At 71.2% G+C, this 54,472-nt stretch carries 59 protein-coding genes (2 of these 59 cut by a window edge); 34 read left to right on the plus strand and 25 right to left on the minus strand.

Annotated features, from left to right (window positions below; translation table 11 throughout):
* The 5 genes from ACLQ28_RS24815 to ACLQ28_RS24835 form a co-directional block, all read left to right on the plus strand.
* Window positions 1–553, plus strand: partial view of a hypothetical protein gene (locus tag ACLQ28_RS24815; RefSeq protein ID WP_425688673.1) — the 3' portion only. 197 nt of this gene lie to the left of the window's left edge; the window shows 553 of its 750 coding nt (coding positions 198–750); the start codon falls outside the window, past its left edge; the stop codon is at window positions 551–553.
* A gap of 71 nt (window positions 554–624) precedes the next feature.
* Window positions 625–939, plus strand: a complete 315-nt coding sequence (locus ACLQ28_RS24820; protein WP_425688674.1) for a DUF2516 family protein — start codon at window positions 625–627, stop codon at window positions 937–939.
* A complete protein-coding gene (locus ACLQ28_RS24825; protein WP_425688675.1) occupies window positions 936–1,823 on the plus strand; it encodes an alpha/beta fold hydrolase in 888 nt (295 codons plus the stop codon). The genes ACLQ28_RS24820 and ACLQ28_RS24825 overlap by 4 nt, the downstream gene beginning before the upstream one ends.
* Before the next feature lie 11 nt (window positions 1,824–1,834).
* Window positions 1,835–2,572 carry an alanyl-tRNA editing protein gene (locus ACLQ28_RS24830; RefSeq protein ID WP_425688676.1) on the plus strand — a complete coding sequence of 246 codons (738 nt, stop codon included), beginning with the start codon at window positions 1,835–1,837 and terminating at the stop codon, window positions 2,570–2,572.
* 56 nt (window positions 2,573–2,628) lie between these two features.
* Window positions 2,629–3,543 carry an SDR family oxidoreductase gene (locus ACLQ28_RS24835; RefSeq protein ID WP_425688677.1) on the plus strand — a complete coding sequence of 305 codons (915 nt, stop codon included), beginning with the start codon at window positions 2,629–2,631 and terminating at the stop codon, window positions 3,541–3,543.
* Here the strand turns inward: ACLQ28_RS24835 and ACLQ28_RS24840 are convergent.
* From ACLQ28_RS24840 to ACLQ28_RS24860, 5 genes are read right to left on the minus strand one after another with little or no spacing between them, the layout of a single operon-like run.
* Window positions 3,534–4,502 carry a helix-turn-helix transcriptional regulator gene (locus ACLQ28_RS24840; protein WP_425688678.1) on the minus strand — a complete coding sequence of 323 codons (969 nt, stop codon included), beginning with the start codon at window positions 4,500–4,502 and terminating at the stop codon, window positions 3,534–3,536. The genes ACLQ28_RS24835 and ACLQ28_RS24840 overlap by 10 nt on opposite strands.
* A gap of 23 nt (window positions 4,503–4,525) precedes the next feature.
* Window positions 4,526–5,167, minus strand: coding sequence for a response regulator (locus ACLQ28_RS24845; RefSeq protein ID WP_425688679.1), 642 nt, complete (start codon window positions 5,165–5,167; stop codon window positions 4,526–4,528).
* Complete coding sequence (locus ACLQ28_RS24850; protein ID WP_425688680.1) at window positions 5,164–6,432, minus strand: sensor histidine kinase; 1,269 nt, start codon at window positions 6,430–6,432, stop codon at window positions 5,164–5,166. The genes ACLQ28_RS24845 and ACLQ28_RS24850 overlap by 4 nt, the downstream gene beginning before the upstream one ends.
* 11 nt (window positions 6,433–6,443) lie before the next feature.
* Complete coding sequence (locus ACLQ28_RS24855) at window positions 6,444–7,178, minus strand: ABC transporter permease (protein WP_425688681.1); 735 nt, start codon at window positions 7,176–7,178, stop codon at window positions 6,444–6,446.
* Between the two features lie 14 nt (window positions 7,179–7,192).
* A complete protein-coding gene (locus tag ACLQ28_RS24860; protein WP_425688682.1) occupies window positions 7,193–8,101 on the minus strand; it encodes an ABC transporter ATP-binding protein in 909 nt (302 codons plus the stop codon).
* 198 nt (window positions 8,102–8,299) lie between these two features.
* Here ACLQ28_RS24860 and ACLQ28_RS24865 point away from each other — a divergent pair, with 198 nt between their 5' ends.
* Window positions 8,300–9,091, plus strand: coding sequence for an EI24 domain-containing protein (locus tag ACLQ28_RS24865; RefSeq protein WP_425688683.1), 792 nt, complete (start codon window positions 8,300–8,302; stop codon window positions 9,089–9,091).
* Window position 9,092: 1 nt separating this feature from the next.
* Window positions 9,093–9,608: an O-acetyl-ADP-ribose deacetylase gene (locus ACLQ28_RS24870; RefSeq protein WP_425688684.1), complete on the plus strand. Its 516-nt coding sequence runs from the start codon at window positions 9,093–9,095 to the stop codon at window positions 9,606–9,608.
* A 32-nt stretch (window positions 9,609–9,640) separates the two neighbouring features.
* Here the strand turns inward: ACLQ28_RS24870 and ACLQ28_RS24875 are convergent, their stop codons facing one another.
* The 4 genes from ACLQ28_RS24875 to ACLQ28_RS24890 form a co-directional block, all read right to left on the minus strand.
* Complete coding sequence (locus ACLQ28_RS24875; RefSeq protein WP_425688685.1) at window positions 9,641–10,537, minus strand: GNAT family N-acetyltransferase; 897 nt, start codon at window positions 10,535–10,537, stop codon at window positions 9,641–9,643.
* Between the two features lies 1 nt (window position 10,538).
* The gene (locus ACLQ28_RS24880; RefSeq protein ID WP_425688686.1) at window positions 10,539–10,952 is read right to left on the minus strand and encodes a RidA family protein; all 414 of its coding nucleotides are present in this window, start codon (window positions 10,950–10,952) and stop codon (window positions 10,539–10,541) included.
* A gap of 168 nt (window positions 10,953–11,120) precedes the next feature.
* The gene (locus ACLQ28_RS24885) at window positions 11,121–12,128 is read right to left on the minus strand and encodes a LacI family DNA-binding transcriptional regulator (RefSeq protein ID WP_425688687.1); all 1,008 of its coding nucleotides are present in this window, start codon (window positions 12,126–12,128) and stop codon (window positions 11,121–11,123) included.
* A 191-nt stretch (window positions 12,129–12,319) separates the two neighbouring features.
* Window positions 12,320–13,078 (minus strand): maleylpyruvate isomerase family mycothiol-dependent enzyme, encoded by a 759-nt coding sequence (locus ACLQ28_RS24890; protein WP_425688688.1) that lies wholly within the window; start codon window positions 13,076–13,078, stop codon window positions 12,320–12,322.
* A 29-nt stretch (window positions 13,079–13,107) separates the two neighbouring features.
* On the opposite strand from ACLQ28_RS24890, the gene ACLQ28_RS24895 reads away from it, so the two are divergent.
* Window positions 13,108–14,229, plus strand: a complete 1,122-nt coding sequence (locus ACLQ28_RS24895) for a UDP-N-acetylmuramate dehydrogenase (protein ID WP_425688689.1) — start codon at window positions 13,108–13,110, stop codon at window positions 14,227–14,229.
* A 143-nt stretch (window positions 14,230–14,372) separates the two neighbouring features.
* On the opposite strand, the gene ACLQ28_RS24900 is transcribed toward ACLQ28_RS24895, so the two are convergent.
* Together ACLQ28_RS24900 and ACLQ28_RS24905 are read right to left on the minus strand one after the other, a co-directional pair.
* Window positions 14,373–15,167: a class I SAM-dependent methyltransferase gene (locus ACLQ28_RS24900; protein WP_425688690.1), complete on the minus strand. Its 795-nt coding sequence runs from the start codon at window positions 15,165–15,167 to the stop codon at window positions 14,373–14,375.
* 23 nt (window positions 15,168–15,190) lie between these two features.
* Window positions 15,191–15,955 (minus strand): SDR family oxidoreductase, encoded by a 765-nt coding sequence (locus tag ACLQ28_RS24905; RefSeq protein WP_425688691.1) that lies wholly within the window; start codon window positions 15,953–15,955, stop codon window positions 15,191–15,193.
* Window positions 15,956–16,160: 205 nt separating this feature from the next.
* On the opposite strand from ACLQ28_RS24905, the gene mshA reads away from it, so the two are divergent.
* The 3 genes from mshA (at window position 16,161) to ACLQ28_RS24920 (ending at window position 19,285) form a co-directional block, all read left to right on the plus strand.
* Window positions 16,161–17,525 carry a D-inositol-3-phosphate glycosyltransferase gene (gene mshA, locus ACLQ28_RS24910; protein WP_425688692.1) on the plus strand — a complete coding sequence of 455 codons (1,365 nt, stop codon included), beginning with the start codon at window positions 16,161–16,163 and terminating at the stop codon, window positions 17,523–17,525.
* A gap of 55 nt (window positions 17,526–17,580) precedes the next feature.
* Complete coding sequence (locus ACLQ28_RS24915; RefSeq protein WP_425688693.1) at window positions 17,581–18,096, plus strand: YbjN domain-containing protein; 516 nt, start codon at window positions 17,581–17,583, stop codon at window positions 18,094–18,096.
* Between the two features lie 340 nt (window positions 18,097–18,436).
* Entirely contained in the window at window positions 18,437–19,285 is an 849-nt protein-coding gene (locus ACLQ28_RS24920; protein ID WP_425688744.1) for a hypothetical protein, read from the plus strand.
* Between the two features lie 369 nt (window positions 19,286–19,654).
* Here the strand turns inward: ACLQ28_RS24920 and ACLQ28_RS24925 are convergent, their stop codons facing one another.
* Window positions 19,655–20,950, minus strand: coding sequence for an MFS transporter (locus ACLQ28_RS24925; protein ID WP_425688694.1), 1,296 nt, complete (start codon window positions 20,948–20,950; stop codon window positions 19,655–19,657).
* 98 nt (window positions 20,951–21,048) lie between these two features.
* Window positions 21,049–22,332 (minus strand): MDR family MFS transporter, encoded by a 1,284-nt coding sequence (locus ACLQ28_RS24930; protein WP_425688695.1) that lies wholly within the window; start codon window positions 22,330–22,332, stop codon window positions 21,049–21,051.
* A gap of 151 nt (window positions 22,333–22,483) precedes the next feature.
* Between ACLQ28_RS24930 and ACLQ28_RS24935 the strand changes: the two genes are divergently transcribed.
* Entirely contained in the window at window positions 22,484–23,251 is a 768-nt protein-coding gene (locus ACLQ28_RS24935) for a phosphoglyceromutase (protein WP_425688696.1), read from the plus strand.
* A 65-nt stretch (window positions 23,252–23,316) separates the two neighbouring features.
* Here ACLQ28_RS24935 and phoU read toward each other — a convergent pair whose 3' ends face one another.
* A complete protein-coding gene (gene phoU, locus ACLQ28_RS24940; RefSeq protein ID WP_425688697.1) occupies window positions 23,317–23,970 on the minus strand; it encodes a phosphate signaling complex protein PhoU in 654 nt (217 codons plus the stop codon).
* A 205-nt stretch (window positions 23,971–24,175) separates the two neighbouring features.
* On the opposite strand from phoU, the gene ACLQ28_RS24945 reads away from it, so the two are divergent.
* Together ACLQ28_RS24945 and ACLQ28_RS24950 are read left to right on the plus strand one after the other, a co-directional pair.
* On the plus strand, window positions 24,176–25,459 hold the full coding sequence (locus tag ACLQ28_RS24945; protein WP_425688698.1) for a sensor histidine kinase: 1,284 nt from the start codon (window positions 24,176–24,178) through the stop codon (window positions 25,457–25,459).
* 24 nt (window positions 25,460–25,483) lie between these two features.
* A complete protein-coding gene (locus tag ACLQ28_RS24950) occupies window positions 25,484–26,167 on the plus strand; it encodes a response regulator transcription factor (RefSeq protein ID WP_030329696.1) in 684 nt (227 codons plus the stop codon).
* Window positions 26,168–26,228: 61 nt separating this feature from the next.
* On the opposite strand, the gene ACLQ28_RS24955 is transcribed toward ACLQ28_RS24950, so the two are convergent.
* Window positions 26,229–26,882: an NADPH-dependent F420 reductase gene (locus ACLQ28_RS24955; protein ID WP_425688699.1), complete on the minus strand. Its 654-nt coding sequence runs from the start codon at window positions 26,880–26,882 to the stop codon at window positions 26,229–26,231.
* Between the two features lie 566 nt (window positions 26,883–27,448).
* Here ACLQ28_RS24955 and ACLQ28_RS24960 point away from each other — a divergent pair.
* Window positions 27,449–28,027 (plus strand): TetR/AcrR family transcriptional regulator, encoded by a 579-nt coding sequence (locus ACLQ28_RS24960; protein WP_425688700.1) that lies wholly within the window; start codon window positions 27,449–27,451, stop codon window positions 28,025–28,027.
* Between the two features lie 87 nt (window positions 28,028–28,114).
* Here ACLQ28_RS24960 and ACLQ28_RS24965 read toward each other — a convergent pair whose 3' ends face one another.
* Together ACLQ28_RS24965 and ACLQ28_RS24970 are read right to left on the minus strand one after the other, a co-directional pair.
* Entirely contained in the window at window positions 28,115–28,240 is a 126-nt protein-coding gene (locus tag ACLQ28_RS24965; protein WP_425688701.1) for a hypothetical protein, read from the minus strand.
* A 63-nt stretch (window positions 28,241–28,303) separates the two neighbouring features.
* Window positions 28,304–29,101 carry a hypothetical protein gene (locus ACLQ28_RS24970; RefSeq protein ID WP_425688745.1) on the minus strand — a complete coding sequence of 266 codons (798 nt, stop codon included), beginning with the start codon at window positions 29,099–29,101 and terminating at the stop codon, window positions 28,304–28,306.
* An 80-nt stretch (window positions 29,102–29,181) separates the two neighbouring features.
* On the opposite strand from ACLQ28_RS24970, the gene ACLQ28_RS24975 reads away from it, so the two are divergent.
* The gene (locus ACLQ28_RS24975) at window positions 29,182–30,126 is read left to right on the plus strand and encodes a Ppx/GppA phosphatase family protein (protein ID WP_425688702.1); all 945 of its coding nucleotides are present in this window, start codon (window positions 29,182–29,184) and stop codon (window positions 30,124–30,126) included.
* Window positions 30,127–30,201: 75 nt separating this feature from the next.
* Entirely contained in the window at window positions 30,202–31,008 is an 807-nt protein-coding gene (locus ACLQ28_RS24980; RefSeq protein WP_425688703.1) for a sugar phosphate isomerase/epimerase family protein, read from the plus strand.
* A gap of 32 nt (window positions 31,009–31,040) precedes the next feature.
* On the opposite strand, the gene ACLQ28_RS24985 is transcribed toward ACLQ28_RS24980, so the two are convergent.
* From ACLQ28_RS24985 to ACLQ28_RS24995, 3 genes are read right to left on the minus strand one after another with little or no spacing between them, the layout of a single operon-like run.
* Complete coding sequence (locus ACLQ28_RS24985) at window positions 31,041–31,628, minus strand: CGNR zinc finger domain-containing protein (protein ID WP_425688704.1); 588 nt, start codon at window positions 31,626–31,628, stop codon at window positions 31,041–31,043.
* 19 nt (window positions 31,629–31,647) lie between these two features.
* Window positions 31,648–32,814 carry a glutathionylspermidine synthase family protein gene (locus tag ACLQ28_RS24990; protein WP_425688705.1) on the minus strand — a complete coding sequence of 389 codons (1,167 nt, stop codon included), beginning with the start codon at window positions 32,812–32,814 and terminating at the stop codon, window positions 31,648–31,650.
* A gap of 1 nt (window position 32,815) precedes the next feature.
* A complete protein-coding gene (locus ACLQ28_RS24995) occupies window positions 32,816–33,088 on the minus strand; it encodes a hypothetical protein (protein ID WP_425688706.1) in 273 nt (90 codons plus the stop codon).
* Between the two features lie 107 nt (window positions 33,089–33,195).
* Between ACLQ28_RS24995 and ACLQ28_RS25000 the strand changes: the two genes are divergently transcribed.
* From ACLQ28_RS25000 to ACLQ28_RS25050, 11 genes are all read left to right on the plus strand, one after another.
* Window positions 33,196–34,116: a proline dehydrogenase family protein gene (locus ACLQ28_RS25000; RefSeq protein ID WP_425688707.1), complete on the plus strand. Its 921-nt coding sequence runs from the start codon at window positions 33,196–33,198 to the stop codon at window positions 34,114–34,116.
* Window positions 34,117–34,215: 99 nt separating this feature from the next.
* Window positions 34,216–35,016 (plus strand): alpha/beta fold hydrolase, encoded by an 801-nt coding sequence (locus ACLQ28_RS25005; protein ID WP_425688708.1) that lies wholly within the window; start codon window positions 34,216–34,218, stop codon window positions 35,014–35,016.
* Window positions 35,009–35,587, plus strand: coding sequence for a TetR/AcrR family transcriptional regulator (locus tag ACLQ28_RS25010; RefSeq protein WP_425688709.1), 579 nt, complete (start codon window positions 35,009–35,011; stop codon window positions 35,585–35,587). The genes ACLQ28_RS25005 and ACLQ28_RS25010 overlap by 8 nt, the downstream gene beginning before the upstream one ends.
* A 68-nt stretch (window positions 35,588–35,655) precedes the next feature.
* On the plus strand, window positions 35,656–36,945 hold the full coding sequence (locus tag ACLQ28_RS25015) for a hypothetical protein (protein ID WP_425688710.1): 1,290 nt from the start codon (window positions 35,656–35,658) through the stop codon (window positions 36,943–36,945).
* 42 nt (window positions 36,946–36,987) lie between these two features.
* Complete coding sequence (locus ACLQ28_RS25020; protein WP_425688711.1) at window positions 36,988–38,379, plus strand: efflux RND transporter periplasmic adaptor subunit; 1,392 nt, start codon at window positions 36,988–36,990, stop codon at window positions 38,377–38,379.
* Complete coding sequence (locus tag ACLQ28_RS25025) at window positions 38,376–39,272, plus strand: ABC transporter ATP-binding protein (RefSeq protein WP_425688712.1); 897 nt, start codon at window positions 38,376–38,378, stop codon at window positions 39,270–39,272. Before ACLQ28_RS25020 ends, ACLQ28_RS25025 begins: the two co-directional genes overlap by 4 nt.
* Window positions 39,269–40,453, plus strand: coding sequence for an ABC transporter permease (locus tag ACLQ28_RS25030; RefSeq protein ID WP_425688713.1), 1,185 nt, complete (start codon window positions 39,269–39,271; stop codon window positions 40,451–40,453). The genes ACLQ28_RS25025 and ACLQ28_RS25030 overlap by 4 nt, the downstream gene beginning before the upstream one ends.
* Window positions 40,454–40,666: 213 nt before the next feature.
* A complete protein-coding gene (locus tag ACLQ28_RS25035) occupies window positions 40,667–40,876 on the plus strand; it encodes a helix-turn-helix domain-containing protein (protein WP_110563213.1) in 210 nt (69 codons plus the stop codon).
* Between the two features lie 216 nt (window positions 40,877–41,092).
* On the plus strand, window positions 41,093–41,194 hold the full coding sequence (locus ACLQ28_RS25040; RefSeq protein ID WP_007465623.1) for a 30S ribosomal protein bS22: 102 nt from the start codon (window positions 41,093–41,095) through the stop codon (window positions 41,192–41,194).
* A gap of 122 nt (window positions 41,195–41,316) precedes the next feature.
* Window positions 41,317–42,393 (plus strand): NAD-dependent epimerase/dehydratase family protein, encoded by a 1,077-nt coding sequence (locus ACLQ28_RS25045; RefSeq protein WP_425688714.1) that lies wholly within the window; start codon window positions 41,317–41,319, stop codon window positions 42,391–42,393.
* A gap of 196 nt (window positions 42,394–42,589) precedes the next feature.
* Window positions 42,590–43,447, plus strand: coding sequence for a lysophospholipid acyltransferase family protein (locus ACLQ28_RS25050; protein WP_425688746.1), 858 nt, complete (start codon window positions 42,590–42,592; stop codon window positions 43,445–43,447).
* A gap of 5 nt (window positions 43,448–43,452) precedes the next feature.
* Here the strand turns inward: ACLQ28_RS25050 and ACLQ28_RS25055 are convergent, their stop codons facing one another.
* From ACLQ28_RS25055 to ACLQ28_RS25065, 3 genes are all read right to left on the minus strand, one after another.
* Window positions 43,453–44,322 (minus strand): HAD family hydrolase, encoded by an 870-nt coding sequence (locus ACLQ28_RS25055; RefSeq protein WP_425688715.1) that lies wholly within the window; start codon window positions 44,320–44,322, stop codon window positions 43,453–43,455.
* Between the two features lie 125 nt (window positions 44,323–44,447).
* On the minus strand, window positions 44,448–45,323 hold the full coding sequence (locus ACLQ28_RS25060) for a DUF5667 domain-containing protein (protein WP_425688716.1): 876 nt from the start codon (window positions 45,321–45,323) through the stop codon (window positions 44,448–44,450).
* A 281-nt stretch (window positions 45,324–45,604) separates the two neighbouring features.
* Complete coding sequence (locus ACLQ28_RS25065; protein ID WP_425688717.1) at window positions 45,605–46,561, minus strand: ECF subfamily RNA polymerase sigma factor, BldN family; 957 nt, start codon at window positions 46,559–46,561, stop codon at window positions 45,605–45,607.
* Window positions 46,562–47,184: 623 nt separating this feature from the next.
* Between ACLQ28_RS25065 and ACLQ28_RS25070 the strand changes: the two genes are divergently transcribed.
* The gene (locus ACLQ28_RS25070) at window positions 47,185–47,439 is read left to right on the plus strand and encodes a glutaredoxin family protein (protein ID WP_425688718.1); all 255 of its coding nucleotides are present in this window, start codon (window positions 47,185–47,187) and stop codon (window positions 47,437–47,439) included.
* A gap of 20 nt (window positions 47,440–47,459) precedes the next feature.
* Entirely contained in the window at window positions 47,460–48,122 is a 663-nt protein-coding gene (locus tag ACLQ28_RS25075; RefSeq protein WP_425688719.1) for an HAD family hydrolase, read from the plus strand.
* Here the strand turns inward: ACLQ28_RS25075 and ACLQ28_RS25080 are convergent.
* Entirely contained in the window at window positions 48,103–48,756 is a 654-nt protein-coding gene (locus ACLQ28_RS25080; protein ID WP_074314799.1) for a response regulator transcription factor, read from the minus strand. The two genes, ACLQ28_RS25075 and ACLQ28_RS25080, sit on opposite strands and share 20 nt — an antisense overlap.
* 117 nt (window positions 48,757–48,873) lie before the next feature.
* On the minus strand, window positions 48,874–50,178 hold the full coding sequence (locus ACLQ28_RS25085; RefSeq protein WP_425688720.1) for a sensor histidine kinase: 1,305 nt from the start codon (window positions 50,176–50,178) through the stop codon (window positions 48,874–48,876).
* Between the two features lie 368 nt (window positions 50,179–50,546).
* On the opposite strand from ACLQ28_RS25085, the gene ACLQ28_RS25090 reads away from it, so the two are divergent.
* The 4 genes in view from ACLQ28_RS25090 to ACLQ28_RS25105 are tightly spaced (each overlapping or abutting the next) and all read left to right on the plus strand, a layout consistent with a single transcriptional unit that may run on beyond the window.
* A complete protein-coding gene (locus ACLQ28_RS25090; protein ID WP_425688721.1) occupies window positions 50,547–51,317 on the plus strand; it encodes a redox-sensing transcriptional repressor Rex in 771 nt (256 codons plus the stop codon).
* The gene (locus tag ACLQ28_RS25095) at window positions 51,314–52,711 is read left to right on the plus strand and encodes a glutamyl-tRNA reductase (RefSeq protein ID WP_425688722.1); all 1,398 of its coding nucleotides are present in this window, start codon (window positions 51,314–51,316) and stop codon (window positions 52,709–52,711) included. The genes ACLQ28_RS25090 and ACLQ28_RS25095 overlap by 4 nt, the downstream gene beginning before the upstream one ends.
* Window positions 52,708–53,676 carry a hydroxymethylbilane synthase gene (gene hemC, locus ACLQ28_RS25100; RefSeq protein WP_425688723.1) on the plus strand — a complete coding sequence of 323 codons (969 nt, stop codon included), beginning with the start codon at window positions 52,708–52,710 and terminating at the stop codon, window positions 53,674–53,676. The genes ACLQ28_RS25095 and hemC overlap by 4 nt, the downstream gene beginning before the upstream one ends.
* Window positions 53,673–54,472, plus strand: the 5' portion of a protein-coding gene (locus ACLQ28_RS25105; RefSeq protein WP_282264353.1) for a uroporphyrinogen-III synthase. The gene runs 781 nt beyond the window's last position; only the first 800 of its 1,581 coding nucleotides appear in the window; its start codon is at window positions 53,673–53,675; its stop codon lies beyond the right edge, outside the window. The genes hemC and ACLQ28_RS25105 overlap by 4 nt, the downstream gene beginning before the upstream one ends.

Below are 54,472 nucleotides of genomic sequence, written 5' to 3' on the forward strand. Positions count from 1 at the left end.
CGCCAATGAGACCGCCGGCGCCCTGCGCGGCCGGGCGCAGGCCGAGCTGGACCTCACCAAGCTCCGCGAGTCGGCCGATCTGGCCAAGCTGCGCGAGGTTGCCGACCTCGACAAGCTGCGCGAGGTTGCCGACCTCGACAAGCTGCGCGCCGCCGCGACCCGCAACGCTGTCATGGTGTTTGCGAGTGCCCAGGCCGCGCAGGAGCGTGCGTTCGCCGCGTACGGCGCGCTGGTCGCCCGTGGTGAGCGGGTCGTCGGCGCCGGCGTGTTGGAGGCCGCCGAGACGGTCAACGCCGACATCGAGGCGACCCAGGCCACCACCCCGGCCACCACCACCGCCCCGACCGCCCCGGCTGCGACCCCGGCCGCCCCGGCTGCCCCGGCTGCGACCCCGGCCGACGTGCCGACTCCGGCCGACGTGGCCGAGATCGCCGAGGCCAAGCCGGCCGCCGTCAAGAAGGCCGCCCGTGCTCCCAAGGCTCCCAAGCCGGTCGCGACCCCGTCGGCGAAGCTTCCCCGGGCCACCAAGCAGACCTGTCCGGCGGCTGAGTAGTTCGTCATGTCGAGGGCCCCGGCGGCGTCCTTGTCGGACGTAGCCGGGGTCCTCGACATAAGCTTGCCGGCATGGCCAACGCCGCGCCGATCTTCGCGTTCGAAGTCCGCTACGTGATCGAGTTGATCCTGCTCGTCTTCGCGCTGATCGTCCAGGGCGTCGCCCTGGTGCACGCGATCACCCAGCGCTCCGACGCCTTCCCCGCCATTGGCACCCTTCCGAAGGGCGGCTGGATCGCGATCCTCGCCGTCTGCCTCCTGCTGACCCTGCTCGGCTTCGGTCCGATCAGCCTCTTCGGACTGATCGGCATCGCCGCCGGTCTGATCTACCTCCTCGACGTTCGGGTCGGTCTGCGCGAGCTCGGCGACGGCAAAGGGTTCTGGTGAGAGGTTTTCGCTGGCCACCCCCGCCGGACAGCGGGCCCCGCACCTGGGGGCCCGGCCCGGGTGGGCCGCGTACCGGCCGGCCGGCGTTGCCAGAGCCGGAGACCGAGTTGGTCACCACCCCACACGGCGTACGGCTGGAGCGGCTGGTCACCGGCACCGGTGAACCGGTCACCGTTTTCGCGCACGGGCTTGGCAACGGCATCGCCACCACCCGCCCGTTCGGCAGCGGAGTGACCGGCCGAAAGGTCTTCTTCCAGTTCCGTGGGCACGGCCGTTCCGAGGCCCCGGACGGGCCATGGGACTACCTGGACCTGGCCCGGGATCTGCGCGCGATCGCGGACCTCGGTGGGGCCAGCCGTGCATTCGGCGCGAGCCTCGGCGCCGGTGCCCTCTGTCGACTGCTCGCGGAGAGTCCGGAGCGGTTCGAGAAGCTGGTTTTCTTTCTGCCAGCGGTGCTCGACGAGCCGCGTGAACCGGTCGCCCGCAAACGGATCACGGATCTGCTGGAGGCGGTGGACAGCGGAGACGCCTCGGCGGTCGCCGATGTCGTCTCACTGGAGTTGCCCGCTGCGGTGCGCAACACCCCGGCCGGCTGGGCGTACCTGCGGCAGCGGCTCGACCATCTGCTCCGCGACGGTTTGGCCGAAGGCCTGGCCACGCTGGCCGAGCAGACGTCGCTGCGCGAGATCACCGACCTGGCGGCGGTCACCGCTCCGGCGCTGGTGATCGGCTGCGCAGGCGACGACCTGCACCCGGTCGAGGTCGCCGAGCGGCTCGCCGCCGCGCTGCCCCGGGCCACCCTGCACGTGTACGACAGACCCGGCGTTCTCTGGACGGAACGCGCCGACCTGCGGGACCGCATTTCCGGCTTCCTGAACGAGTAACGTGCCCTGCCATGGGCGTCACACAGCATGGCCGTACGCACCGGCTCGACCTCGCCGACCCGACCCTGCGCGAGTGGACCTGCACGGTCCTGCACGCCGACCCGGAACAGGGCATCGTGCTGGACCGCTCGGCGTTCTATCCGGGCGGTGGCGGCCAACCACCGGACCACGGCGTGCTGCTGTGGCAGGGCGTGCAGACGCGGATCGTCGGCACCCGCAAGGGCGACGAGCCGTACCTGATCCCCGCCGAGGGTGACCCGCTGCCGCCGGTCGGCAGCGAGGTCGTCGGCGCGCTGGAGGACGAGCGCCGCACCCGGCTGATGCGTACCCACTCGGGGCTGCACGTGCTGTGCGGTGTGGTGTTCCGCGACTTCGGCGCGCTCGTGACGGGCAACTCGATGGACGTGGGCGAGGCCCGGATGGATTTCAACCTTCCCGAGGTGCCACCGGATTTCAAGAGCCGGATCGAGGAGTTGGTCAACGCCGAGGTGGCCGCCGACCGTTCGGTCGCCGTGCGGGTCCTGCCGCGCACCGAGGCGCTGGCCCTGCCGGACATCATCCGTACCCAGTCCAACCTCATCCCGGCGGACGAGCAGGAGGTCCGGATCGTCGACATCGTCGGTCTGGACGTGCAGGCCGACGGCGGCACCCACGTCGCGTCCACCGCGCAGATCGGCAAGGTGCAGGTGGTCAAGGTGGAGAGCAAGGGCCGAGCCAATCGTCGGGTCCGCGTCCGGCTGGTTGACTAGATCCGGGTAACGAATTCGGACGCCGGTTGTCAGGTATCGCTGACAACCTCGCAGGTATGACACAACCGCTCGCAGGAAAGATCGCGCTCGTCGCCGGCGCCACCCGGGGTGCCGGTCGACAGATCGCGATCCAGCTCGGCGCCGCTGGCGCCACCGTGTACGCCACCGGCCGCAGCAGCAGCGCCGGTCGCTCGGAGATGAACCGGCCGGAGACCATTGAGGAGACCGCCGAGCTGGTCACCGCTGCCGGTGGCACCGGTATCGCCGTCCGGGTCGATCACCTGGTGCCCGAGCAGGTCCGCGACCTGGTCGCCCGGATCGACGCCGAGCAGGGCCAACTCGACGTGCTGGTCAACGACATCTGGGGTGGCGACCCGCTGGTCACCTGGGAGAAGCCGATCTGGGAGCAGCCCTTGGAGGCCGGCTTCCGCACCCTGCGACTGGCCGTCGACACGCACATCATCACCAGCCACTTCGCCCTGCCGCTGCTGATCCGCAAGCCCGGCGGCCTGGTGGTGGAGATGGGCGACGGCACGAAGGCGTACAACGACGAGAACTACCGGCTCTCGGTCTTCTACGACCTGGCCAAGACCTCGGTCAACCGGCTCGCGTTCAGTCAGGCGCACGAGCTGAAGCCGCACGGCTGCACAGCCGTGGCGCTCACCCCCGGGTGGATCCGCTCGGAGGCGATGCTGGAGCACTTCGGCGTGACTGAGGAAAACTGGCGCGACGGCGCAGCCACCGACCCGAACTTCCTCATCTCGGAGACCCCCGCGTTCGTCGGCCGCGCGGTGGCCGCACTCGCTGCCGACGAGGACAAGGCCCGCTGGAACGGCGAGTCCGTCGATGCTGGCACGCTGTCCAAGGTGTACGGGTTCACCGATCTCGACGGCAGCCAGCCGGAGGGCTTCCGCTACATCGTCGAGGTGGTCGACGCTGGCAAACCGGCGGACGTCACCGGCTACCGGTAGAGCGCGCCGAGGCGGTCGGCCGCCTCGGCGAACAACCGCCGCAGCTCGGGTGGATCGAGCACCTCCACCTCGGGGCCGAGCCCCAGCAGTTGGTGGTACGCCACCTCGACGGACTCGACGGGCAGATGGGCCACCATCCAGCCCTGCCCGTCGGGCGGGCTGGCGGCGGCAACCAGTTCGTCGTACACGAACGGGGCATCGACCAGGTGCCGGAGCTGGCGCAGGCCGGCCGCGCTGAGCCGGACGGTCACCTCGGCACGCAGCATGGTTCGCAGGAACGACCCGGCCTGCTCGCGCCAGTGCCCGGCCAGGTCGAAGCTCTCGTCGCGGTTGAAGGTCTCCTCGCCCACCTCGACCCCGGTGACCCGGTCCACCCGGTAGGTGCGCGCGTCCTCACCGACCCGGCCGACCAAATACCAGACGGCGCTTTTGAGCACCAACCCGTACGGCTGGACCCGGCGGGTCACCTCCCGGTCGCCGCGCCGGTAGCGCAACTCCACCACCCGGTCTCCCCAGACCGCCCGGGCCAGCTCGGTGAGCCACGGCGGCGGCCCGGTCTCCCGGAACCAGCCCGGCACGTCCAGGTGAAACCGCTGCCCAGCGCGGGCCGGGGCATCGCGCAGGGCCGGCGGCAGCGCGGCGAGCACCTTCAACTCGGCCGCCGCGACCGCGTCGGCGAGCCCCATGTCGCCGGCCGGTCCGGGTAGCCCGGCGAGAAAGAGCGCCTCCGCCTCGTCCCGGGTCAGCCCGGTCAGTCGGGTGCGGTAGCCGCCGAGCAGGCGGTAGCCGCCGGCCCGACCCCGATCGGCGTAGACCGGCACGCCAGCGGCGGAGAGCGCCAACACGTCCCGGTAGACGGTCCGCTCGGAGACCTCCAACTCTCGCGCCAGCTCGCTCGCGGTCATCGAACCGCGGGCCTGGAGCAGCAACAACAGCGAGATCAGTCGGGACGCGCGCACCCGCCCATCCTGCCCGGCCCCGCTCACCGCCCGCCGGGGGTCAGCAGCCCTCTGTCGTACGCGGTGGCCACGGCGGCGGCCCGGTCGTTGACCCCGAGCTTGGCGTAGAGGTGCAGCAGGTGCGTCTTGACGGTGGCCTCGCTGATGAAGAGTTGACTCGCCGCCTCCCGGTTGGAGGCACCGCGCGCCACCAGGGTGAGGACCTCCAGTTCGCGTTGGCTGAGCGGCTCCTCGATGGGAGCGCGCAACCGGCCCATCAGTCGACCGGCGACGCTCGGCGCGAGCACCGACTCACCTCGGGCCGCGGCCCGGACCGCCCGGACCAGGTCCTCGCGGGGCGCGTCCTTGAGTAGGTAACCTGTCGCGCCGGCCTCGATCGCCGGCAGCACATCGGCGTCCGTGTCGTACGTGGTGAGCACCAGCACCCGGGTCGCGCTGCCGGAGCGGGCCAGCCGGCCGATGGCGGTCACTCCGTCCATCCCGGGCATCCGTAGGTCCATCAGCACCACGTCCGGCCGCAGCGTCGCGACCAGGGCCAACGCCTCCGAGCCGTCCGCCGCCTCGCCCACCACCTCGAAGTCGGGGTCGCCGGTGAACATCCCGCGCAGGCCGTCACGCACCACCGGATGGTCGTCGACGATCAGCAGCCGTACCGGGGTGGTCAACCGGCACCTCCCGGTAGCGCGGGGACGGACGCCGAGATGGCGGTCCCACTGCCCAGTTCGGATTCGACTGCCAGCTCGCCACCCACCCGGGTCACCCGCTGCCGCATGGCGGTCAGCCCGTACCCCCCGCCCGGCTCGCGGGGCACCGGCTGGTCGGTGATGTCGAAGCCCGTCCCGTCGTCACGGACGTCCAGCGTGACCACGTCCGCCATGTACGACAGGGTCAGCCCGACCCGCGACGCGCCGGCGTGCCGGGCCACGTTGGCCAGCGCCTCCTGGGCGGCCCGCAGCAGGGTCACCTCGACCTCCGGGTGCAGCGGACGGGGCGTGCCGGTGGTGGCCACGTCGGCCCGTACCCCGTTGAGAGCCGACCAGCGCCCGCCCAGCTCGACGAGGGCGTCCGGCAGCCGGGCCGTCTCCAACGTCTCCGGACGGACGGCCCGCACCGAGCGGCGGGCCTCGGTGAGGCTCTCCCGGGCCAGGGCGAGCGCGTTGTCGACGTGCCGGCACCAGTCGGCGGACCGGTCACGGGTCTGCTCGGCCGCCTCCAGTTGGGTGATGATGCCGGTCAACCCCTGGGCCAGGGTGTCGTGGATCTCGCGTGCCATTCGTTGCCGCTCGTCCAGCACACCGGCCTCCCGGGCCTGGGTGAGCAGTTGGGCGTGCAGCCCGGCGTTCTCCCGGACCGTCTCGGTGAGTTGGCGGTTGGCCTCGCCGAGTTCCGCCATCAACCGCTTGCGCCTGGCGTCCTCCTGCTCGGCGACCATCGCGAACCAGCTCAACGAGCCGGCCACCACCAGGTTGAAGAGCACCAGCACCAGCCACAGCGGCAGGTGCGACGTCACCACCGACAGACCGCCGCCCTGCGATGTGGCGACCAGGGTGGCCGTGGCGACCACACCGGCGATCCGCCAGCGAGTGCGTAGCACCGGAAAGGCGTGCGTGTATCCGACCCAGGCGAAAAAGCCGTACCACGGATTGGCGGCCACCAGCACGGCCGCGAACGCGAGCAACCCGGCGTAGTAGACCGCCATCAGCCCGCGCTGGCTCTGCCAGCCGGGGTGCAGGGTGATGAACCAGGCGACCCAGCACCCGGCCGCCACGGCGATGGCGAGGGTGGGCGCGGTGGCGAGGGCCCCGGGTGCCGGTGCGACGAGGGCCAACACGGTGCCCAGGGCCAGCCCGCCATAGGGGAACACGCGATAGAGGCTCGCCTCGCGCTCCCGCCAACTGGTCACACGGTCGTGCCCACCGCTGTAGGTCATCGCATCTCCGCTCACTCCCAGCGGAACAGTTTCGCCGCGCTGGTGCCGGCCACCACGGCGATCACCGCCATTATCGCCAAGTGCAACGGCTGCGGCGACGTGCCGGTCCAGGCGTCGAGGAGCGCCTGCACACCCGGCGGCGTGTAGTCACCGATCCGCGCCACGAAGTCCGGAAGCAGGAACCGGGGGAGGTAGGCCCCGCCGAAGAACATGGTGACCATGAACAACGGTGCGGCCAGGGCCTGGGCCGCCTTCGTCGTCCGGGCCACGGCGGCGACCAGCAGGCCGAGCGCCAGCAGCGCCGCCGTACCGAGCACGAACGCCACGGTGAAGCCGAGCGGGTGCCGGGGGAGCGGCACCCCGAAAGCCAACCGGGCGACGACGATGAGCAGCAGCGCGCTGGCCAGGATCCCGGCCAGGGCCAGCACCAGTTGGGCGGCGAGCAGAGCCGCCGGGTGCGCCGGGGTGGTCGCCAACCGGCGCAGCACGCCGCGTTCCCGGTAGGTGGCCAACACGGCGGGCAGGGTGTTCACCCCGACTATGACCATGCTGACCACCAGCAGCGACGGTGCGAAGTAGCTGACGAAGGTCTGCCCGTCGAAGTTCGGATCCGGTTCGCGGAGCGCGGGGATCAGCCCGAGCACCGTCAGGATCAGGGTGGGCACCCCGATGGTGGAGAGCAACGTCGGCCGGTCCCGCAGGTAGAGCCGCGCCTCGATCCTCAGGATCTGGCGGAAGGCGTGCATGGTGGCTCCTTCTCTCAGTTGGCGGGCCGGCGGCCGGTCAGCTCGACGAACGCGTCGTCGAGGGTGGACTGCTCCAGCCGCAGGTCCGCGGCGACGATCTGGTGCCGGGCCAGCACCGAGGTGACCGCGTGCAGCACCTCGCCGGTGCCAGTGACCACCACCTGACTGCCGGTGCGGTGCACGTCTGTGACCTCGGGCAGGTCGGTGAGGAGTCGGTCGTCGACCGGAGCCGAGGGCCGGAACCGGATGCGCTGCTCCGGAGCCACCGTCGACACCAGGCCCGCCGGGCTGTCCAGCGCGACGACGCGGCCCCGGTCGATCACCGCGACCCGGTCGCAGAGCCGCTCGGCCTCCTCCATGAAGTGGGTGACCAGCACGATCGTCACCCCGCTGTCGCGGACCTGTTCGATGAGGCCCCAGGTGTCCCGGCGGGCCTGCGGGTCCAGCCCGGTGGTCAGCTCGTCGAGGATGGCGATCTCCGGGTTGCCCACCAGAGCCAGCGCGATGGAGAGTCGCTGCTGCTGACCGCCGGAGAGCTTCTTGTACTCGGTGTTCCGCTTCTCGCCGAGTCCCAGCTTGTCGATCAACGCGGCCGGGTCGGCCGGGTTGCGGTAGAACGAGGCGTACAGCTCCAGTGCCTCGGCCACCCGGAGCCGGTCCGGCAGTTGGCTCTCCTGGAGTTGCACCCCGACCCGCTGCCGGAGCTGGGCCGCGTCCCGCCGCGGGTCGAGCCCGAGGACCGACACCGCGCCCCCGTCGGGGACGCGCAGCCCGGCGACACACTCGACGGTGGTGGTCTTGCCCGCGCCGTTTGGGCCCAGGACGCCGAAGATCTCCCCGGCCTCCACGGTGAGCGACACGTCGTCCACCGCCACGAGATCGCCGTACTGCTTCTTCAGGTGGGTCACCTCGATGACCGGCATCGTGCCGCCTTCCGCCGCTGGCTTCGTACCCCCTCAAGGTTTGTCGAAGTGACCCGGCAGCGAATCGACTGGTCGGCGACGATCACCGACGTCGCCGGTGGACCGCCGCCGTCCGTCAACCGGTTGATGTGTACGGCGACAGTCGTTGCTAGCGCTCCGCCCGGCGGATTCGATCACCGCTCGTTAGGCTGCTCGATCGTGGACGTCAGCAGAATCGCCAGCCCGGTGACCGGGGTCGTCGGACGCTTCTTCGCCGGGGCGGGCCTGCTCCTGCGGGGGCTCGGCCTCTATGTTCGTAGCCCGGGGTTGATGCTGCTCGGCGTCGTGCCGGCGCTGATCTCGGGCGCGCTCTTCGTGGCCGCGCTCGCCACCCTCGTGTACTTCGTGGACGACCTCGCCGCGCTGGTCACCCCCTTCGCCGATGACTGGTCGACCACCGCTCGCAGCCTGGTCCGGGTGGTCGCCGGGCTGGCCTTCCTGGGGTTCGGCGGCCTGCTCGGAGTGCTCACCTTCACCGCGGTCACCCTGGTCATCGGCGACCCGTTCTACGAGAAGATCTCCGAGCTGGTCGAGCTGCGGTACGGCGGCACGCCGAACGCGGTGGACGTGCCGTTCTGGTCGTCGTTGCGCCGCAGCCTCGCCGACTCGGTACGGCTGGTGGCCCTCACGGCGCTGGTCGGCATCCCGCTGTTTCTCGCCGGGTTCATCCCCGTGGTCGGCCAGACGGTCGTCCCGGTGATCGGGGCGGCGGTGGGTGGCTGGTTCCTCGCCGTGGAGTTGGTCGGGGCACCGTTCTACCGGCGCGGGATGCGGCTGCCGCAGCGCCGGACGATCCTGAAGGCCGACCGACCTGCGGCACTCGGCTTCGGGGTGGCGGTCTTTCTCTGCTTCCTCATCCCACTCGGCGCGGTGCTGATCATGCCGGCGGCGGTGGCCGGTGCCACCCTGCTGGCCCGCCGATCGTTGGGCCAACCGATTGAGGAGAGCTGACATGGAGATCACCCTGGTCGAGGGGGACATCACCACCCAGCAGGTGGACGCCATCGTGAACGCCGCGAACTCGTCCCTGCTCGGCGGCGGTGGCGTCGACGGCGCGATCCACCGGCGCGGCGGCCCGGCCATCCTGGCCGAGTGCCGGGCGCTGCGGGCCTCCCACTACGGCAAGGGCCTGCCCACCGGCCAGGCCGTGGCGACCACGGCCGGTGCACTGCCAGCCCGCTGGGTGATCCACACCGTCGGGCCGGTCTGGTCGGGCAGCGAGGACCGTTCGGCGCTGCTGCGTGACTGCTACGCCAACAGTCTCGCCGTGGCCGATGGGTTGGGCGCGACCACGTTGGCCTTCCCGTTGATCTCCGCCGGCATCTACGGCTGGCCGATCGACGATGCGGTCCGCCAGGCGTTGTCGGTGCTGCGGTCGGCCACTCCGGCCGCCGTCACCGAGGCGCGCCTGGTGCTCTTCGGCGCCGACACCCACACGACAGCCCGCCAGGTCTTCGACGCTGCCTGACGAGCTTCACCGCTGGCCTCGGCCCTGGCTGATCAGGTCAACTCGGCCAGGCAGGACCAATGGGACGCCACCGGCCGGTAGCCCAGCCGGGCGTTGATCGCGAGCATCGGCGCGTTCGCCTCGTCGTTCGAGGTATACGCGATCCGCACGCCGTTGGCTGCGGCCCGGTGCAGCGCCGCCATCTTGGCCAACCGAGCCAGCCCGCGACCCCGGTACGACGGGACGGTGCCGGTGTAGTCCGACCACATCCGGTCGCCGTCCCGCTTGACCAGACTGAAGGCGACCACCTCCCCGTCGACCTCGGCCGCGACGCTGGCCGTCTTGTCCAGGCCGAGGTTGTCCCAGACGTCGTACTGCCAGCTCTCATAGCTGACCGCGTCGACCGGTACGTCGCCAGGTTCGTCTGCCTCCGCGGCCACGTTCGCCACGTACAGGAGGTGCGGGTCCAGTTCGGACACCGGACGCAGCCGTACGCCCGGCGGAGGGTCCGGCAGCGCGGGGGCCGGATCCAGGTCGAGCGCCGAATACCGCACCTCCCGGCTGGGTTCGAAGCCGTGCCGACGGGCGAACGGCAGCGCTTCCGGCTGCGCGAAGGCACGGAGCCGGCGGACCCCCAGCGGGGCGAGGTGACCTGTCGCGGTCGTCAGCAGCGCGGTGCCGACCCCGCGCCGCCGGTGCTCGGGGTGCACATGAAGCAGGGTGATGTCACCGAAGTCCGCCGTCGAGGTTGAACCGTTGCGTTGCGCCGTCACCCAACCGACGACCTGGGCGTCGACCTCGGCCACGAAGGCGATCCAACCTCGTCCCGGTATTGGCTCGGCGATCATCTTCCGGGTCGACTCGACACCGCGCACCAGGTACGGGAAGACCATCCTCCGCAATGCCACCACGGCCGGCGCGTCGTCGGGCTGCGCCACACGAATACGCATGTCAGGCCCCCATCCGGACGGCGGCGACAGCCTCGACTTCGACGAGTTGGTCGTTGTAGCCGAGCACGGCCACCCCGAGCAGGGTGCTGGGCGGGTCGTGGTCGCCGAAGAAGTCGCGGACCACCCCCCAGACCGTCACCAGGTCTGCCTGTCGGGAGGACGCCACGTAGACGGTGGTCTTGACCACGTCGGTGAGTCGGGCGCCGGACGCCTCGAGGGCAGTCTCCAGGTTCGTCATCACCTGCCGGGCCTGCGCGGCGTGGTCGCCCGGCGTAACTGTGCGTCCCTCGGCGTCCAGCGGGCAGGCGCCGGCGGTGAAGACCAGCCGGGCGGGTGGATCAACGGTGGCCGCGTACGCGTACTCGGCGGCGTCGGAGAGGGCGGGGACATGCAGCAGCGCGACAGGTTCCGGCATGCCGGCGAGGCTAACGACTATCGCCCACCAGAGCGACGCATTAACCACGATGGCCTCGCGCGTGATCGCCCACCAGGCACCAACTGCACGGAAGTAGTGGCCTCGCGACGCACGGAGGCCACCAGGAAGTTGCGCGGATCTTGCGGCGAGCGCGGCCCCGCCCGCCGCTCAGGCGGAGTCGCGCAGGATCAGCTCGGTGGGGAGCATGACCGCCTGCTCGATGGTCTCCCCGGCGGCCAGGCGGAGTAGCTGCTGGGTCATCCGCCTGCCCAGCTCCACGATCGGCTGCCGGACGGTGGTCAGCGGCGGTTCGGTGTACGCAGCGGTCTCGATGTCGTCGAAGCCGACCACGGCGACATCCTCCGGCACCCGCCGGCCAGCCTCGCGCAGCGTACGCAGGGCGGCATGCGCCATCAGGTCGGAGGCGGCGAACACGCCGTCCAGGTCGGGGTGCTCGGTGAGCAGCCTGCGCATCGCCGCCGACCCGGACTCCCGGGTGAAGTCGCCGACGGCGATCAGCTCGGGCAGCCCTGCGTCGGCGACTGCGGTGCGGTAGCCGTTGAGGCGTTCGATCCCGGCGACCATGTCCTGTGGCCCGGCGATGGTGGCGATCCGTCGGCGACCGTTGTCGATCATGTGTCGTACGGCTGCGGTCACCCCGCCGACGTGGTCGACGTCGACGTACGGCACGGGCACGTCGCCGAGTGGCCGGCCGCTGACCACCACCGGGATGCCGAGCCGGGCCAGCGTGCCGGGCAATGGATCGGCACCGTGCAGCGAGGCGAAGAGCACCCCGTCGACGTGCCGGCCGGTGGTGTACCGCTCGACCCGGTGATGCCCGGCCGGCGAACCGGCGAGCATCAGCACGAGTTGCTTGTCGGCCGCTTCCAGCTCCTGGCTGACACCCCGGATGATGCCGGGGAAGACCTGGTCGTCGGAGAAGACCCGGGTGGCCGCCTCCGGCATGACCAGCGCGATCGAGTCGGTGCGTTGGGTGACCAGGCTGCGGGCGGCGAGGTTTGGTACGTACCCCAATTCGACGACAGCCCGGGTGACTGCCTCTCGGATCGGCTCGGCGACGGTGGTGGAGCCGTTGACCACACGGGACACGGTGGCTCGGGACACCCCGGCCCGCGCCGCCACCGCTTCGAGCGTCGGCCGCTGCGCCGTCGTCATCGCGCCTTCCCTCCGCTCGTCACAACCCGTTCCGGGAGACCGTTTCCTGGGTTCATCGGGCGCTGGCCTCAGCGTGGTGGGTGCTTTGCCCCATGTCAAGAGAGCGCTCTCCGGAACCTGTCGGCGGGACCCCAGAACTGATCGAGGGCGCCACCCCGGCGGAGTGGCACCCTCGTCGTGGCGGATCCGATCTAGCGGGTACGCAGACCCTCCAGCAGGGTGTGGTCGCCGGCAACGTCAAGCGTCTCGAAGCTCATTCGACCCCAGAGCGCCAACAGCAGATCGCTCGCGGTGCCGCTGACCTGCGCCCGGGCGTGGTGGTCGTCGTGGTCGAAGATGGTCGCGGTGTCGAGCAGCGCCACCCCCTCGCCGCGCAGCCGCAGATACCACTCCTGAGCCGCATCGGTAGCGGTGAGCTGCACCACCCCGTGCCAGTCGCCCGGCGTCCGCCGCCGGCCCGCGGGCAGCCAGGTGTCCAGCACCTCACTCACCCCGTCGGCCGCGAGCTTCGCCTCCACCGGCTCGCCCGCCGCGATGGCAAGCTGGGCGTCCCAGCGGTGCACAGCCGTCTCGTGCGCAATGCGACGCGGCCAGAAACCGGCCTTCTTCGGCTGCGGAGCCCAGTTCCACGCCGGTGCCTCCGGGTCCAGCCCGTCGAAGACGGTCATCAGCCGGTCGTACCCCTGGCGCCACAGTTGCAGCGGGTCCACGCCAGCTTCCACCTCGGCCCGGTCCTGGCGGTCCGGCTGGGTGGTCAGGCCAGCGCCGGCGAACGACGAAACCCAGTGGTAGATCCGAGCGAGGTGCAGTGTGAGGTCGGTGACCGTCCAGCCCGGACAGGACAGAACCGGTGTCTCCGGCGGTGCCTCGGCCACCGCCGCCGCGAACGCCGGACCCTCCGCGCGGAGTGCCCCGATCCAGAAATCCTTGCTGCCCTGCAGTCTGCTCATGCCATCCTCCCGGGGGTGCCGGGCGACCAATGGGTGCCACGGCTATCACTCAGCCTAAGGTGAAGGGCGTGCCAGACGCCTCCGCCCAGCCGACAACCGAAGCCGATCGTGCCACCCCTGGTCCACTGGCCAGCCACACCACTCTACGGATGGGTGGGTCGGCCGAGCGGATCGTGGCCGCCGGCAGTGCCGACGAGATCGTCCGGGCGGTCCGGGCCGCAGACGAGCCGCTCCTGATCCTGGCCGGCGGCAGCAACGTGGTGATCGGCGACGCCGGCTTCCCCGGCACCGTCGTCCTGGTGCGCTCCCGTGGCCTGCGCGTCGTCGCCGAGGACGCCGGGTCGATCACCGTACGGGTCGACGCCGGCGAGCCGTGGGACGACCTGGTCGCCGCCACGGTGACCAACGGTTGGGCCGGCCTGGAGTGCCTTTCCGGCATCCCCGGCTCCACCGGCGCCACCCCGATCCAGAACGTCGGCGCGTACGGCCAGGAGGTCGCCGAGACGATCACCGGCGTCGAGGTCTACGACCGCGCTGAGGGCACCCGTTATGTCATCCCCGCCGCCGACTGCGGGTTCGCCTACCGGGGCAGCATCTTCAAGTACCAGGACCGTTGGGTGGTGCTCTCCGTCGACTTCCGGCTCGCCCGGTCCCCGATCTCCGGCCCGGTGCGTTACGCCGAACTGGCCCGTGCGCTCGGAGTCGAGGTGGGCGACCAGGTGCCTCTGGCCGACGCCCGAGCGACGGTGCTGCGGTTGCGCGCGGGCAAGGGCATGGTGCTCGACGCCACCGACCCGGACACTCGCTCGGTCGGCTCCTTCTTCACCAACCCGGTGCTCGACCAGTCGACGTACGAACTACTCCTGGAACGTGCCGCCGAGTTGGGCGATCCGCCGGCCTGGCCGGGGGCGGACGGCATGGTCAAGGTGAGCGCGGCCTGGCTGATCGACAAGTCGGGCTTCACCAAGGGTCACCCCGGCGAGGGTGGGGTAACCATCTCCAGTAAGCACACCCTGGCCCTGACCAACCACACCGGCAACGCCCGAACCGCCGACCTGCTGACCCTGGCCCGCGACATCCGCGACACGGTGCACGCCCGCTTCGGCGTAACCCTCCACCCCGAACCAGTCCTCATCAACTGCACCATCTAACCCCATCACCACCCCGTCCTCGCCCTTCCATATCGGCGATCTTGCAGTTTCTGCCGCGACAAACCGGGCGCAACGCTGCATATCGGCAACAGGAAGTGCAAGATCGCGGAGGGCTGGGCTGGGCTGGGCTGGGCTGGGCTGGGCTAGGGCTGGGGCTGGGGCCAGGGGAGGGTTAGCTCTCCTTGGCGCCAGCGGGTTGGGCCGTTGAGGATGGGCCAGCCCGTTTCGCGGAGACGGGTCACCGCGCTCAGCCAGCGTTGGCGCGGGCCGAAGGTGGCGTAGGGGGCGGCGGCCTGCCAGGCGTCGTCGAGGGCGCGGATCAGATCGTGGATCGGCTCGCCGGGCACGTTGCGATGGATCAGCGCCTTGGGTAGCCGCTCGGCCAGCTCGGCGGGGCTGGTCAAGGTGGTGAGCTTCGCGGCCAGGGTCAGCGTTCGAGGGCCGTCGGCGTCGATCAGCAGCCAACTGGCGAGCCGACCCAACTCGTCGCAGGTGCCCTCGACGAGCACCCCACCCGGGGCGAGCGCAGCGGTCATCGTCCGCCAGGCGTCGGGCACCTCGCTCTCGTCGTACTGCCGCAGGACGTTGAACGCGCGGACCAGCACCGGCCGGAGCCCGGCCAGCTCGAACCCGCCTCGGGCGAACGTCAGGCCGGGTGGGTCGGCGGCTGGTGTCGCGGCGGCCACCCGGGCCGGGTCGATCTCCAGCCCGACCAGCCGTACGTCGGGTCGAATCCCCGCCGCCAGCCGGGCTCGCAGCTCTACCGCGGTCACCGGGGTGGCCCCGTAGCCGAGGTCGACCACCAGGGGGTCGGCCGCCGCCAACAGTCGGTCGGCGCAGGTGGCGACGATCCAGTTGTCCACCCGACGGAGCCGGTTCGGGTTGGTCGTGCCCCTGGTTACCACGCCGAGCGGTCGGTGTCGTGCCGCGCCGCTCATACCGCCCCTCCCCGCCGTCGACCTCAGGAAACCCGGTGCACCTTGTGCTGGGCGGCCTGCGCCCGCGGCCGGACCACCAGTCGGTCGATGTTGACGTGCTCGGGGCGGGTGGCGCACCAGGCGATGCAGTCGGCTACGTCCTCGGCTACCAGCGGCCCCGGCACCCCGGCGTAGACGGCGGCTGCCCGTTCCGCGTCACCCTCGAAGCGGACCAGGCCGAACTCGTCGGTCTTCACCATGCCCGGGTCGATCTCGATCACCCGTAGCGGTCGACCGCACAGCTCCAGGCGGAGCGTGCCGGCGATCGCGGTCTGTGCGTGCTTCGCCGCGGTGTAGCCGCCGCCGCCTTCGTAGACAGTCAGGCCGGCAGTGGAGGAGACCACCACGATGGTGCCGGAGCCGGACGCCTCCAACGCTGGCAGTAGCGCCTGGGTGACCCGCAGCGTGCCGAGCACGTTGACGTCGTACATCCACTGCCAGTCGGCGACCGACCCGGACTCCACCGGGTCCAGCCCACGCGCTCCGCCGGCGTTGTTGACCAGCAGGGTGACCGGCCCGGGTGCCTGCGCGGCGGCCTCGGCCAGCTTGGCTACCGACTCGTCCGACGTGATGTCGCAGGTCACCGCGGTGGCCTGCCCGCCTGCGGCGGTGATTTCGGCAACCAGGTCGGCGAGCCGTTCTGCGCGGCGGGCGGCGGCGAGCACGTGGAAGCCCTCGGCGGCGAGTCGGCGGGCGGTGGCCGCGCCGATCCCGCTGGATGCTCCGGTGACGATGGCGACAGAGGTCATTCCGACATTCTCGCCCCGACCGCACGGCCCGTTCCGACCGGGCGTGGAACCGCCATTGACGGGAGTGCGGTGATGAGGTCCGTCACCCCTGGGGGCCGCGCCGGGGAATTTCCGAAGCCCGATGGGGAAGATGACACCCGGCGTTCAGGTTGACCGAGAAGCGCCGGTCGTGCGAGACGGCATCAACCGTGACAAAGGAGCGGATGTGGCGGAAATGCACACCGGTGTTGGTCGTCAGCGCGGTGCCCAACCGTGGCCCCGGCCTCGCCGTATCGCAACCCTGTCGGTGCACACCTCCCCCCTGCACCAGCCCGGCACGGGCGATGCCGGCGGAATGAACGTCTACATCCTCGAGGTCGCCCGGCGACTCGCCGAGGCCAACGTCGAGGTGGAGATCTTCACCCGGGCCACCTCCGGCGACCTGCCCCCGGTCGTCGAGATGGCACCCGGCGTGCAGGTCCGGCACATCACCTCCGGTCCGCTGGAAGGGCTCACCAAGGAAGAGCTGCCCGGCCAGCTCTGCGCCTTCACGGCCGGGGTGCTGCGGGCCGAGGCGTCCCGTCCGCCCGGGCACTACGACCTGATCCACTCCCACTACTGGCTCTCCGGCCAGGTCGGCTGGCTGGCCAAGGAGCGTTGGGGGGTGCCGCTGGTGCACACCGCGCACACCCTGGGGAAGGTCAAGAACGCCCAACTCGCGGCCGGCGACCGGCCGGAGCCCAAGGCCCGGCTGATCGGCGAGGAGCAGGTGGTCGCCGAGGCGGACCGGCTGGTCGCCAACACCCGGTTCGAGGCCAGCGACCTTCTCGATCGGTACGACGCCGACCCGGCCCGGGTCTCCGTGGTGCAACCGGGCGTCGACCTGGGCCGGTTCCGGCCTGCGCCGGGCGACCGGTCCGCGGCGATCCGTGAGGCCCGCCGCCGGCTGGGGCTGCCGGCCGAGGGGTACGTCGTCGCCTTCGTCGGTCGTATCCAGCCCCTCAAAGCCCCCGACGTGCTGATCCGCGCGATTGCCGCCTTGCGGGAGCGCGACCCGGCGCTGGCCGACCAGGTGACCGTGGTGATCTGCGGTGGGCCCAGCGGCAGTGGGCTGGACCGGCCGACCGCACTGATCGAGCTGGCTGCCAAGCTCGGGGTCAGCGACGGGGTGCGGTTCCTGCCGCCGCTCACCGGGGACGACCTGCCGGCCCTGTACCGGGCGGCCGATCTGGTCGCGGTGCCGTCGCACAACGAATCGTTCGGGCTGGTCGCCCTGGAGGCGCAGGCCTGCGGTACGCCGGTGGTGGCCGCCGCCGTCGGAGGGCTCGTCACCGCTGTGCGCGACCAGGTGAGCGGCGTCCTGATCGACGGGCACGACCCGGTCGACTGGGCCATCACGCTGGGCCGGCTGCTGCCGGACCAGGCGCGCCGGGCGGTGCTTGGCCGGGGCGCTGCGCAGCACGCACGGCACTTCTCCTGGGACCGTACGGTCACCGGTCTGCTTGGCGTCTACGGCGAGGCGATCGCCGCGCACCGCGCCCGGCTCGCGGCCGACCTGGCGGGCGACCCTGCGCTCTCCTGCTCCTGGTGATCAGGGCGTTGGTCGCCAACCGGCGTGCCAGCCGGGTCGGTCGTAGAGTAGGCCGGTGAGCCCGAAAACCGATCTTGCGACCCTGATCGAGTCGGTCTGTGCCGAGCGGGACCTGGCCTGCGAGTCGACCGGCCCCGGCTCGTACGCCGTGACCCTGCCGGGCACCCACAAGCTCAAGACGGTCTGCAACCTGATCGTCGGTGAGCACGCGCTACGGGTCGAGGCATTCGTGATGCGCCAACCGGATGAGCGCCGGGAGGAGCTGTGGGCCTGGCTGTTGCAGCGCAACGCCCGGATGTATGGCGTGTCCTTCTCCACGGACTCCGTCGGCGACGTGTACCTGACCGGGCGGGTCAACCCGGCCGGCGTGGATGCCGACGAGTTGGACCGGCTGCTCGGTGCCGTGCTCACGTACGCCGACGAGTCGTTCGACACGATGCTGGAAATCGGCTTCGGTAGTTCGATCCGGCGGGAGTACGAGTGGCGGGTCAAGCGTGGCGAGTCGACCGCCAACCTGGCCGCCTTCGCGCATCTCTTCGAGCCCTCCGGCACGGGCCCCGATCCAGCCTGATCCTGGATCCAGCACGGTCATGGGGAGCTGACGGTGGTTCGGACTGCTCCTGACGGGTATGCCGCACCGCGCGGTGCGGCAAGGGACCCCCGCGCGCCGAGGACGGAGTGTCGAGGAGCGTGAGCGTCCCATGGCTCAGCGGAACAGCTCAGGTCGCGGCGGGACTGCGACCAGGACCAAACGACAGGCCGGCAACCAGACGCCGGGTACTCCCGGGATCTCCGAGTCGGAGATTTCCCGGATGCGGGTGGACGACATCCGCGGGCAGTTGCGCAAGCGCGGTGTCTCCGGGATTTCCGCGCTGCGCAAGCCCGACCTGGTGAAACAGTTGGTGCGCTCGCTGCGTTCCGATGCTGGTGGCGCGGGCCGGCGCAGCACTGGACCGGCTGGTCGGGCCACCGGCACCAGGGCGTCGGCTGGTCGGGCCGCCGCGACGAAGAAGTCGGCGTCGAGGGCGGCACCGAGTCGCGCGAAGGCCGCACCGGCGAACAAGAGTGCGCCCGCGAAGCGGGCCGCCGCTAAGAAGACGACCGCCGCGAAGACGACGACAGCCGTGCGGAAGTCGACGGGGATCCGCAAGACGGCTCCCGCGAAGAAGACGACGGCGGCGTCCAAGTCGACCGCCGCACGCAGGACGTCGGCGGCGAGCAAGTCGACGACCGCCCGTACCGCACCTGCGCGAAAGGCACCGGCCAAGAAGGCACCGGCACGTCCGGCGGCGAAGCGTGCGGCACCCGCCAAGAGCACTACGGCGAAGCGTGCGGCACCCGCCAAGCGAACGGCGCCACGGTCGGTCGGCAGCGGCACGGGTACCGGTGGAATCCGGACCGGACGGGGCACCGGACGGTCGGTCCGCAGCTCGCAGGTGATTGCCTCGATCTCGGATCGGCCGGAGCGCCCGGGACGGAGCCTGATCACTGCGAATCACGAGGTGATCCAGCGCTGGGCCAGGGAGCGCGGGGCGAAGCCGGCGACCATCGCCGGCACAGAGCGGGACGGCCGGGCGGGTGTTTTGACCTTCAACATTCCCGGATACCGAGAAAGCAGCCGGATTCGCGAGATCACCTGGGATGAGTGGTTCTACACCTTTGACCTGCGCCGGCTGAACCTGATTTATCAGGAACAGCTACGCGATGGCCGGCCGAGCAACTTTTTCCGAACCGAGTCACCCGATCGGGAAGACGGTTGAGGTGTTTGCGGGAATGGTTGACGGGTACGCGGCTGTTGCCAAAGACCGAGGCCCCAGCAGCGGATACTCGCCAGTTGTGACCGGCGAGACAGGGTTCTGGGTTGATTCCAGAATCTGGGCGATCTAGCTTTATTGCACCGCGCCACGCTTGGAAACGTTCGGGGGAGCGGCGGATCGATCAGATCCGCGCACCGAGCGAGGCGCGAGGGGACGGGTGGACTTACCGTTGGGGGACGGTGCCCACCTGTTTGGACCGGCGGCTGAGCGGGCGATGCTTACGGGGGTGAGTGTTGCCCGCCGCCGCCGGCCCCACCGGCGGGCGCCCACCACGACCTGAGGGACGTGGTGGGCGCTTTGCGTATTACGCCGTCAGGCGGCCGGCACCCGGTCGGCGTGTGTTGCCGGCTCCCGGCCTGCGGCCTGGCGTAGCGCGGCGACGTGCCGTTCCCGGGGTGGTCCGGCGAGCAGATGCCCGAGCGCCGCCACCAGGCCCAGCCCACCCACGATGAGCCAGTGCCGGTCGCCGAGGTGCTCCAGGCTCACCCCACCGAGGGTGGGAGCGACAAACGCCGCAGCCGGGAAGGTCAGGTAGAAGACCGACTGGTACCGCGCGCGTAGCTGCGGTGGTGCCAGGTCGGCGTTGATCTGCGCGTTGGGTGGGGCGGCGAGCATCGAGCCGACCGTCCAGACCGCCGCGGCACCCAGGTAGATGGCCAACTCGTCGGCGACGGAGAGCACTCCGAAACCGAGCGCGAGCAGCGCGGTGGAGGCGGCCAGCACGACGTCCTTGCGGTGCCTGTCGATCAGCCGGGGCACGAACAGTTGCCCGACCACGATCAGCGCGCCACCGAGAGCCACCACCAGCCCGTACGCCGATGGGCCCAGGCCGTCCGCGCGCATGGCCAGCGGCATGATCGTCGAGGTCTGCATGGTGAGTACGGCCAGCACGAAGGTGAGTCCGACGAAGACCAGGAACGTGCGGTCGGTGAGCGCGGTGTGCAGCCCCGGTCGGCGGGGTCGGACGGATTTCGGTGCCATGCGCGCAGCCGACTGACCCTCGACTGCCGGCGTGGCCATGCGCAGAGTCTCTGGCACCTTCCAGCCGATCACGGCGGCGGCCGTCAGGGTGGCACCGGCGTCGACAAGGAACAGCGCGGTGAAGCTCGCCTCGGCCAGCACGCCGGCGAGCAGCGAGGCGACCGCCATTCCCAGGTTGAACGCCCAGAACTGGAGGTTGAACGCGCGCGAACGCCGTTCGGCGGGCACCACGTCGACGATCGCGGCGACGAACGCCGGGCTGGGCATCGAGTGGACCACGCCGACCAGCGCGGAGAGCACCGCGATCAGGAGCAGGGGTCGGCTGAAGGCGAGCGCCACCATCAGACCGGCCGTGGTCAGGTGCGCGGCGAGCAGGGTTGCCCGGCGGCCCCACCGGTCGGCCAGCACGCCGCCGAGCAGTACGCCGGCCGCCCCGCCGGCCCCGTACGCGCCGACCACCGTGCCGGCCAGCCCGACGCTTGCTCCGCGCGCGTCGGTGAGGTACAGCGAGAGGAAGAGCATGGCGAACGCGCCGGCACGGTTGATCAGCAGGCCGGCCCAGAGATACCAGAAGGTGGCGGGGAGGCCGCCCGCAGTGTCGTGCCACCAGCGCCGCAGGGCGTGCACCCGACCTCCCGACAGTTCAGTTTCTTAACCGTTTCCTCTGCACGGTAGAAAGTCGAGGCCTGTCGCGCCAGTCGGTTTCCTGATCTTGAGGCGTGTCGTCAGGCGACTGCCTCGGCGGGCTGAGGCCCCCGATCGGCGGTAACCGGTGCCAACGCCTCGCCAGAGCGGCGCAGGGCGGTGGCACGCCGCTCCCGGGCCGGCCCCGACACCAGGTGGGCGACCGCGAGCAGGACGCCGAGCGCGGCGCAGCCGTACCAGAGCGTGTCGTTGCCGGCGTGCTCGCGCAGCAGGCCGCCGAGGATCGGTGCGATGGCCCCGGCGATCTGCCACGAGAGGGAGAACACGCCCTGGTAGCGGCCGCGCAACTCGGCCGGGGAAAGCTCGGCGATCAGCGTGGAGTTGGACGGCGAGTTCAGCATCTCGCCGAGCGTCCAGACCAGCACGGTCAACCCGTAGAACCAGGCGGTGCCGGCGAACGCGGTCAGCCCGAACCCGACGCCCAGCACCACGGATGCCAACGCGAGCACGTGCGAGCGGCTCCGCCCCCTGATCAGACGGGGCACGAAGAGCTGACCGACCACGATGAGTACGCCGTTGAGCGCGATGACCGAGCCGTAGGTGGCCGGGCTCAGGCCGTCGTCGCCCATGGCGATCGGCAGCATCGAGATGTGCTGGAGGAAGACCAGCGCGGAGAACAGATTGAGGGCCACGAAGCCGAGGTAGACGCGGTCGGTGAGGATCGTGCGTAGAGCACCGCGCGGGGCGCTCGCTACGGCGGTGGCGGCAGGACCGGCCAGCCGTGTCTCCGGCACCCGGGTGAAGATGATCGCCGCGGTGACCAGCATGGTGCCGGCATCGACCACGAACAGCAGCAGGTAGTTGGCCTGTGCGGCGAGGCCGGCGAGGACTGCGGCGCAGGCGAAGCCCAGGTTGATCGCCCAGTAGTTGAGCGAGAAGGCGCGCAGCCGGTCCTTCGCCGGCACCACGTCGATCATCATCGCCCCGAACGCGGGCCGGGCCGCCTCGGCGAACATGCCGAGCAGGAGGGCGCCCAGCGCCACCGCCCAGAGGTCCCGGGCCAGCCCGAGCGCGAGCATCATGGCGGCCGCGCCCACGTGCGCGGTGAGCAACGTCGGTCGGCGGCCCCACCGGTCTGCGAGTGTGCCGCCGGCGGTGGTGCCGAACGCCCCACCGACGCCCCAGAGGCCGATCACCAGGCCGGCCTGGGAGGCCGAGAAGCCGCGTTCCTGGGTCAGGTAGATGGCGAGGAAGACGAGGACGAACGAGCCGAGCCGGTTGATCAAGGTGCCTGACCACAGGTACCAGAAGGTGGTCGGCAGGCCCCCGGTGGTATCCCGGAACCAACTCCGCATCGTCCGCATATGGCGCCCCGCTTGTAGTAATGACCGATCTGACTGTCGTGCCTTACAACCCTAGCGGCGGGTGGATCCGCTGGTCACCCGCATATTCACGTGGTGGTCGTCACGACGGCTGCCTGCGTGTCCCAGCGGCGGTTGAGGCAGGATGATCCGCATGACTGCGAGCGAAGGGCCCACCGTCGGGACGCTGGTCCTGCTGCGGCACGGTGAGAGCGACTGGAATGCCAAGAACCTCTTCACCGGCTGGGTGGACGTCGACCTGACCGAGAAGGGCGAGGGCGAGGCGCGGCGCGGTGGCGAGCTGCTGCGCGAGCACAGCCTGCTGCCGGACGTCGTGCACACCAGCGTGATGCGCCGTGCCATCCGCACCGCCGAGCTGGCGCTCAGCGCCGCTGACCGGCACTGGATCGCGGTGCGCCGGTCGTGGCGGCTCAATGAGCGGCACTACGGCGCCCTGCAGGGCAAGGACAAGAAGCAGACCCTCAATGAGTACGGCGAGGAGCAGTTCATGCTCTGGCGCCGGTCCTACGACACCCCGCCGCCACCGATCGACGACAACGACGAGTGGTCGCAGGTCGGTGACCCCCGCTACGCGCTGCTGCCGACCGAGCTGATGCCGCGGACGGAATGCCTCAAGGACGTCGTCGAACGGATGCTGCCCTACTGGTACGACTCGATCGTGCCGGACATCCTGGCCGGCCGGACGGTGCTGGTGGCCGCGCACGGCAACTCGCTGCGCGCCCTGGTCAAGCACCTCGACCAGATCTCCGACGAGGCGATCGCCAAGCTCAACATCCCGACGGGCATCCCGCTGCGCTACGACCTCGACCCGCAGCTGCGCCCGCTCACCCTCGGCGGCACCTACCTCGACCCGACCGCCGCGAAGGAAGCCGCCGCGGCGGTGGCCAACCAGGGTCGCTGAGCTGCTGAAAAGGGCCCCTCGTCAGCGCGGGAAGCGGTGACGAGGGGCCCTTCTTTGGATCAGGGTCAGCTGCTGGTGGGCGCGCTCTGCCCGGTGATCAGGTAGATCACGTGCTCGCCGGCGTTGACCGCGTGGTCGGCGAAGCGCTCGTAGTACCGGCCCAGCAGGGTGGCGTCGATCGCGGTTTCCACCCCGTACGGCCACTCGTCGCCGAGCAGCATTGCGAACAGGCTCTTGTGCAGCTCGTCCATGGCATCGTCGTCGCGGTCCAACTCGCCGGCGAGGTTGGCGTCGGGCTTCGCCAGCACCGAACCGATCTTCACGGCCATCCGGTCGGCGATCTCCGACATTTCGGTGAAGACCGTCCGCAGTTCGGCGGGAACGGCGGGGGAGGGGTGCCGGCGCAGCGCGGTCTTCGCCACGTGATCGGCGAGGTCGCCCATCCGCTCCAGATCAGCGGCCACGTGCAGCGCGGTGATCATCGCTCGGAGGTCGGAGGCGACCGGCGCCTGTCGGGCGAGTAGGTCACACACCCGCTCCTCGACGTGCCGGTAGAGGTCGTCGATCTCACCGTCCCGCTCGATGACCGTCTCGGCGGCCTGCCGGTCGGCGGTGAGCAGGGCCCGGGTGGCCTGGCGCATGGCGGCGCGGACGCCCTCCGCCATGTCCACCAGCAGTTGGCTGACGATCTGGAGGTCGGCCCGGAACTCGTCGCGCATCATCACGTCCTGTGGTCGGTCGCCGCCGACGGGTGCCGGCGCAGGGGGGTTGAGCAGGTGCGACGCCAACGGTAGGGGGCGCGGACGGACCCCGGATGAACCACGGTGAACGACGCCGGACGCAGGGGTGAACAATTCTGAAAGTGAGGGTGGTTCGTCCCGGTCTGTGTGGTAGCCAGGTTAACAATGACCCTACGATCGCCGGGTGGAGTGGGCGGTGGCGGTCGTGGTGGCCGTAGCGTTGGTGGCCGGGTTGGCCGCCGGTTTCCTGCTGCCCCGGTTCCTGCCAGCGCGGGACGGTCGCTCCACGTCGACGGGGAGCGCGAGCTCCCGCTGGAGCAGGGGGAGGCCCGCGATAGCCGACGAGCAGCAGGCCGGGCTCGGCCGCCGGACGATCGACTCGCTCCGGGCCGGTGTCGTGGTTCTGGACAACGACGACGTGCCCGTCCTGATCAATCCGGCCGCCCGCGCGATGGGGCTCCTGCGCACCGGAGGCCTCCCCGGCTCGATCGCCGCGCACCCGCTGATTCGTACCCTTGCTGGCCAGGTGCGACGCACCGGAGTGCGGCGCGAGATCGAGCTGGACCTGCCCCGAGGTCGCGACAGCGCGGGGGAGAACCCCCTCGGCGTGCACCTGCGAGCGATGGGCCTCGGCAACGGCTTCATCGCGGTCGAGGCGGTCGACGTGACCGAGTCGCACCGGCTAACCCGCGTACGACGCGACTTCGTGGCCAATGTGAGCCACGAGCTCAAGACCCCGATCGGGGCGCTTCAACTGCTCGCCGAGGCATTGTTGGACGCGACCGAGCCGGCCGACGCCGCAGCACCCGACCTCTCCGAGGACCTGGTGGCCGCCCGTCGGTTCGCCGAACGGATCCAGCACGAGTCGACCCGGCTGGGCCGGCTGGTGCAGGAGCTGCTGGAGCTGACCCGGCTGCAGGGCGCCGAACCGCAGCCGCCACCTGAGCCGGTCGCGCTGGACTGGGTGATCGCTGAGGTGGTCGACCGGACCCGCACCACGGCTTCCGCCCGGGGCGTCGAGGTGGTCGTGGACGGCGCGCGGGGCCTCACCGCGTACGGCAGCGACTCCCAACTCGCCACGGCGGTGGCGAATCTGGTGGAGAACGCCATCAACTACTCGGCCGAGGACACCGCGGTGCGGGTCACTCTCCGCGGCAACGACGAACACGTCGAGATCGCGGTCGCTGACCAGGGCATCGGCATCGCCCCCACCGACGTGGACCGGATCTTCGAGCGGTTCTACCGGGCCGACCAAGCTCGCTCGCGTGCCACTGGCGGCACCGGGCTCGGCCTGGCAATCGTGAAACACATCGCGAGCAACCATGGCGGACGGGTAGAGGTGTCGAGCACTCTTGGTGGTGGATCGACGTTCACCCTCCGGCTGCCCGCCAGCCCACCGGATGACCTGCTGGCGACACTGCCGGCGGTTGGGATCGAACCCGGTCCGGCTGGGCTACGGCAGGTCTGACAGCAAATGGAAAGGAAATCCCCGTTGAGCCGCGTTCTGGTGGTCGAGGACGAGGAGTCGTTCTCCGACGCCTTGTCGTACATGCTCCGTAAGGAGGGCTTTGAGGTTTCGGTCGCTGCGACCGGGACCGACGCCCTCACCGAGTTCGACCGGACCGGCGCCGACATCGTGCTGCTCGACCTGATGTTGCCAGAGATGTCGGGGACCGAGGTCTGCCGGCAACTGCGGCAGCGGTCGGCCGTGCCGATCATCATGGTCACCGCGCGGGACAGCGAGATCGACAAGGTGGTCGGGCTGGAGATCGGCGCCGACGACTACGTCACCAAGCCGTACTCGCCGCGGGAACTGGTCGCCCGGATCCGGGCGGTGCTGCGCCGGCAGAGCCCGGAGGTGGCTGAGGCGGGCGCTCCGACGCTGGCCGCGGGTCCCGTGCGGATGGACATCGAACGGCACGTGGTGACCGTCGATGGCGGGGCCGTGCAGCTGCCGCTCAAGGAATTCGAGTTGCTGGAACTGCTGCTGCGCAACGCTGGCCGGGTGCTCACCCGTGGCCAGCTCATCGACCGGGTCTGGGGCGCCGACTACGTCGGTGACACCAAGACGTTGGATGTGCACGTCAAGCGGCTGCGTTCCAAGATCGAGCCGGAGCCGTCCGCGCCGCGCTTCATCGTCACCGTTCGGGGCCTGGGCTACAAGTTCGAGCCGTGATCGGCGTACCCGAAGGGGGTCTGCGCTCGGCGCAGGCCCCCTTCGGGCTGTCCGCGCTTGGTCAGCGGACGACCTTGAAGTTGAAGTTGGCGGTGCCGAGCCGGCCGTAGAGCCGCAGCCAGAGCGGGAGCAACATCTCGGTGCCCCGCGCGGTGGAGAGGTCACCGAGATCGATCACGTCGGTGTGCCCAAAGCTGACGAGCAGCCCGGTGACGATCCGCTTGGCCTCCGCGTCGTCACCGGAGACGAAGACGCTGTGCCCACCGTCGGCGAGCTGACGCGGATGCACCATCAGCTCGGCGGTCAGTGTGTTGAGCGACTTGACCACCCTGGTCTGCGGAAACTCGCGCTGGATCCGTTCGGCGAGGGAGTCGGTGTTGTGTACCGACAGGGTGGGAGGGAAACCCGCACCGAAGTCGAGCGGGTTCGCGATGTCGAGCAGGACCTTGCCGGCCAGGTTCGGCGCGCCGGCTGCGGTGAGCGCCGGGAGTGAGCCGTTGCCGTTGGTGGCGTTCACCACCAGCTCGGCGGCGCTGGCGGCTTCGGCCAGGGTCGCGAGGCCGACCTCGGGGTGTTGCGCCGCCCAGGCGGCGTATTCGCCGGCCCGCGTGGCCGCGACGTCGCGGGTGCCGATGGTGACCTGGTGGCCCAACACCGCCGAGCGGGCGGCGATCGCCTGCCCGACCGAGCCGGTTCCGAGAACTGCGATGCGCATGTCGATCGATCCTCCGTTGGGGGCGCGGCGCGGCGTCGCGCCGGTTGCAGCAGGCTAACAGACAGGTCTGTCTACTGCTGCCCGCTGGAGTGCGTCGTGCGCACCAAGGCACGTGCCGGGGCGGGTCTCGGCCGGCGGCTGGGGTGGTGCCCTCCGCTACCTGTAGACCTGCCCCAGGTGTGGGGCAGGTCAGCGTGCGGCTTTAGACGGACTGGAAATAGCGCTGCCCGCGCTGCCCGCGCTGCCCGCGCTGCCCGCGCTGCCCGTGCTGCCCGCGCTGCCCGTGCTGCCCGTGCTGCCCGTGCTGCCCGTGCTGCCCGTGCTGCCCGTGCTGCCCGTGCTGCCCGTGCTGCCCGCGCTGCCCGCGCTGCCCGAGGCCCCGCCCCGTATTTGGGGCAGCTCTACAGGGGCCACGGGATGCACCTAGGAGCCGGCACTGGACGCGCCAAAGGCGGTGAGACGACAGGCGGGACACACCGGGCGGTGCCGGCAGTTGACTCGGTGAGAATTGCAGACGGAACTGTCTGTAGGATCTGTGCCGCTACCAGCAGATCGAGGGAGTGTCGATGCCCGCGCCCCGCACCCCGGCCGGCTCGGCCCGGGACCGGATCCTGGACACCGCGTTCCGGCTCTTCTACGCGCACGGGCCGCGCGGCGTTGGGGTGGATACGGTGATCGCCGAGTCGGGCGTGGCCAAGGCGACGCTCTACAAGCACTTCCCGCGCAAGGACGATCTCGTGCTGGCGTACCTCGATCGGGTCGACCAGGCATGGTTCGGCGCGCTGCGGGCTGCGGCCCGGGACGCCGGCAACGAGCCGCGCGACCAGTTGGTCGGTATGTTCGACGCGCTGGCCGGTGCCTGCCGCCGGGAGGGTTACCACGGCTGCGCGTTCATCAACACCGCCGCCGAGTCACCTGCCGGCGGCCCGGTGCACGCCCGGACGGTCGAGCACAAGACAGTGGTCCGGGCCTGGGTGACCGAGTTGGCCCGTCAGGCCGGCGCGGCCGACCCGGAGTTGCTCGCCCGGCAGCTCACCCTGCTGCTGGACGGCGGGCTCGCCAGCGGTGTGCTGGACGGCGACCCGCTGATCGCCGACGCGGCCCGGCGCAGCGCCAGCACTCTGATCGACGCCGCTCTGCGCTGACCGGCACTCAGCTCAGAACAGCTTGCGCAACGCCGCGGCGATCTCGGCCACCTCCGTCAGCGAGCGTGGGATAACGAATCTCCGTCATCACTCAGCCAGGCGAGCGAGCAGCGTGGCGTGGCGTTCGATGATCTCGTCCGCGAGATCGCCGAACTCCTTGGCGTTCCGCCGCGCCAGGTAGTCGTCAATCGCGGTCACGACGACGGCGTGCATCGAGCGTGCTTCCTCGTCCGCGACGAGACGCAGTCGCCGCTCACGGATTGCCGCCAAGATCAGCTATAGCTCGTCGGCGGGGTGCGGGGCGACCATGCCCTGCTTCGTCCGAGCCGCACACAGCTCGGCCAGCCGCTCGTACGCGGCAGCGCCGATCAACGCGGTCAGCTCCGGGGAGTACGACAGGTACATCGGCTCGGTGCCGACGTGCGCGTCCGTCGAGGAGGTGCACCACCAGTCCAGGTCGTGCCCACCGGCCCCCCAGCCCCGCCGATCGAACTCGGACAGCGTGGAGACCAGCACCTTGGAGTTGTCCGGCCGCTTGACCCAGTCCTGATCTCGGCGGATCGGCAACTGCCAGCAGACGTCCGGCTTGTATTCCAACGGGTGCACCCCATCGCGCAACGCCTGGGCGTGCAGAGCGCAGCCACCACCGCCGGCGAAGTCGGCGTCATTGAGGAACACGCACGGACCCTCGGTGCCCTGGGTGGCGGTGCGGCGGGCCGGGGTCTTGCCGTCGATGGTGTCCTCGTCGGTCCAGTTCTTGAACCCGCGCTGGAAGTGCTGCCAGGTCGACGGGGTGAGCCGCTTGACGGCGTTGCGGACCCGTTTCTCGTCGTCCGAGTCGGTGAAGAACGCCCCGTGCGAGCAGCAACCGTCGGCGGCCCGGCCGGCGATGATGCCGTGGCAGCCCTTGCCGAAGATGCAGGTCCAGCGGGAGAGCAGCCAGGTCAGGTCAGCGCGGATCAGGTGCGCCTCGTCGGCCGGGTCGGTGAACTCGATCCACTCCCGGGGGAAGTCCAGTGGCACCTCGCGACTACGCGGGTCGCCTGGGTCGTCCACCAGCACACGGAGCTCCATCGTCACCCGCACCAGCGTACGCGCGGTGACGTCCGCGGGCCGGCGAGCCGCGCAAACGTGTTGCACCTAGGGTCTTCACCATGCGACTGGGTGTCCTCGACGTCGGTTCCAACACGGTGCACCTCCTTGTGGTGGACGCGCACCACGGCGCGCACCCGTGGCCGGCGCACTCCGAGAAGGTGGTGCTCCGGCTGGCCGAGCAGATCGGCCCCGACGGCGCGTTGACCGAGGCGGGTGCGGACGGCCTGGTCAAGGCCGTGGGTATGGCCAAGGCGGCCGCCACCGGGCTGGAGGCCGATGACCTGATCGCGTTCGCCACGTCCGCGGTGCGCGACGCCACCAACGCGGCCGAGGTGCTGGCACGGGTCCGTGACGAGACCGGCGTACGCCTGGCGGTGCTCTCCGGTGCGGACGAGGCACGGCTGACGTTCCTGGCTGTGCGGCGTTGGTTCGGCTGGTCGGCGGGGCGGTTGTTGGTGCTCGACATCGGCGGCGGCTCCCTGGAGATCGCCGCTGGCATCGACGAGGACCCGGACGCCGCGATCTCGTTGCCGCTCGGCGCCGGGCGACTGACCCGGGAGCGGCTGCGGGTCGACCCGGGCAGCATGGCGCCGCCGTCCGCCGAGGCCGTCGACAAGCTGCGGGAGTACGTGGAGGGCCGGCTGGACAAGGTCGTCGACCAGATGACCGAGGTGGGTTGGGGCCGCGCGGTGGCCACCTCGAAGACGTTCCGCACCCTGGCCCGGCTGGCCGGGGCGGCGCCGTCCGGTGCTGGGCTCTGGGCGCGGCGCAAACTGACCAGGGCCGGTCTGCGGCAGGTCATCGGCTTCGTCCGACACATCCCACCAGCCCAGTTGATGGAGTTGGAGGGGGTCAGCGCGGGCCGTGCCCACCAGCTGCTGGCCGGTGCCGTGGTCGCCGAGGCGGTGATGCGCCGCCTGGATCTGGACTCGCTGGACATCTGCCCGTGGGCGCTGCGGGAAGGGGTCATCCTCCGCCGACTCGATCAACTCGAACCGATCTGACCGAGCAGGCGTTTTAGGCCTATTTGCTGGCGCTCGTCACGATGCTCCAAGCGCTACCGGGCTACGCTCACAGACGTGACTTCCCGCGTTCCCGTGCTCCTGTCCAGCTCGTCGGTCTTTCCCGAGCCGACTGCGGCGGCGTTCCAACTGGCTGCGGCACTCGGCTACGACGGCGTCGAGGTGATGGTCTGGACCGACGTGGTCAGCCAGGACGCGGGCGCGCTGCGTGGCCTCTCCGCGCACTACGACGTGCCGGTGCTCTCGGTGCACGCGCCCTGCCTGCTGGTCACCCAGCGGGTGTGGAGCCCGGACCCGTGGGAGCGGCTGCGCAAGGCCGCCGAGCTGGCCGAGACACTGGAGGCGCCGACCGTCGTGGTGCACCCGCCGTTCACCTGGCAACGGGACTACGCGCGCAACTTCGCCGAGGGGCTGGCCACGGTCGCGGCCCGGTTCACCGGGCTCCGGTTCGCGGTGGAGAACATGTACCCGGTGCGGATGGCAGGTCGACAGTTCGTCCCGTACGTGCCGGGTTGGGATCCCACCGACACCGGCTACCCGTCGTACACCCTGGATCTGTCGCACTGCGCGGCCTCACACAGCGACCCTCTGGAGATGGCCGACCGGATGGGCGCCGCGCTGGCGCACGTGCACCTCGGCGACGGCACCGGTGAGGGCCGCGATGAGCACCTGGTGCCCGGCCGCGGCACTCAACCCTGTGGTGAGCTGCTCTCCTCGCTGGCTGGGCGCGGCTTCACCGGGGCGGTGGCGGTGGAGGTCGCCACCCGGGGCGCGAAGAGTCGCGCGGTGCGCGAGGCGGACCTGCGCGCCGCACTGGAGTTTGCCCGTCAGCACCTGACCGCGCCGTCCCCGGTCGACGCCTGACCCGACCGCCCCGCGCCGGGACGGTGGCGGTGTCAGCTGACCGGCGAGAGCGAGTCGGCGCCCGCGGTCGGCTGCGCGGCGACCGTCACCTGCTCGCCGACCGCCGCCCGCTTGCGAGCCCGGTGCGCGGCCACATGCGAGCGGGTGGCGCAGCGCTCCGAGCAGAATCGCCGGCAGCAGTTGGACGACGTGTCCAGGTAGACGTTGCCGCACCGCTCGTCGGCGCAGACCCCGAACCGTGCGCTGCCGTACTCGCAGAGCCAGACCGACAGCCCCCAGACCGCGCCGGCCAGGTATTCCGCACTGACCGAGGCGCCCCGGCTGGTCACGTGCATGTGCCAGTCGCTGGAGTCGTGCCCGGAGATGCGCGGTTGCACCGGGAACGCCTCGAGCAGCGTGTTCAGCTCGGTGACCGCCTGGGCGTCACGCCCCGAGGTGCCGTATTCGAAGACGTCGCGCAGCCGCTTCTGCGCCCGCCGGAAGATCGCGACGTCCCGGTCCGCGACTTCGTCGCGCATCCAGGCGTTGTCGTCGGGGAAGAGGGCCCGCAGGTCGTCGAGGTCGTCCAGGCGGGCGTTGACCAGGTCAACGCCGGTCCGGGCGTACGCGTCGAAGTTCACGCCCCCAACGGTAGACGACTCATGGGGTGCGCGGCGCGTCGATGTAGTGCGGCAGGAAGCGCGCGTAGCCGTCGGTGATCAGGCTGGCGCTCTCCCGCACACCCACCCCGGCCGACTCACCGTCGACGATCCAGCTGCCCAGCACCATCCGGTTACCGTCGAACTGCGGCAACGCCCGGAACTCCTGGTAGCACCAGCCCTCGTCGCCGTAGATCCCCGGGTTGGTGATCTCCTCCTCGGCGGTGACGATGCGTACTGAGCCGCCCTCCCGGCCGAGCAGCGGCTTGGCCACGTACTCCGTCATGCCGCGCGGCGAGTCGAGGTAGGCCGGGAGCAGGTACTCGTGGCCGGGGTACAGCTCCCAGAGGACCGCGAGCAGCGCCTTGTTGGACAGCAGCAGCTTCCAGGCCGGCTCGATCCAGGTGGTGGGGGTGCCCGGGGCCAGCGCCGCCGGCCCGTACGGCTCGGCCAGCATCCACTCCCAGGGGTAGAGCTTGAAACAGGTGGTCACCGGGCGATCGGCGGCGTCGACGAAGCGCCGGCCGTCCCACCCGATCTCCTGGATCGGGAGCAGGTCGACGGTCAGGCCGGCCTGCCGGGCGGTCTCGGCGAGGTAGCCGGCGGTCATGTGGTCCTCGCCCGACTCCTCCTCGTTCGACCAGAGCACGTGCACCCGTGGCTCGTGCAACCCGGCCCCGATCTTGGCCCAGGCACCGACCAGCCGCTCGTGCAGGCTGTTCCACTGGTCCAACTCCGGCCGGGTGTGCTCCAGCCAGTACCACTGGATGATGCTCGCCTCGACCAGTGCGGTCGGGGTGTCCGCGTTGTACTCCAGCAGCTTCGGCGGCCAGCTGCCGTCGTACGCGAGATCGAAGCGCCCGTAGAGGGTGGGTGGCGCCTCGCGCAGCGACCGGGCCACCGCGTCGGCGGCCCACGTCGGGATACCGAAGTCGGCGTAGCGGTGGTTGGCAACCACGTGCTCGGCGGCGGCGACCGACATCCGGTGCAGCTCTTCGGTGGCCTCCTCCAGGCGTTCCACCTCGTCCAGATCGAAGGCGTACGTGGCGGTCTCGTCCCAGTAGGACATGATCCCGCCGTCGGGCAGCTCGGTGTCGACGTAGACGAGGCCCTGTGCCCGGATGGTGGCGTCCCAGTCGGGTCGGGGCGCGACCGTCTCACGGCGCATCTCAGCCGCCGCAGGAGGCGAGGTGGGTGCCGAACCCGCCGCGATCGGGCAGGGCCGCCGTGGTCGGCTCCGGGGCGGCGCGACCGGCGGCTGACTCGGGGACCCGCATCGCCAGGGCCACCGTGTCGCCGCCGCCGACCGGCCCCAGGGCGCAGTCGTCGTCATCGTCGTCGTCCGAGGTCATGTTGCAGCCGGAGAGGGCGAGCGCGAGAGCGGTGAGCGCGCCGAGCTGCACGGAGGCCGACCGGAGCCGGCGGCGGGGGCGTTGGTCCACGGCATCGTTGTAGCCGATCGACGCCACCGCCGCCGCCCCGCCCCGGGGCGCGGGTGCCCCCGGCCGCCCCTCGGCGGGGGCCCTGGCAGGGGCGTTACGCTCGGTTCATGCTCCGTTCCGTCATCCTCGCCGCCTCCCGGTCATCCCAGGTCGAGCGGCTCGTCGCGACCGCCCCGTACACCCGGGACGTCGTTCGCCGGTTCGTTGCCGGCGCCGCTACCGACGACGCGTTGCGCGCGACCCGCGGGCTCGTCGACGACGGTCTCGCGGTCACCCTCGACCACCTGGGTGAGGACACCGTCACCCCTGAGCAGGCCACCGCCACCCGCGACGAATACCTGAAGCTGCTGAAGATGCTCGCCGCCGCGGGGCTCACCCCGGCTGCCGAGGTGAGCGTGAAGCTCTCCGCTCTGGGCCAGATGTTCGACGAGCAGTTGGCGTACGACAACGCTCGCGCGATCTGCGCGGCGGCTGATGCGGCGGGCACCACGGTCACCCTGGACATGGAGGACCACACCACCACGGATTCGACCCTGGATGTGCTGGGCCGGCTGCGCAAGGATTTCCCGTCGACCGGTGCCGTGCTCCAGGCGTACCTGCGCCGGACCGAGTCGGACTGCCGGGAGCTCTCCTCGGCCGGGTCGCGGGTGCGGCTGTGCAAGGGCGCCTACAAGGAGCCGGAGTCGGTGGCGTACCAGTCGGCTCGCGAGGTGGACAAGTCCTACGTGCGCTGCATGAACATCCTGATGTCTGGTGACGGCTACCCGATGCTGGCGACCCACGACCCGCGAATGATCGCCATCGGCGAGGACCGGGCCCGCTGGTTCGACCGGGGGCCGGAGCGCTTCGAGTTCCAGATGCTCTACGGCATCCGCCCCGAGGAGCAGGCCCGCCTGGCCGGCGAGGGCTACACCGTCCGCACCTACGTCCCGTACGGCGACGAGTGGTACGGCTACCTGATGCGCCGTCTTGCCGAGCGCCCGGCCAACCTGGTCTTCTTCGGTCGCGCTCTGATCTCCAAGAAGTAACCCGAAACCGGTCGACGGGCCGGCGGGACCCTCTGGTCCCGTCGGCCCGTTCGCGTCTGTGCCTTGACGGCTAAAGCTAAGTAGCTTAGCTTTATGGCTATGACAGCTAGCCAGGTTCGCCGCGAGGGCGGGCACATCGCGTACGAGGCGCACGGCGAAGGTCCACTGGTCGTGCTCACACACGGCATGGGCGAAAACAGAGCGAGCTTCCGGCACCTGGTGCCGCTACTCGTCGGGGCCGGCTACCGGGTCGCCTCGGTCGACGTCCGGGGCCACGGGGAGTCCAGCGCCGGCTGGTCCACGTACGCCCCGGCGGAGGTCGGCGCGGACCTGTTGGCTGTGGTCCGTGACCTCGACGCCGGGCCGGCCGTGCTGGTTGGCAGCTCGTCCGCGGCGGCGGCGGTGGTCTTCGCCGCCACCGATGCGCCCGAGCTGGTCGCCGGCATCGTGCAGATCGGCGCGTTCGTCGGTCAGCCGAAGCTCAACCCGCTGCTGCGGATGGCGATGTGGTCCGTGCTGCACAGCCCCCGACTGTTCGGGATGTTCCACAACACGCTCTTCCCGGTGCACCGGCCCGCCGACGACGCCGCGTACCGCCGGTCGATGGTGGCCAACCTCCGCGAGCCCGGCCGGATGGCCGCGACGCGCGGTGTGATCGAGCCGGTCGAACCGCACTGGACCGCCCGCGCCCCGCAGGTCCGGCAACCGGTGCTGGTGCTGATGGGCGCCAAGGACCCGGACTTCCCCGACCCGGGTGCCGAGGCGCGGGCCGCCCGCCGGCTCTTCCGCACCGCCGAAGCCCGGATGATCGAGGAGTCCGGCCACTACCCGCACGCCGACCGGCCCCAGCGCACCGCCGACGAACTGCTCGGCTTCCTGGCGGTGTGCACCGGTGCCTAGGGTCGGCCTCAACCAGCAGACCGTCGTGCGGGAGGCCGCACGGCTGGCCGACGAGGTCGGCTATCAGCAGCTCACCCTCGCCGCGCTCGCCAGCCGACTCGGGGTCGCGCTGCCCAGCCTCTACAAGCACGTGCGTGGGGCGGACGCGTTGGCCCAGAAACTCTCCGCTCTGGCCACCGCCGAGCTGGCCACGGAGATGACCGCCGCCGCCGTTGGCCTGGCCGGCGGCGACGCACTCCGGGCGATAGCCGACGCCTACCGTGGCTACGCCCACCGACACCCCGGCCGCTACCCGGCGGCCCAGCGGGTGCCCGACCCGGCCGACCCGGAGCACGTCGAGGCGGGCGAGCGCGCGGTCGGTGCCATCTTCGCGGTGCTACGCGGGTACGGGCTCGCCGGCGACGACGCGGTGGACGCGACTCGGGCCCTACGCAGCGCCCTGCACGGTTTCGTCTCCCTGGAGGCCGCCGGCGGCTTCGGCCTGCCCCACGACGTCGACCGCTCGTACCGCCAACTGATCGCCGGCTTTGACGTCGCGCTCCATTACTGGCCCGACTCTCGCGCCGCCTGACCCGACCGAGCACCGCCGGGGCGGTACCGGCCTCGCCCCATCCACCGATTGGTCGTAACCTTCGGCGAGTGACTGACGGGGTGCAGCAGCCAGCCCCACGGCGGCTCTGGCCGCTGTGGACGGTGCTCGTGGTGGTCGTCCTGCTGTTGGGCTGCGGCCTGCCGGCGCTGCTCATCGTCGGAGTGGTCCGGGAAAACGGTGCCCGGTCGACGATCAGCCGGGTCGGCGCCGCGGCGACTGACGACCCAGCCACCGCAGCGGCCCGAGGGCTGGCCGACCGGATGACCGCCCAACTCGACCGGCAGTCCGCAGCGCTGCTCGGCGGCGACCGCGCCGGCTTCCTCGCCATCGCCGAGCCAACCGCGCACACCGACCTGCGCCGACGCTTCGCCGCACTACGCGAGCTGAAGGTGACCGTCTGGCGGGCCGAGCCGAGCGGGCTGCCCGCGCCGATCGTCGGCAAGCCGGGGGAGTGGCGACTCCTGGTGCGTTTCCAATACTGCTTCGTCGCACCGAACTGCCGACCCAGCCCGGTGCTGATCGGCACCCGCTGGCGGGAAAACAGCGCCCAGCCCCGCCTGGTCGCCATGGAAGAGTCCAAGTCGGTGGAGACCGGCACCCGGCCGTGGGAGATCAGCGACCTGGCCGTCGCGATCGGCGCGCGAACCATCGTCGCCACGACCCCGGCGCTGCGCGGCAAACTGCCCGGCCTGCTCGTCCAAGCCGAAGCGGCGGCCAAGGTCGCCGACGGGTACGTGGTGGCCGGCTCGCCTCCGGATCGCTACCGGATCTTCTACGCCGGCCGCACCGAGTGGCAGCGCTGGTACGGCGGCGAGCGACCAGAATGGACCGGCGGCTACGCGGTGACCGTGGGCGGCGGCCACCACGAGGTGGTGCTCAACGCCGACGGGCTGCCCAGCAGCGGCACCGATGACCTGCTGCGGCACGAGTTGACCCACGCGGCCTCACTGCCGGAGCGCGGCTATCCGGGCAAGGCCACCTGGTGGTTGGTGGAAGGGTTGGCCGAGTTCGCCGGCGCGGGAGGTCAGGCGGTCGACCGGTACGAGGGAATCCCCGAGGTGCGCAAACTGGTCCGGGGCAACTGGGACGGCAAGTTGGCGGGCGTCAACCCCGCTGACGACGCCTCTGCCGAGCAGGTCAGCGGCAGCTACGGCGTCGGCTACCTGGCTGTCCGGCACATCGTCGACCGGTACGGGCCACAGCGGCTGCTCGCTTTCTTCAAGGCCGTGGTGCACGAGCGCAAGGCCCTCGACGTGGCCGCCGAGGAGGCGTTCGGCGAGCAGTGGTCGACGCTGCACGACGAGTGCGTCGCGTACGTCCGCTCTGTCGCCGCCTGACGGGCTCCTGGGTGGGAGGACGGTGAGCCGTACCATCGATGGGTGCGCCGCCCCCAGTTGCCGCGGCCGCCCAGCGTCTCGCGGCCCCGCCTGCTCACCGCCCTGACCGCCGTCGCCGTCCTCACCGTTACCACCGCCGCCTCGTGCGGCGATGACGACCCCGACCTCGCGCTGGCGTCAGCGGCCCGCAACCAGGTCAGCGAGGTGATCGACGCGCCGGCGACCGTGACCGCTCGGGCCGCCGCCACGCTCACCGCTCCCGCGGACGGCACCCTGGCGAGCCTGCGCGTCCAGCCGGGACAGCAGGTGAAGCGTGGTCAGATCCTCGCCGTGGTCGACTCGCCCTCGGCTCAGCAGCGGCTTCGTCAGGCGAAGCAGGCGTTGGAGGCGGCGAAGCGCGCCGGGCGGGGTGTCTCCACGGGTGACCTGACCGGCAGTCGGCGCGGCACCGACAAGGCGGCCGGCGAGGCCTTCGACGCTGCCCGGAAGGCCGCCGAAAAGATCGCCGACCCGCAGCTGCGGGGCGCGCTGTTGACCCAGGTGACGTCCGCACAGCGGCAGTACGCTGCCGCCGCGCGCAGCGCCGACCAGGCCGTCCAGGCGGTGCAGCGGGGGATCCGCGGGTTGAGCTCAGCAGTCGGCGCGCTCTCCGCGGCGCAACGGTTGCAGGCCCAGCAGGCGTACGACCTGGCGAAGGCGACAGTCGACGCGCTGACGCTGCGCACCCCGATCGCCGGGGTGGTGCAGCCGGGTGGCACCCGGGCCGGCGGTGGCTCGACCGGTGGCCTCGCGGGGCTGCTGGAACAGGCCGGTGGCGCCCAGGCGGCCGGCATCGACCCGTCCGTGCTGGCTCCCAGCCAGGGCGGGCCGCCTGCTGGGGTGGACGACGCGGTCGCGGTCGGCGGCCAGGTCAGCGCCGGCACACCAGTGCTGACCGTGGTGGACACCGGGCAGTTGGGATTGCTCGCCGAGGTGGACGAGACCGACGTGCTGCTGGTCAAGGCCGGCGTGACGGCCACCGTCGAGTTGGACGCCGTCACCGGTGCCAGCTACGACGCGACGGTCCGCTCGGTGGATGTGCTGCCCACCAACTCTGCCCAGGGCGGGGTCACCTACCGGGTACGCCTCGCACTGGGTGCCGGGAAGCTGGCCGAGGACGAGCCGGCCCCCAGCCCCCGGCCGGGCATGAACGCGATCGTGCACCTGCGGGTACGCGAGGCTGCCGACGCGGTGACCGTCCCCGCCTCAGCGGTGTTCTCCGCCGACGGCCGGGACGCGGTCTGGGTGGTCCGCGACGGCAAGGCTGGCCGGGCGGCGGTCACCGTGGGCGTGCAGGGGTCGGATCTGGTGCAGATCCTCAACGGGGTGCAGCCCGGTGACCGGATCGTGGTGCGCGACACCGATCAGGTGCGCGACGGCCAGGAGGTGCGGTGACCGGCAACCCACCGGCGATCGAGGCGGTGGAGGTGTCCCGGACGTACCAACTGGACGGGGTGTCCGTCGAGGCGTTGCGCGGGGTGTCGCTGGTCGTGCAACCGGGGGACTACGTGGCCCTGGTCGGCCCGTCCGGCTCGGGCAAGTCCACCCTCATGCACCTCCTCGGTGGGCTGGACCGGCCCACCGGTGGCCGGTTGGTGATCGGCGGGCGGGACGTGAACGCCCTCGCCCCGCCGGAGATGGCCACCCTGCGCAACGAGACGATCGGCTTCGTCTTCCAGGCGTTCCACCTGCTGCCGCGTACCTCGGCGGTGGAGAACGTGGCTCTGCCGCTTGTCTACCGGGGCGTGCCGGCCCGGCAGCGTCGGGCGCGGGCGGCGGCGATGCTCGGCCGGGTCGGCCTCGGGCACCGCCTGGACCACCGGCCCAACCAGATGTCCGGCGGTGAGCAGCAACGGGTGGCGATCGCCCGCGCGTTGGTCACCGAGCCGACGGTGCTGCTGGCCGACGAACCCACCGGCAACCTGGACAGCGTCACCGGCGCGGCGGTGCTGGAGCTGTTGGAACAGTTGAACGTGGAGTCCGGGGTGGCACTGGTGCTGGTCACCCATGACCAGGAGGTGGCGGCACGGGCCCGACGCCGGATCACGATGCGCGACGGAGTTGTCGTGACGGACACCGACACCCCTCATGATCGACCGCTGTCCGTCGATCACGGTCGACCTGCGACACTGGTCTCCGCTCCCAGCGCGGAGCCTCGGTCCGCGTCCGGAAGCGGTCCGGGGCACCCGTCCGGTGGCTCCGGTGGCGCCGCCGGAGCCACCGGACGCCTTCCGCGGGAGGCCGACCCGGGTGAGCCCGAGGTCGCGCGGCCGGGAGGCGCGGCGTGAGGCTCGCCGAGGCGTGGCGGGTGGCGTTGGACGCCCTGCGGGCCAACCGGTTGCGCAGCGCGCTGACCATGCTCGGGGTGATCATCGGGGTGGCCTCGGTGGTCCTGCTGGTGGCCATCGGCACCGGCACCAAACAAAAGGTCGAGCAACAGGTCGAGGGCCTCGGCTCCAACCTGCTGCTGGTCGTGCCCGGCCGGATCGAGGTGGGCAACGCGCCGGTGGTCTCGCCGCTGACCCTCAAGGACGTCGACGCCGTTAGCCGGGTGGTCGGCGACCCCGATCGGGTCGCGGTCACCATCGCCTCCGGGGCGACCGCGCGGGCCGGCAACAACTCCGACTTCACCACCGTGCAGGGGGTGCTGGAAACCACCCCGACGGTGTTCACGCGGTCGCTGGCCCGGGGCCGTTACCTCACCGGCACGGACGTGGACACCAGCCGGCGGGTTGCGGTGCTCGGCGACGCGGTGGCCCGCGCGCTCTTCCCCGACCGGGACCCGCTCGGCCAACAGGTGGCGCTGGCCGGGGTGCGGTTCCGGGTGATCGGCGTCTTCGCCCCACTCGGGCAGAGCCTCGGCGTCGACCGGGACGACGAGGTGCACGTGCCGGTCACCGCCGCGCAGCGGCTCTGGGGCACCCAGCGGGTGGACGGCATCGCAGTGAAGGCACCGGACCGGGAGCGGATCGAGGAGTTGGGGGAGCGGATCGTCGCCGAGCTGACCCGCCGCCACCCGGACACCGAGTTCAGTGCGGTCACCCAGCAACAGATCCTCGGCGTACTCGGCGACATCCTCGGGGTCCTCACCGGCGTACTGGCCGCCATCGCCGGCATCTCGTTGCTCGTCGGCGGTGTCGGTGTCTCCAACATCATGCTGGTCAGCGTCCGAGAGCGGACCCGGGAGATCGGGCTGCGCAAAGCCGTCGGTGCCCGCCCCCGCGACATCGGGGTGCAGTTCCTGCTGGAAGCGGTGCTGCTCACCACGATCGGTGGGCTCACCGGAATGGCTCTTGGCGTGGGGACCGCCCTGCTGATCAACGCGCTGTCGCCGATCCCGGCCGCGATCACCTGGTGGTCGTTGGCGCTCGCCTTCGGCGTATCGGCGGTCGTCGGCATCGTCTTCGGGGTCGTCCCCGCGCAGCGCGCCGGCCGACTCGACCCGGTGGTCGCGCTACGCGCAGAGTGAGCAGCGTCGGAACAACCGGGACGCCGGGCCCAGGCGGGGAGATACCGGGAACACGGATCGGGTGAACCGGCCAGGAGAAACATGATCAGTTGTACGAAGGGATCGCGCCGGTCACAGCCGCCCCGCTACCGTACTGGTAACACGCGCGTCGCCGCCCGGCCCGGAGCATCCGTCGGGTTGGCACGCGCCGGGCATGGGATGGGTTGGTGAGCCATGGCCGGGTCACAGTCCGACGGACGGCTGTCGGAGGTCAGGTTCTTGACCGTCGCGGAGGTGGCGACGGTCATGCGGGTGTCGAAGATGACCGTCTATCGCCTGGTGCACAGCGGTGAACTCACCGCCGTCCGGGTCGGCCGGTCGTTCCGGGTGCCTGAGCATGCGGTGCACGAATATCTCCGGGGTGCTTTTCAAGAGACCGCCTGAGCCACCGCCACGCCTCCCGGGTGCCTCTTAACCGGCATCGACGGGGGCGCGTTGGTCCGGCTGACGCCCTCCGGCTACCCTGGAGCCCGACCGAGACCCCACCGGTGCGCCCGCCGCCCAGACTGGTCCGGTCCGTTGTCCGCAAGCGGTCGCCGTCGCCACCTGCGTGGTGTCATCCGGTCCGCCCCGCACGTTGTATCGAAAGGCTGTCGTCGTATGGGCTCGGTGGTCAAGAAGCGCCGTAAGCGCATGGCTAAGAAGAAGCACCGCAAGCTGCTGCGCAAGACCCGCGTCCAGCGTCGCCGTCTCGGCAAGTGATCGCCGCCGGGCTCAAGGCCCGGCGTTCGGCGTCACTTGCCTAACTGTCGACCCCCGGAGGCTCAGGTGATCAGGCCGTGGTCGTCCCGGCTCGATCCTCCCTGTCGGGGTAGGTGCGTCAGATGACCCCCGGTGGCACCTCAGGTGCTCCGGGGGTCGTCCTCGTCACCGGGGTGGGCCGCTACCTGGGTGCCCATGTGGCGGCCCGACTGGCCGCCGACCCGCGCATCGAACGGGTCATCGGGGTGGACGCCCCCGATTCCGGCACCGAGTTCACCGATCTGCTGGACCGGGTCGAACGGATTCGCGTCGACACCGGTTCGCTCGGTGGCCTCCTCGCCGACCTGGACGTCGACGCGGTCGTGCACCTGGCCCTGGTCAGTTCCCCCGACCCGCAGCACGGTGGCCGGTCCGCCATGAAGGACCAGAACGTCATCGGCACGATGCAGATGCTCGCCGCCTGCCAACGGGCTCCCCGGTTGCGCAAGCTCGTGGTCCGCTCGTCGACCGCCGCGTACGGGGTGTCGTTCCGGGACCCGGCAGTCTTCACCGAGGAGACCGAGCCCCGCGAGGTGCCACGCGGCGGTTTCGGCCGCGACATCCTCGACATCGAGGGGTACGTAAGGGGCTTCCGGCGTCGCCGGTCCGACGTCACCGCGACGGTGCTGCGCTTCGCCCCGTTCATCGGCTCGACCGCCGACACCACGTTGACCCGCTACTTCGCGCAGCCGTTCGTGCCGACCGTCTTCGGCCGGGACCCCCGTCTGCAGTTCCTGCACTTCGACGACGCGTTGGAGGTGCTGCACCGGTCGATCGTGGAGGACCACTCCGGCACCTACAACGTCGCCGGCCCGGGGGTGCTGTCGCTGTCCCAGGCGATCCGGCGAGCCGGTCGGGTGGCCGTGCCGGTGCTGGAACCGGGCCTCTCCGGTGCCGCCGCGCTGGCCCGCATCATGGGCTTCGGCCGTTACGGCCTGGACCAGGTCGACCTCTTCGTGCACGGCCGGGTGGTCGACACCACCCGGCTTGAGCAGGAGTACGACTTCACGCCCCGCTCCACCGCCGAAGCATTCGAGGACTTCATTCGCGCCCACCACGGCGGCGCGGTGGTCACGCGGGGGCAGTTGGCCGCCGCCGAGCAACTGGTCCTGGACGGCATCCGGCAGGTGCGCGCCGCGGTGCGGGAGGTGGGACCGTGAGCGCGAGGAGTGAGCCGGGTTTGCGAGCCCCGCAGTCGCGAACTGAGGTGGGACCGTGACCGGGTCGGGAGAGGGGCGCAATCCGCAGGGGGTCGGGCGTTTCGACGTACCGCAGCAGTCGCCCACGGCGGACGCGGTGCCGGCGCGGCTCAACGGACATCGACCGGCGGCCCAGGTCCGCTCGGTCGGGCCGGCGGTGCCGGACCGGCCGGGGGAGCATTGGGACCGTAAGGTCGCGAACGGCCTGGCGTTTCTGCGCCGGCGGCTCTCCGGCGACTACGAGGTCGACGAGTTCGGCTTCGACTCGGAGTTGACCGACGCCGTCTTCCACCCACTGCTGCGGCTGCTCTACCGCGACTGGTTCCGCACCGAGGTCAGTGGGGTCGAGAACGTGCCCGTCGATGGTCCCGCCCTGGTGGTCGGCAACCATTCGGGGACTGTGGCGCTGGACGCGTTGATCCTCTCGGCGGCGCTGCACGACAAGCACCCCGCCCACCGGTACCTGCGGCTGCTCGGCGCTGACCTGGTCTTCCGGATGCCGGTGGTCTCCGAGCTTGCCCGCAAGACCGGCGGCACGGTGGCCTGCAACCCGGATGCCGAGCGGTTGCTCGGTGGCGGCGATCTGGTCGGTGTGTTCCCTGAGGGTTTCAAGGGCATCGGCAAGCTGTACGCCGACCGGTACAAGCTGCAACGTTTCGGGCGCGGCGGGTTCGTCTCGGCGGCGCTGCGCACCGGCACCCCGATCGTGCCGGTGGCCATCGTCGGCGGCGAGGAAATCTACCCGATGCTCGCCGACATCAAGCCTTTGGCGCGGCTGCTCAAGTTGCCCTACTTCCCGGTCACGCCGACCTTCCCGTGGCTCGGGCCGTTGGGCATGGTGCCGCTGCCCAGCAAGTGGCTGATCGAGTTCTGCCCGCCGATCCCCACGGCCCACCTGACCGACTCGGCGGACGACCCGTTGGTGGTTTTCAACCTCGCTGACCAGGTGCGGGAGACCATCCAGCAGACCCTGCACACGCTGCTGGAGCGACGGCCCGACCCGTTCGGCCCCTGAGAGACTCAGCCAGCGCGGCGGCGGCGCTGTAATGCCAGCCCGGCGGTGACCGCGCCAGCGACCAGTCCGGCTGCCGCCGTCGACGGTACGGCGATCTTGACGGCCCGACGGCCGGTGCGGAAGTCCCGCACTTCCCAGCCGTGCTGGCGGGCCTGCCGCAGCAGCGCAGCATCCGGGTTGACGGCCACCGCCCTGCCCACCGCGCAGAGCAGCGGCAGGTCATTGGCCGAGTCGCTGTAGGCCGCGCAGCGGGTCAGGTCGAGCCCTTCCACCCCGGCGAGCTGGGTGACCGCCTCGGCCTTCGCTGGCCCGTGCATCAGGTCACCCACCAACCGCCCGGTGTACGCCCCGTCCACCACCTCGGCCACCGTGCCGATGGCACCGGTCAGGCCGAGCCGGGAGGCGATCACCCGGCCGATCTCCACTGGGGCGGCGCTGACCAGCCAGACCCGCTGGCCGGCGTCCAGGTGACGTTGCGCGAGCTGGTGGGTGCCGGCCCAGATCCGGGGAGCCATCATCTCGTCGAAGATTTCCTCGGCGAGATGCTCCACGTCGTCGACGCGCCAACCCTCGACGAAGGCCAGCGCGGCCTCCTTGGCCAGGGACATGTCACCGGCGTGCTCGCGGGCCAGTAGCCGGAACCGGAGCTGCTGCCAGGCGAATCGGGCCAGGTCGGCGGCCGTGAAGTAATTTCGGGAGGCGAGCCCGCGGGCGAACCAGTAGATCGACGCGCCCCGCATCATCGTGTTGTCCACGTCGAAGAATGCTGCGGCGGTCGGGTCCGGGGTGGTGGCCGGGGCCAGGTCGGTCTCCGCCCAGCCTGCGGTGTGCCCCTCGGTGTCGGTGCTGACCGTCACCCTACGGCTGCGCGCCACGCGACCTCCTTCCGCACCGCTACGACAGTTGCCTCCAGCGAGGGTAGCCGCCGCTCATGGTCGACCGGCCGGGCACACAACGAACTGTGCCGCGGCCGGTCCGACGTGCGGTATAGGAGCGCCGGTCAGCGAGCCCCGGGGCAGGCGCTCGGAGCGGGGCCGAGGGCGTCGCTGAGGGTCGGCGCCGGCAGGCCGCAGGCGATCGCTGCCCGCAGTGCATCCGAGCGCTCCCGGACGCTGCTCAGCAGGTCCAGCGACCGCTGGGTCCGGTCCCGGTCGGCGCGGGTGCTCCCGTCGAGCAGACCGCTCACCGCCCGGCGTTGGCCTGTGAGGAAGGCGTTGAGGGTGTCCAGGCTCCCCGGCTCGGCCCGTTGCACGGCGGCGGTGGTCAGCAGGCGAACGCCCTGCCGGGTGTCGGCGTCCATGTCGTCGAGGACCGCGCTGTAGCCGATCCGGTCACCGCGCAGCTCGGCGGCCTCGCCGAGTCTGGTCCGGGCGAAGTCCAGGAAGAGCTGACCTCGGCTGATGTCGGAGCTGGCCAGTGCGAGTTGAGCCCGTTCGGTCGAGCGCTTCATGCCGTACAGCGCGTCGCCGGGCACCGCGTTCTCGCTTGCGGCGGAGATGCCGGAGACGGCGATGGCGCCGGCGGCGACGCCGACCAGGATCGCGCCCCGGGCTCGGGCCCGCCGGGCGGTGGCCGCCGGCAGTAGCCGCCCACGTGTGGTCGTGGCGGCCGGTTCGCTGGCGGCTGGTGTGGTGCCCAGCCCTTCCCGTTCGGCGGTTGCGAGCAGCATCGCCCGCAGGCCGGTACGGAAGTCCTGGTCCACTTCGACAGCCGGGGGGTCGACGCTGAGCCGTTGGCCCACTACGACGAGCGGCGCGAGTTGACCGTCCACTCGAGATCGAACGTGGTGTCGCCGAGCGCCGTTGGCCTCGTCGAGAAGCTGCGCGAAGCGCTCGGCGCGCCGGCGAGAGAAGAGGATGTCGTCCACCGCAGGCACCTCCTCTCGCTGGTCACGGCCGGTCGGCCGCCGTCGTTGCCAGCAACCGGATGGCAATGTGACACCACGGAGGTGAGGTGCCACCGGCATGCCGGTCGGACCTCGGTGACCCGGGCCCTGCCGGGACGTCCACCGGTCGCACCCGGAGAAACGCGGCGGACCGGGCACGGGTTACGGGCCTGGCGGGGCGGAAATTACAGAAAGTGATCGTCGTCACCGGGCGGGACCGACTCTGAGCTGCACGGACGTCGATCGACGCCCATCGGTCCCGCCGCAACAAACTACGGCTGGAAGCCGTCGGGCAGGAGTCGGGCCAGAGCGCGGACCGCCCGGTACTGGAGTGCCTTGATTGCACCCTCGTTCTTGCCCATCGCACGGGCCGTCTCGGCGACCGAGAAGCCTTGCAGGAAGCGGAGCACGATGCACTCCTGCTGCTCCGGGTTGAGCTGCTTCACGGCGGTGAGCAGCGCGACGTTTGTGATGTGCTCCACCACCGCCGCTTCCGGGCTGCCCTCCGGGCCCCGGTCTTCCCGGTCGGCGTCGAGCACGTCGCCGGTGGTGACCTCCAGCCGGTACCGGCCCGACTTGAAGTGGTCCGCGACCAGGTTGCGGGCGATCGTCACCAGCCAGGCGCCGAGGTCACGGCCCTGCCAGGTGAAGCTGCCGATCCGCTTCAGCGCGCGTAGGAAGGTGTCCGAGGTCAGGTCTTCGGCGAGTTGGCGGTTGCCGACCCGGAAGTAGACGAACCGGAACACGGTGTCCACGTACCGGTCGTAGATCAGACCGAACGCCTCGGACTCACCGGCCTGGGCCCGCTCGATCAGCTTCCAGACCTCGGTGGCCGGGTCGGACGGGTCTGGGCGGCTCGGGAAGCCGGTCGGGGTGGTGGCGGTGCTGGCCGGCACTGCCGGGATCACCGCTGTCTCGCCCGCCGCCGGGTCGGTGGTCACCACCGGTGTTTCGCTGCCCCGTCGACCCTGCGCAGGCATGGTCTGCCGGGGCGGAACGGCAACCCGGCCGCCGGTCGGTCTCGCGTTTCCGCCGGGCACCGCGGGCCGCGGCGGCGGCTCGTTGTGGTGTGGCCGGCTGCGGGTCCGTTGCGCCGCGCCGTCGCCTAACACGGCGGTGTCGTGTGCATCGTCCAGCGGGGCACGGGCCGCCGGTCGCTCGTTGACGTGGGAGCGTGCCGGTTGACCGGTCAGGCCGACCGGGCGTTCCGCGTAACCGAAGGTGGTCACCGGGTTGCCCCCGTACCGTCGGTCGCCGGGCGGGCCGGTCTGTGTCTCGTCGGGGCGGACCGACCGGGCAGCCGGTCGGGTAGGACGGTCGCGGGGGTTGCCGGCGGGCGGCAAATCCCCTGGAGGTGCTGGTCCAATGCACTGACAGGCACGGGGGCCTCCTCGGGCTGAGGGGTGTCGACTCACGGCAAATGGGGTGACCCGACCCGAGTGATGATAGGGCCAACGTCACCCGCGCGTGGCAAGTCCGTTACACAAGGCGGAAGTATTTCCCGCTCCCGCGTACCGGCGGCGGACCGGTTGTCCGTCGTGTGCGATTGACTTTCCGTCGGCCCGGTGTTCCAGGATGGATACCCTGGTGGGGGTGTGTTGCCCGTTCGGCTGACCCGCCGCCTCGGGTGGCGGCGCGGGCGCGGCCGAACCGTCTGTGGACGGCGTCGCGCATCCCCTCGGCAGGACCCGATCGTGCCACCGGTGGCACACAGGATAGTCCCGTGTACGGGACTCTGCGACATCGCCGTCCGGGCGCGGACAAGACTGTGCGGACGTAACGTGGTGCCGGCGCCGGGGCGACGATGCCGACCGACCCACCGGCGATCGCCGACACCCCACGGAGGTAACCGATGTCCACTGACGCCCGGCTCGCCCTGATCACCCGACCCGGTTGCCACCTGTGCGACGACGCCAAGGCCGCGCTCGACCGGGTGGTGGCGGTCACCGGCGACAAGTGGGTCGAGTGGGACGTCACCAGCGACGAGGGGCTGGAGCGGGAGTACGGGGACCGGTTGCCGGTGGTGATGCTCGACGGCAAGGAGCACGGCTACTGGCGGGTCGAGGAGGACCGGCTGCTGCGGGACCTGACCACGCCGCAACTCTGAGCGGTGCCTAGGGTGCTCAGATGACCCCTGCGCACCCTCACCTCGTGTGGGACTGGAACGGCACTCTGCTCAACGACCTCAGTCTGGTGGTGTCCGCCACCAACGTCGTGTTCACGAGCCTTGGCGGGCCGACGGTCACCCTCGACGAGCATCGGATGCGGTTTCGCAGGCCGATCGCCGAGTACTACGCCGAGGTGCTCGGGCAGGCCGTGGACGACGACGAGTTCGGTCGACTGGATCGGATCTTCCACGACGCGTACCGCACCGGGTTGACCACCTGTGAGCTGGCCGCCGACGCGCGCACCGCGATGGCCGCCTGGCCGGGCAGCCAGAGCCTGCTCTCCATGTGGTTCCACGAGGAGTTGGTGCCGACCGTGCACACGTACGGGTTGACCGGCCACTTTGCCCGGGTCGACGGGCTGCGGGCCACGGTCGGCGGCGACCGTAAGGCCGAGTCGCTCCAGCTGCACCTGGCGGAGTTGGGCGTGGACGGTGCCTCGGTTGTGCTGATCGGCGACTCCATCGACGACGCGGATGCGGCGCTCGCGGTGGGCGGCCGAGCGGTGCTCTACGCCGGTGGGTTCACCGACCCGACCCGGCTGCGCGCCTCCGGTCACCCGGTGGCGGACACCCTCACCGACGCGGTGGCGCTGGCCCTGGAGGTCAGTTCCGCAGATAGGTGAGGACGGCGAGCACCCGCCGGTGCTGCTCGGTGTCCGGCGGCAGGGTGAGCTTGGTGAAGATGTTGCGCACGTGCTTCTCCACCGCGCCGTCGCTGACCACCAGGGCGCGGGCGATGGCGGTGTTCGAGCGACCCTCGGCCATCAGCGCGAGCACCTCGCGCTCGCGGGGGGTCAGCTCGCGCAGCGGGTCGTCCCGGCGACGCCGGGCGAACAGCTGGCCGACCACCTCCGGGTCGAGCACCGTGCCGCCGGCCGCCACCCTGCGCAGCGCGTCCAGGAACTCGTCGATCGCGGCCACCCGGTCCTTGAGCAGGTAGCCGATGCCGCCGCCGGCGCCGCCGGTGGTGGCCAGCAGATCATCGGCGTACGAGACCTCGACGTACTGGGAGAGCACCAGGATCGGGGTACGCGGCACCAGCCGCCGCGCCTCCACCGCCGCCCGCAGTCCCTCGTCGGTGTGTGACGGAGGCATCCGCACGTCGACGATCGACACGTCGGGCCGGTGCTCCACCACCGCCTCGACGAGCGCGTCGCCGTCCCCGACGGCGGCCACCACCTGGTGCCCGCTCTCGGTCAGCAGCCGTACGAGCCCCTCTCGGAGCAGGACGGCGTCGTCGGCGATAACGATTCGCATGGCTGTGTTGTCTACCACGTTCGGCCTGTCCTGAGGGTTCGGCGCGGTGCCCGGTCGCTCACAGCATCTCCTTCGTTCGCGACTGCGGGGCTCGCAAACCCGGCTCACTCCTCGCGCTCACAGGGGTAGCTCCGCGCGGATCTCGGTGGGACCGCCGGCGGGGCTGACCACCATCAGGTCACCGCCGGCAGCCCGGACCCGGTCGGCGATACCGGCCAGCCCGTGCCCCTTGGCCAGGTGCGCGCCGCCCTGCCCGTCATCGCCGACCCGCACCTGGAGTTGGGTGCCCTGCCGGGCCACGGCCACCGTGGCCTCGGTGGCCCGGCTGTGCTTGGCGACGTTGGTCAGAGCCTCGGACACCACGAAGTACGCGGTGTTCTCCACCGCCGGGTCGAGCCGCCCTGCCGGGGTGCCCAGCTGCGGGTCCACCTGGAGCTCGATCGGGATGAGCCCGCGTCCGGCGATCGCGGCCAGGGCGCTGGGTAGGCCCCGGTCGACCAGGATCGGTGGGGCGATTCCCCGGGACAGTGCCCGCAGCTCGGCCAGCGTGTCCCGGGTCTGGGTGACCGCCTCGTCGATGGTCCGGCCGGCGGCCTCCGGGTCCGAGGCGAGCTGCATCCGGGCTCGGCTGAGGTCCATCGCCAGGCGGACCAGGCGCTGCTGGGGGCCGTCGTGGATATCGCGCTCCAACCGGCGCAGCGCGGACGCCTCGGCGGACACTGCGGCCCGCTTCTGCTCCTCCAGCACGGTGATCCGGTCGCGCATCTCGGCCACCCCGGTCAGCATGGCCTTGGCGAAGCTGGCCTGGAGTAGCGCGCAGCCCCGAACCACGATCGGCAGCGTGATCAGGAAGAACACTCCGAGCGCGGTGTACAGACCGATCCGGGCGGTGGTCGAGTTGCCCAGGCCGAGCAGTTGCGCCAGGTCCTGGTCATCCACGCCGTCGGCTCGGGGCAGGGCCCAGTCGTAGGCCCAGTAGAGCGAGCCGGTGATGGCCGCGGCCCACCAGGCCAAGGTCACTATGAAGGTGCCGGACGCCGCGATCAGCCGCAGGATGCCGTGTGCCAGGTCGAGCCAGGACTGGGCGTCCCGCATTGGCACGAAGATCCGCCGCCAGACGTTGGCTCCCGCCTCGGGCAGCCGGTAGTGGGGGCGGATCCGGGGCTGCCGGAGCACCGCGGGCAGCCGTAGCCGCTCGACGTCGGCCAGCCCACGGGCGGCGTAGAGGGTGCCGCTGAGGATCGGCAGGCCGATCACCGTGACCACCAGCCCGATGCCGACCGCGAGGCCGACGAGGAGGACGACGAAGCTGGCCACCGCCAGCGGCAGACCGAGCAGCACGTACCCGGAGTCGACGAAGAGCTGGCGGGGGATGCTCGGTGCCAGCATCGGTTGGTCGTTGGGGGCGGCAACTGCGGTCATGCCCAAAGGCTAGGCATCCGTGCCTTCCATCCCCATCCCGAAGCCCTGCCTCTCCCTCGTAGTGCTGTCCCTACCACGTCGGGGACGGCAGAGCGAGGCCCGGCGCGGGATTGGTCAGAGAAGTCGGGATTGAGCAATAATCGCCCGGCCGGCGCGGCGAGGACTCGCCGGATCGATCTTGCGGAATGGAGGTGCTGGTGAGGTTGCGTCACGCAGCGGCAAGATCGCGATTTGTGCACGTCTTCACAAGCGCCTACTCTGTGACTCCGACGCGCCCTGCTAGCACAGCCGGCAACCTCGGTCGCCAGCGGGAGTCCATAAGCGGCCGACCAGCGGAGTTGGCCGAGGATCGCACCGCACGGAGTCTCATGAGTCAGCACCGTCACCCAGGCGCGCCCGGCCGCGCCGGTGCCGTACCGACGCTCCCGGATCTGCCCGAGGCGACCGTCGCTCGGCTCCCGGAGTACCTGCGCGCGCTGCACAACCTCGCCGACGCCGGGTACGAGACGGTGTCCAGTGAGGGCCTCTCCGCTGCCGCCGGAGTCAACTCCGCCAAGCTCCGCAAGGACCTCTCCCACCTCGGCTCGTACGGCACCCGGGGGGTCGGCTACGACGTCGTGCTGCTGATCGAGCAGATCGAGAATGTGCTCGGGCTCACCCAACGCCGGGCGGTCGCCCTTGTCGGCGTGGGTAATCTCGGTCACGCTCTGGCCGGCTACGACGGCTTCGCCGGCCGAGGCTTCCGGATCGCCGCACTGCTCGACGCCGATCCCTCCCGAGTCGGCGAGGAGATCAACGGCCTGGTAGTACGGCATGTCGACGATCTGCCGACGGTCGCCGCGGAGGAATCCCTCGCGATCGGCGTGATCGCCACCCCGGCCGCCGCCGCCCAGCAGGTCGCCGACCAACTGGTCGCCGTCGGCGTGACGAGCATCCTCAACTTCGCGCCGTGCGTACTCTCGGTTCCGGAGGGGGTCGACGTGCGCAAGGTCGACCTCGCCATCGAGCTGCAGATTCTGTCCTTCCACGAGCACCGCAAGGCGTCGCTGACCGCGTTGCCCGCCACCGGCGGGTCCGCTCTCACCGCCCTGCCAGGCGGGTTCGCGGCCACCGACACCCAGGAGGCGATCGGCACGTGAAACTGCTCGTCGTCGGCGCGTCCTATCGGACCGCCCCAGTCGCCACGCTGGAGCAGCTGGCCGTTCCTCCCGCCGACCTGACCCGCACCCTGGGCCGCCTGGTCGCCCAGCCGTACGTGTCCGAGGCGGTCATCGTCTCCACCTGCAACCGGGTGGAGGTCTACGCCGCAGTGTCCGGTTTCCACGGCGGGCTCGGTGACGTCTGCGCCGCCCTGGCCGAGCAGGCCGGCAGCTCGCCGGCGGCGCTCGCCAGTCACCTGTACGTGCATTACGACACCGCTGCCGTGGACCACGTGTTCCGTGTCGCCACCGGTCTGGACTCGATGGTGGTCGGCGAGGCGCAGATCCTCGGGCAACTGCGTGACGCGTACCACTGGGCCACTGGCGCCGACTCGGCCGGCCGGCTGCTGCACGAGCTGATGCAGCAGGCTCTGCGGGTCGGTAAGCGGGCCCACGCCGAGACCGGCATCGACCGGGCCGGCCAGAGCGTCGTCACCGCCGCGCTGGAGCTGGCCGCCGGGCACCTCGACGGTGATCTCGCCGGCCATCCGGCGCTGGTGGTCGGCGCTGGCGCGATGGGCTCGCTCGGGGTGGCCACGCTGTCCCGGCTGGGCGCCGGGCCGCTCACCGTCAGCAACCGGGGTGCCGACCGTGCCGTCCGGCTCGCCGAGTCGTACGGGGCGAGTGCCGCGCCGATGACCGAGCTGGTCGACACCCTCTCCACAGTGGACATCGTAGTGGCCGCCACCGCGTCCACCGAACCGGTCCTCACCCGTGCGGTGGTCAGCTCGGCGCTGGCCCAGCGGGACCCGGGCCGAGGCCCTCTGGTCCTGCTCGACCTGGCCGTTCCGCGCGACGTCGAGGAGGGCGTCGCCGAGCTGCCCGGCGTCGAGGTGATCGACATCGACCGGATGGCGGCACTGCTCGCCGACGGTCCCGCAGCTGCGGACGCTGCCGCCGTCGAACGGATCGTGCTGGGCGAGGTGGAGGGCTTCCTCACCTGGTTGCGCGGCGCCGACGTGGCACCCACCGTGGCCGCGCTGCGCGGTCGGGCCGACGACGTGGTCACCGCCGAGCTGCGCCGGTTGGCTCAGCGACGCCCCGACCTCGGCGACGACCTGCGGGCCGAGGTGGCCCGCACAGTGCACCGGGTCGTGCAGCGGCTGCTGCACCAGCCCACTGTGAAGGTCCGCCAGTTGGCCGCGGAGCCCGGCGGCGACCAGTACGCGGCCCTGCTGCGCGAGCTGTTCGACCTCGAGGTGCCGCAGACCTCACCGGTCGACACTGTCCCGGACGTGCTGACCCCCGACCTCGGCATCGCGCTCCCCGGCATCGAATCGGTGTTCGGAGCCGACGCCGCCGAGCCGACCCCACCCACCGGAGGTGCGCGATGACCGCCCCCCTGCGCCTCGGCACCCGGGGCAGCACCCTGGCGATGGCCCAGTCCGGCCAGGTCGCCGAGGCGCTGACCGTCGCCACCGGCCGCCCGGTCGAGCTGGTCGAGGTTGTCACCGCGGGCGACCGCTCCAACGCGCCGGTGCACCGGCTCGGCGTCGGGGTGTTCGTCTCCGCGCTGCGCGACGCACTGACCGCGAGGACGATCGATTTCGCGGTGCACTCGTACAAAGATCTGCCCACGGCTGCCGCCGCCGGGCTGCACATCGCGGCCGTGCCGGCCCGGCTGGACCCGCGCGACGCGCTGGTCGCCCAGGGCGGCCGGACGCTCGCCGAGCTGCCGCCCGGGGCGACCGTTGGCACCGGTGCGCTGCGCCGGATCGCCCAACTGCACGCCCTCGGGCTGCAGTTGGAGGTCACCCCGATCCGCGGCAACATCGACACCCGCCTGGCGCGGGTGGTCGGCCCCGAGGCCGACCTCGACGCCGTCGTCCTGGCCCGAGCCGGGCTGGCCCGGATCGGTCGGGCCGACGTGATCACCGAGACGCTGGATCCGATGCTGATGCTGCCCGCCCCCGCCCAGGGTGCGTTGGCCGTGGAGTGCCGGGTCGACGACCAGGACCTGGTCGAGCTGCTCGCGGTGCTCGACCACGCACCGTCGCGTGCTGCGGTCACCGCGGAACGCGCGTTTCTGGCAACCCTGGAGGCCGGGTGCAGCGCACCCGTTGCCGCCTACGCGGAACTCGCCGAGGGCGATACCGGCGATGAGATCTACCTGCGCGGGGCGGTGATCAGCCCGGACGGCACTCGTGACCTCCGGCTGTCCCGCACCGGAACGCCCGCCGACGCGGCGGAGATCGGTAAGGCACTCGCCGCCGAACTCCTCGACCTCGGCGCCGACTCGATCCTCGGCCACGAAGGACACACCGGCCCGGGGACCCAGCAATTTGGGAGCACAGAATGACCCGCACCCGTAAGCCCGTCGGCCGTATCGCGTTCGTCGGGGCTGGCCCCGGTGACCCGGGTCTGCTGACCCGTCGGGCGCACGACGCCCTGGTCGACGCCGACCAGGTGATCTACGACCGGGGAGTCCCGGAGTCGTTGCTCGCCGTCGTCCGCGCCGAGGCCAGGGACGACGCCGAGTTCACCCCCGCCGAAGGCGTGCCGGGGGACGTGGCGAAGGTGCTGATCTCCGCGGCCCGGTCCGGGTTGAACGCGGTGCACCTGGTCGCCGGCGACCCGTTCGGCCACGACTCGGTCGTGAAGGAGGTGCAGGCAGTGGCCCGCACCGCCGCCCACTTCGAGGTGGTGCCCGGCGTGGGCCAGGCCGAGGGTGTGGCCACCTACGCGGGCGTCCCGCTGCCGGGTGTGCGTACGGCCGCCGACGTCGAGGACGTCAGCGCACTGGACTTCGAGGCGCTGGCCACGGCCGTCGGCCGGGGTTCGCTCGCGCTCGCCGTGGACGCCGGTGACCTCGCCGCCGTCCGGGACGGGCTGCTCGCTGCCGGGGTCGACGGCACCACCGGCGTCGGTGTGACCGGCGACGGCACCGGCGAGACCCAGTACACGACCACGTCGACCGTCGACAGCTTCGTGGCCGCAGCCCTCGGCTTCACCGGCCGGGTGGTGCTCACCGTCGGTGTCGGGGTGGGCCAGCGCGACAAGCTGAGCTGGTGGGAGAACCGCCCGCTGTACGGCTGGAAGGTGCTCGTACCCCGTACCAAGGAGCAGGCTGGCGCGATGAGCGCCCGGCTGCGCGC

It is taken from the genome of Micromonospora sp. DT201 (assembly GCF_049841575.1).
GTDB lineage: Bacteria > Actinomycetota > Actinomycetes > Mycobacteriales > Micromonosporaceae > Micromonospora.

Coding starts and splice junctions, on each gene's coding strand:
- ACLQ28_RS24855 (WP_425688681.1), bottom strand. CDS start 7,178: ATGCACGCCTTCCGCCAGATCCTGAGGATCGAGGCGCGGCTCTACCTG.
- ACLQ28_RS24955 (WP_425688699.1), bottom strand. CDS start 26,882: ATGCGCATCGCAGTTCTCGGAACCGGCTCGGTCGGGCAGGCGATCGCC.
- hemC (WP_425688723.1), top strand. CDS start 52,708: ATGACCGCCCCCCTGCGCCTCGGCACCCGGGGCAGCACCCTGGCGATG.
- ACLQ28_RS24890 (WP_425688688.1), bottom strand. CDS start 13,078: ATGAGCAGACTGCAGGGCAGCAAGGATTTCTGGATCGGGGCACTCCGC.
- ACLQ28_RS24885 (WP_425688687.1), bottom strand. CDS start 12,128: ATGACGACGGCGCAGCGGCCGACGCTCGAAGCGGTGGCGGCGCGGGCC.
- ACLQ28_RS25040 (WP_007465623.1), top strand. CDS start 41,093: ATGGGCTCGGTGGTCAAGAAGCGCCGTAAGCGCATGGCTAAGAAGAAG.
- ACLQ28_RS24935 (WP_425688696.1), top strand. CDS start 22,484: ATGACTGCGAGCGAAGGGCCCACCGTCGGGACGCTGGTCCTGCTGCGG.
- ACLQ28_RS24835 (WP_425688677.1), top strand. CDS start 2,629: ATGACACAACCGCTCGCAGGAAAGATCGCGCTCGTCGCCGGCGCCACC.
- ACLQ28_RS25000 (WP_425688707.1), top strand. CDS start 33,196: ATGCTCCGTTCCGTCATCCTCGCCGCCTCCCGGTCATCCCAGGTCGAG.
- ACLQ28_RS25090 (WP_425688721.1), top strand. CDS start 50,547: ATGAGTCAGCACCGTCACCCAGGCGCGCCCGGCCGCGCCGGTGCCGTA.
- ACLQ28_RS25085 (WP_425688720.1), bottom strand. CDS start 50,178: ATGACCGCAGTTGCCGCCCCCAACGACCAACCGATGCTGGCACCGAGC.
- ACLQ28_RS25070 (WP_425688718.1), top strand. CDS start 47,185: ATGTCCACTGACGCCCGGCTCGCCCTGATCACCCGACCCGGTTGCCAC.
- ACLQ28_RS24905 (WP_425688691.1), bottom strand. CDS start 15,955: ATGACCTCTGTCGCCATCGTCACCGGAGCATCCAGCGGGATCGGCGCG.
- ACLQ28_RS24965 (WP_425688701.1), bottom strand. CDS start 28,240: ATGCACGCCGTCGTCGTGACCGCGATTGACGACTACCTGGCGCGGCGG.
- ACLQ28_RS25075 (WP_425688719.1), top strand. CDS start 47,460: ATGACCCCTGCGCACCCTCACCTCGTGTGGGACTGGAACGGCACTCTG.
- ACLQ28_RS25080 (WP_074314799.1), bottom strand. CDS start 48,756: ATGCGAATCGTTATCGCCGACGACGCCGTCCTGCTCCGAGAGGGGCTC.
- ACLQ28_RS24960 (WP_425688700.1), top strand. CDS start 27,449: ATGCCCGCGCCCCGCACCCCGGCCGGCTCGGCCCGGGACCGGATCCTG.
- ACLQ28_RS24975 (WP_425688702.1), top strand. CDS start 29,182: ATGCGACTGGGTGTCCTCGACGTCGGTTCCAACACGGTGCACCTCCTT.
- ACLQ28_RS24900 (WP_425688690.1), bottom strand. CDS start 15,167: ATGAGCGGCGCGGCACGACACCGACCGCTCGGCGTGGTAACCAGGGGC.
- ACLQ28_RS24880 (WP_425688686.1), bottom strand. CDS start 10,952: ATGCCGGAACCTGTCGCGCTGCTGCATGTCCCCGCCCTCTCCGACGCC.
- phoU (WP_425688697.1), bottom strand. CDS start 23,970: ATGCGCGACGAGTTCCGGGCCGACCTCCAGATCGTCAGCCAACTGCTG.
- ACLQ28_RS24870 (WP_425688684.1), top strand. CDS start 9,093: ATGGAGATCACCCTGGTCGAGGGGGACATCACCACCCAGCAGGTGGAC.
- ACLQ28_RS24990 (WP_425688705.1), bottom strand. CDS start 32,814: ATGCGCCGTGAGACGGTCGCGCCCCGACCCGACTGGGACGCCACCATC.
- ACLQ28_RS25045 (WP_425688714.1), top strand. CDS start 41,317: ATGACCCCCGGTGGCACCTCAGGTGCTCCGGGGGTCGTCCTCGTCACC.
- ACLQ28_RS24820 (WP_425688674.1), top strand. CDS start 625: ATGGCCAACGCCGCGCCGATCTTCGCGTTCGAAGTCCGCTACGTGATC.
- ACLQ28_RS24930 (WP_425688695.1), bottom strand. CDS start 22,332: ATGCGGACGATGCGGAGTTGGTTCCGGGATACCACCGGGGGCCTGCCG.
- ACLQ28_RS24850 (WP_425688680.1), bottom strand. CDS start 6,432: ATGACCTACAGCGGTGGGCACGACCGTGTGACCAGTTGGCGGGAGCGC.
- ACLQ28_RS24970 (WP_425688745.1), bottom strand. CDS start 29,101: ATGGAGCTCCGTGTGCTGGTGGACGACCCAGGCGACCCGCGTAGTCGC.
- ACLQ28_RS25005 (WP_425688708.1), top strand. CDS start 34,216: ATGACAGCTAGCCAGGTTCGCCGCGAGGGCGGGCACATCGCGTACGAG.
- ACLQ28_RS24895 (WP_425688689.1), top strand. CDS start 13,108: ATGGGTGCCACGGCTATCACTCAGCCTAAGGTGAAGGGCGTGCCAGAC.
- ACLQ28_RS24860 (WP_425688682.1), bottom strand. CDS start 8,101: ATGCCGGTCATCGAGGTGACCCACCTGAAGAAGCAGTACGGCGATCTC.
- ACLQ28_RS24875 (WP_425688685.1), bottom strand. CDS start 10,537: ATGCGTATTCGTGTGGCGCAGCCCGACGACGCGCCGGCCGTGGTGGCA.
- ACLQ28_RS25035 (WP_110563213.1), top strand. CDS start 40,667: ATGGCCGGGTCACAGTCCGACGGACGGCTGTCGGAGGTCAGGTTCTTG.
- ACLQ28_RS24830 (WP_425688676.1), top strand. CDS start 1,835: ATGGGCGTCACACAGCATGGCCGTACGCACCGGCTCGACCTCGCCGAC.